The sequence below is a fragment of the Arthrobacter sp. MDT1-49-2 genome (assembly GCF_059090185.1).
Genome location: NZ_JBNHFK010000008.1, coordinates 1 through 55,179 on the forward strand (window position 1 = coordinate 1; position 55,179 = coordinate 55,179).

Annotated in this window: 57 protein-coding genes and 1 pseudogene; 19 read left to right on the forward strand and 39 right to left on the reverse strand. The window is 66.9% G+C overall.

The features are described from left to right. From AC5RTS_RS11750 to AC5RTS_RS11760, 3 genes and pseudogenes are all read left to right on the forward strand, one after another. Positions 1-337 (forward strand): annotated as a pseudogene (locus AC5RTS_RS11750) (hypothetical protein); the annotation flags it as partial. A gap of 179 nt (positions 338-516) precedes the next feature. Continuing rightward, positions 517-1,284 (forward strand): GNAT family N-acetyltransferase, encoded by a 768-nt coding sequence (locus AC5RTS_RS11755; RefSeq protein ID WP_493992206.1) that lies wholly within the window; start codon positions 517-519, stop codon positions 1,282-1,284. Further along, on the forward strand, positions 1,217-2,374 hold the full coding sequence (locus AC5RTS_RS11760; protein ID WP_493992207.1) for an alpha-hydroxy-acid oxidizing protein: 1,158 nt from the start codon (positions 1,217-1,219) through the stop codon (positions 2,372-2,374). The genes AC5RTS_RS11755 and AC5RTS_RS11760 overlap by 68 nt, the downstream gene beginning before the upstream one ends. A gap of 30 nt (positions 2,375-2,404) precedes the next feature. Here the strand turns inward: AC5RTS_RS11760 and AC5RTS_RS11765 are convergent, their stop codons facing one another. The 3 genes from AC5RTS_RS11765 to AC5RTS_RS11775 all read right to left on the reverse strand — a co-directional run bounded on the left by AC5RTS_RS11765 (position 2,405) and on the right by AC5RTS_RS11775 (position 4,220). Beyond that, positions 2,405-3,052 (reverse strand): TetR/AcrR family transcriptional regulator, encoded by a 648-nt coding sequence (locus AC5RTS_RS11765; RefSeq protein ID WP_493992208.1) that lies wholly within the window; start codon positions 3,050-3,052, stop codon positions 2,405-2,407. A 100-nt stretch (positions 3,053-3,152) separates the two neighbouring features. After that, on the reverse strand, positions 3,153-3,299 hold the full coding sequence (locus tag AC5RTS_RS11770) for an SDR family oxidoreductase (protein WP_493992209.1): 147 nt from the start codon (positions 3,297-3,299) through the stop codon (positions 3,153-3,155). Between the two features lie 105 nt (positions 3,300-3,404). Next, positions 3,405-4,220, reverse strand: a complete 816-nt coding sequence (locus AC5RTS_RS11775; protein WP_493992210.1) for a DUF1295 domain-containing protein — start codon at positions 4,218-4,220, stop codon at positions 3,405-3,407. A gap of 131 nt (positions 4,221-4,351) precedes the next feature. Between AC5RTS_RS11775 and AC5RTS_RS11780 the strand changes: the two genes are divergently transcribed. Both AC5RTS_RS11780 and AC5RTS_RS11785 read left to right on the forward strand, forming a co-directional pair. Continuing rightward, the gene (locus tag AC5RTS_RS11780) at positions 4,352-4,879 is read left to right on the forward strand and encodes a GNAT family N-acetyltransferase (RefSeq protein ID WP_493992211.1); all 528 of its coding nucleotides are present in this window, start codon (positions 4,352-4,354) and stop codon (positions 4,877-4,879) included. Between the two features lie 93 nt (positions 4,880-4,972). Next, complete coding sequence (locus AC5RTS_RS11785) at positions 4,973-5,812, forward strand: formate/nitrite transporter family protein (protein ID WP_493992212.1); 840 nt, start codon at positions 4,973-4,975, stop codon at positions 5,810-5,812. Here AC5RTS_RS11785 and AC5RTS_RS11790 read toward each other — a convergent pair. After that, the gene (locus AC5RTS_RS11790) at positions 5,809-6,981 is read right to left on the reverse strand and encodes an MFS transporter (RefSeq protein WP_493992213.1); all 1,173 of its coding nucleotides are present in this window, start codon (positions 6,979-6,981) and stop codon (positions 5,809-5,811) included. The two genes, AC5RTS_RS11785 and AC5RTS_RS11790, sit on opposite strands and share 4 nt — an antisense overlap. 50 nt (positions 6,982-7,031) lie before the next feature. Between AC5RTS_RS11790 and AC5RTS_RS11795 the strand changes: the two genes are divergently transcribed. The 4 genes from AC5RTS_RS11795 to AC5RTS_RS11810 all read left to right on the forward strand — a co-directional run bounded on the left by AC5RTS_RS11795 (position 7,032) and on the right by AC5RTS_RS11810 (position 11,327). Continuing rightward, complete coding sequence (locus AC5RTS_RS11795; protein WP_493992214.1) at positions 7,032-7,610, forward strand: TetR/AcrR family transcriptional regulator; 579 nt, start codon at positions 7,032-7,034, stop codon at positions 7,608-7,610. 253 nt (positions 7,611-7,863) lie between these two features. Continuing rightward, a complete protein-coding gene (locus AC5RTS_RS11800; RefSeq protein WP_493992215.1) occupies positions 7,864-8,376 on the forward strand; it encodes a CarD family transcriptional regulator in 513 nt (170 codons plus the stop codon). Between the two features lie 556 nt (positions 8,377-8,932). Next, entirely contained in the window at positions 8,933-10,294 is a 1,362-nt protein-coding gene (locus AC5RTS_RS11805) for a hemolysin family protein (RefSeq protein ID WP_493992216.1), read from the forward strand. After that, positions 10,287-11,327, forward strand: a complete 1,041-nt coding sequence (locus AC5RTS_RS11810; protein WP_493992217.1) for a hemolysin family protein — start codon at positions 10,287-10,289, stop codon at positions 11,325-11,327. Before AC5RTS_RS11805 ends, AC5RTS_RS11810 begins: the two co-directional genes overlap by 8 nt. 3 nt (positions 11,328-11,330) lie before the next feature. Here the strand turns inward: AC5RTS_RS11810 and AC5RTS_RS11815 are convergent, their stop codons facing one another. The 3 genes from AC5RTS_RS11815 to AC5RTS_RS11825 form a co-directional block, all read right to left on the reverse strand. Continuing rightward, positions 11,331-11,921: a DnaJ family domain-containing protein gene (locus tag AC5RTS_RS11815; protein WP_493992218.1), complete on the reverse strand. Its 591-nt coding sequence runs from the start codon at positions 11,919-11,921 to the stop codon at positions 11,331-11,333. Positions 11,922-12,009: 88 nt separating this feature from the next. Further along, a complete protein-coding gene (locus AC5RTS_RS11820; protein WP_493992219.1) occupies positions 12,010-12,585 on the reverse strand; it encodes a hypothetical protein in 576 nt (191 codons plus the stop codon). A gap of 16 nt (positions 12,586-12,601) precedes the next feature. Further along, positions 12,602-13,747, reverse strand: coding sequence for a zinc-dependent alcohol dehydrogenase (locus tag AC5RTS_RS11825; protein ID WP_493992220.1), 1,146 nt, complete (start codon positions 13,745-13,747; stop codon positions 12,602-12,604). 361 nt (positions 13,748-14,108) lie between these two features. Between AC5RTS_RS11825 and AC5RTS_RS11830 the strand changes: the two genes are divergently transcribed. After that, complete coding sequence (locus AC5RTS_RS11830) at positions 14,109-15,059, forward strand: lantibiotic dehydratase C-terminal domain-containing protein (RefSeq protein WP_493992221.1); 951 nt, start codon at positions 14,109-14,111, stop codon at positions 15,057-15,059. 50 nt (positions 15,060-15,109) lie between these two features. Further along, entirely contained in the window at positions 15,110-15,841 is a 732-nt protein-coding gene (locus AC5RTS_RS11835; RefSeq protein WP_493992222.1) for a GAF and ANTAR domain-containing protein, read from the forward strand. 21 nt (positions 15,842-15,862) lie between these two features. On the opposite strand, the gene AC5RTS_RS11840 is transcribed toward AC5RTS_RS11835, so the two are convergent. Both AC5RTS_RS11840 and pstS read right to left on the reverse strand, forming a co-directional pair. Beyond that, complete coding sequence (locus AC5RTS_RS11840) at positions 15,863-16,063, reverse strand: hypothetical protein (protein WP_493992223.1); 201 nt, start codon at positions 16,061-16,063, stop codon at positions 15,863-15,865. Positions 16,064-16,204: 141 nt separating this feature from the next. Beyond that, a complete protein-coding gene (gene pstS / locus AC5RTS_RS11845; protein WP_493992224.1) occupies positions 16,205-17,320 on the reverse strand; it encodes a phosphate ABC transporter substrate-binding protein PstS in 1,116 nt (371 codons plus the stop codon). 234 nt (positions 17,321-17,554) lie between these two features. On the opposite strand from pstS, the gene AC5RTS_RS11850 reads away from it, so the two are divergent. Beyond that, positions 17,555-17,938 (forward strand): DUF1304 domain-containing protein, encoded by a 384-nt coding sequence (locus tag AC5RTS_RS11850; protein WP_493992225.1) that lies wholly within the window; start codon positions 17,555-17,557, stop codon positions 17,936-17,938. Here the strand turns inward: AC5RTS_RS11850 and AC5RTS_RS11855 are convergent. From AC5RTS_RS11855 to AC5RTS_RS11870, 4 genes are read right to left on the reverse strand one after another with little or no spacing between them, the layout of a single operon-like run. Next, entirely contained in the window at positions 17,935-18,909 is a 975-nt protein-coding gene (locus AC5RTS_RS11855; RefSeq protein ID WP_493992226.1) for a DNA-3-methyladenine glycosylase family protein, read from the reverse strand. The two genes, AC5RTS_RS11850 and AC5RTS_RS11855, sit on opposite strands and share 4 nt — an antisense overlap. After that, entirely contained in the window at positions 18,906-19,592 is a 687-nt protein-coding gene (locus AC5RTS_RS11860; RefSeq protein WP_493992227.1) for an alpha-ketoglutarate-dependent dioxygenase AlkB family protein, read from the reverse strand. Before AC5RTS_RS11860 ends, AC5RTS_RS11855 begins: the two co-directional genes overlap by 4 nt. Then, entirely contained in the window at positions 19,589-20,212 is a 624-nt protein-coding gene (locus AC5RTS_RS11865; protein ID WP_493992228.1) for a methylated-DNA--[protein]-cysteine S-methyltransferase, read from the reverse strand. Before AC5RTS_RS11865 ends, AC5RTS_RS11860 begins: the two co-directional genes overlap by 4 nt. Further along, positions 20,199-20,675, reverse strand: coding sequence for an RNA polymerase sigma factor (locus tag AC5RTS_RS11870; RefSeq protein WP_493992229.1), 477 nt, complete (start codon positions 20,673-20,675; stop codon positions 20,199-20,201). The genes AC5RTS_RS11865 and AC5RTS_RS11870 overlap by 14 nt, the downstream gene beginning before the upstream one ends. Before the next feature lie 122 nt (positions 20,676-20,797). On the opposite strand from AC5RTS_RS11870, the gene AC5RTS_RS11875 reads away from it, so the two are divergent. After that, entirely contained in the window at positions 20,798-22,348 is a 1,551-nt protein-coding gene (locus tag AC5RTS_RS11875) for a long-chain-fatty-acid--CoA ligase (protein WP_493992230.1), read from the forward strand. Between the two features lie 27 nt (positions 22,349-22,375). On the opposite strand, the gene AC5RTS_RS11880 is transcribed toward AC5RTS_RS11875, so the two are convergent. Then, entirely contained in the window at positions 22,376-23,356 is a 981-nt protein-coding gene (locus AC5RTS_RS11880) for an EamA family transporter (RefSeq protein ID WP_493992231.1), read from the reverse strand. A 386-nt stretch (positions 23,357-23,742) separates the two neighbouring features. On the opposite strand from AC5RTS_RS11880, the gene AC5RTS_RS11885 reads away from it, so the two are divergent. The 3 genes from AC5RTS_RS11885 (at position 23,743) to AC5RTS_RS11895 (ending at position 27,397) form a co-directional block, all read left to right on the forward strand. Beyond that, on the forward strand, positions 23,743-26,172 hold the full coding sequence (locus tag AC5RTS_RS11885; protein WP_493992232.1) for a trypsin-like serine protease: 2,430 nt from the start codon (positions 23,743-23,745) through the stop codon (positions 26,170-26,172). Between the two features lie 307 nt (positions 26,173-26,479). Then, on the forward strand, positions 26,480-26,902 hold the full coding sequence (locus tag AC5RTS_RS11890) for a hypothetical protein (RefSeq protein WP_493992233.1): 423 nt from the start codon (positions 26,480-26,482) through the stop codon (positions 26,900-26,902). A gap of 99 nt (positions 26,903-27,001) precedes the next feature. After that, complete coding sequence (locus AC5RTS_RS11895) at positions 27,002-27,397, forward strand: hypothetical protein (RefSeq protein WP_493992234.1); 396 nt, start codon at positions 27,002-27,004, stop codon at positions 27,395-27,397. 50 nt (positions 27,398-27,447) lie between these two features. Here the strand turns inward: AC5RTS_RS11895 and AC5RTS_RS11900 are convergent, their stop codons facing one another. From AC5RTS_RS11900 to gap, 3 genes are all read right to left on the reverse strand, one after another. Then, positions 27,448-27,723 carry a helix-turn-helix domain-containing protein gene (locus tag AC5RTS_RS11900; RefSeq protein WP_493992235.1) on the reverse strand — a complete coding sequence of 92 codons (276 nt, stop codon included), beginning with the start codon at positions 27,721-27,723 and terminating at the stop codon, positions 27,448-27,450. Then, on the reverse strand, positions 27,723-28,214 hold the full coding sequence (locus AC5RTS_RS11905; protein ID WP_493992236.1) for a DUF2975 domain-containing protein: 492 nt from the start codon (positions 28,212-28,214) through the stop codon (positions 27,723-27,725). Before AC5RTS_RS11905 ends, AC5RTS_RS11900 begins: the two co-directional genes overlap by 1 nt. A gap of 365 nt (positions 28,215-28,579) precedes the next feature. Further along, positions 28,580-29,587: a type I glyceraldehyde-3-phosphate dehydrogenase gene (gap, locus tag AC5RTS_RS11910; RefSeq protein WP_493992237.1), complete on the reverse strand. Its 1,008-nt coding sequence runs from the start codon at positions 29,585-29,587 to the stop codon at positions 28,580-28,582. A 95-nt stretch (positions 29,588-29,682) separates the two neighbouring features. Here gap and AC5RTS_RS11915 point away from each other — a divergent pair, with 95 nt between their 5' ends. Next, a complete protein-coding gene (locus AC5RTS_RS11915) occupies positions 29,683-30,894 on the forward strand; it encodes an ROK family protein (protein WP_493992238.1) in 1,212 nt (403 codons plus the stop codon). Between the two features lie 157 nt (positions 30,895-31,051). On the opposite strand, the gene AC5RTS_RS11920 is transcribed toward AC5RTS_RS11915, so the two are convergent. The 14 genes from AC5RTS_RS11920 to AC5RTS_RS11985 all read right to left on the reverse strand — a co-directional run bounded on the left by AC5RTS_RS11920 (position 31,052) and on the right by AC5RTS_RS11985 (position 42,949). Beyond that, positions 31,052-31,609 (reverse strand): hypothetical protein, encoded by a 558-nt coding sequence (locus AC5RTS_RS11920; RefSeq protein WP_493992239.1) that lies wholly within the window; start codon positions 31,607-31,609, stop codon positions 31,052-31,054. A gap of 80 nt (positions 31,610-31,689) precedes the next feature. Continuing rightward, positions 31,690-32,979, reverse strand: a complete 1,290-nt coding sequence (locus tag AC5RTS_RS11925; protein ID WP_493992240.1) for a sensor histidine kinase — start codon at positions 32,977-32,979, stop codon at positions 31,690-31,692. After that, positions 32,976-33,644 carry a response regulator transcription factor gene (locus AC5RTS_RS11930; RefSeq protein ID WP_493992241.1) on the reverse strand — a complete coding sequence of 223 codons (669 nt, stop codon included), beginning with the start codon at positions 33,642-33,644 and terminating at the stop codon, positions 32,976-32,978. Before AC5RTS_RS11930 ends, AC5RTS_RS11925 begins: the two co-directional genes overlap by 4 nt. An 86-nt stretch (positions 33,645-33,730) precedes the next feature. Continuing rightward, complete coding sequence (locus tag AC5RTS_RS11935) at positions 33,731-33,958, reverse strand: hexameric tyrosine-coordinated heme protein (RefSeq protein ID WP_493992242.1); 228 nt, start codon at positions 33,956-33,958, stop codon at positions 33,731-33,733. A 109-nt stretch (positions 33,959-34,067) separates the two neighbouring features. Further along, entirely contained in the window at positions 34,068-34,535 is a 468-nt protein-coding gene (locus AC5RTS_RS11940; protein WP_493992243.1) for a hypothetical protein, read from the reverse strand. Between the two features lie 12 nt (positions 34,536-34,547). Continuing rightward, positions 34,548-35,351 (reverse strand): ABC transporter permease, encoded by an 804-nt coding sequence (locus AC5RTS_RS11945; protein ID WP_493992244.1) that lies wholly within the window; start codon positions 35,349-35,351, stop codon positions 34,548-34,550. Beyond that, on the reverse strand, positions 35,351-36,169 hold the full coding sequence (locus tag AC5RTS_RS11950; protein WP_493992245.1) for an ABC transporter permease: 819 nt from the start codon (positions 36,167-36,169) through the stop codon (positions 35,351-35,353). Before AC5RTS_RS11950 ends, AC5RTS_RS11945 begins: the two co-directional genes overlap by 1 nt. Then, positions 36,166-37,113: an ABC transporter ATP-binding protein gene (locus AC5RTS_RS11955; RefSeq protein WP_493992246.1), complete on the reverse strand. Its 948-nt coding sequence runs from the start codon at positions 37,111-37,113 to the stop codon at positions 36,166-36,168. Before AC5RTS_RS11955 ends, AC5RTS_RS11950 begins: the two co-directional genes overlap by 4 nt. Further along, positions 37,114-38,187 (reverse strand): ABC transporter substrate-binding protein, encoded by a 1,074-nt coding sequence (locus AC5RTS_RS11960; protein ID WP_493992247.1) that lies wholly within the window; start codon positions 38,185-38,187, stop codon positions 37,114-37,116. Between the two features lie 132 nt (positions 38,188-38,319). Then, positions 38,320-38,691 (reverse strand): hypothetical protein, encoded by a 372-nt coding sequence (locus tag AC5RTS_RS11965; protein WP_493992248.1) that lies wholly within the window; start codon positions 38,689-38,691, stop codon positions 38,320-38,322. 59 nt (positions 38,692-38,750) lie between these two features. Next, the gene (locus AC5RTS_RS11970; RefSeq protein ID WP_493992249.1) at positions 38,751-39,317 is read right to left on the reverse strand and encodes a DUF308 domain-containing protein; all 567 of its coding nucleotides are present in this window, start codon (positions 39,315-39,317) and stop codon (positions 38,751-38,753) included. A 59-nt stretch (positions 39,318-39,376) separates the two neighbouring features. Further along, complete coding sequence (locus AC5RTS_RS11975) at positions 39,377-40,744, reverse strand: MATE family efflux transporter (protein WP_493992385.1); 1,368 nt, start codon at positions 40,742-40,744, stop codon at positions 39,377-39,379. Between the two features lies 1 nt (position 40,745). Further along, on the reverse strand, positions 40,746-42,008 hold the full coding sequence (locus tag AC5RTS_RS11980) for an MFS transporter (protein ID WP_493992250.1): 1,263 nt from the start codon (positions 42,006-42,008) through the stop codon (positions 40,746-40,748). Beyond that, entirely contained in the window at positions 42,005-42,949 is a 945-nt protein-coding gene (locus AC5RTS_RS11985) for a DUF4031 domain-containing protein (RefSeq protein ID WP_493992251.1), read from the reverse strand. Before AC5RTS_RS11985 ends, AC5RTS_RS11980 begins: the two co-directional genes overlap by 4 nt. A 191-nt stretch (positions 42,950-43,140) precedes the next feature. Here AC5RTS_RS11985 and AC5RTS_RS11990 point away from each other — a divergent pair, with 191 nt between their 5' ends. Further along, the gene (locus AC5RTS_RS11990) at positions 43,141-44,244 is read left to right on the forward strand and encodes a WD40/YVTN/BNR-like repeat-containing protein (RefSeq protein ID WP_493992252.1); all 1,104 of its coding nucleotides are present in this window, start codon (positions 43,141-43,143) and stop codon (positions 44,242-44,244) included. Next, a complete protein-coding gene (locus tag AC5RTS_RS11995; RefSeq protein WP_493992253.1) occupies positions 44,222-44,572 on the forward strand; it encodes a MoaD/ThiS family protein in 351 nt (116 codons plus the stop codon). The genes AC5RTS_RS11990 and AC5RTS_RS11995 overlap by 23 nt, the downstream gene beginning before the upstream one ends. Before the next feature lie 111 nt (positions 44,573-44,683). Here AC5RTS_RS11995 and AC5RTS_RS12000 read toward each other — a convergent pair whose 3' ends face one another. From AC5RTS_RS12000 to AC5RTS_RS12035, 8 genes are all read right to left on the reverse strand, one after another. Continuing rightward, a complete protein-coding gene (locus AC5RTS_RS12000) occupies positions 44,684-45,421 on the reverse strand; it encodes a transglycosylase family protein (protein WP_493992386.1) in 738 nt (245 codons plus the stop codon). Between the two features lie 491 nt (positions 45,422-45,912). Then, a complete protein-coding gene (gene mmsB, locus AC5RTS_RS12005; protein ID WP_493992254.1) occupies positions 45,913-47,163 on the reverse strand; it encodes a multiple monosaccharide ABC transporter permease in 1,251 nt (416 codons plus the stop codon). A gap of 2 nt (positions 47,164-47,165) precedes the next feature. Beyond that, on the reverse strand, positions 47,166-48,695 hold the full coding sequence (gene mmsA, locus AC5RTS_RS12010; protein ID WP_493992255.1) for a multiple monosaccharide ABC transporter ATP-binding protein: 1,530 nt from the start codon (positions 48,693-48,695) through the stop codon (positions 47,166-47,168). Between the two features lie 72 nt (positions 48,696-48,767). Beyond that, positions 48,768-49,889 carry a multiple monosaccharide ABC transporter substrate-binding protein gene (gene chvE / locus AC5RTS_RS12015; RefSeq protein ID WP_493992256.1) on the reverse strand — a complete coding sequence of 374 codons (1,122 nt, stop codon included), beginning with the start codon at positions 49,887-49,889 and terminating at the stop codon, positions 48,768-48,770. 41 nt (positions 49,890-49,930) lie between these two features. Further along, positions 49,931-51,445: an L-arabinose isomerase gene (gene araA, locus AC5RTS_RS12020; RefSeq protein WP_493992257.1), complete on the reverse strand. Its 1,515-nt coding sequence runs from the start codon at positions 51,443-51,445 to the stop codon at positions 49,931-49,933. A gap of 1 nt (position 51,446) precedes the next feature. Continuing rightward, positions 51,447-52,172, reverse strand: coding sequence for an L-ribulose-5-phosphate 4-epimerase (locus AC5RTS_RS12025; RefSeq protein ID WP_493992258.1), 726 nt, complete (start codon positions 52,170-52,172; stop codon positions 51,447-51,449). Further along, a complete protein-coding gene (gene araB, locus AC5RTS_RS12030) occupies positions 52,169-53,854 on the reverse strand; it encodes a ribulokinase (RefSeq protein ID WP_493992259.1) in 1,686 nt (561 codons plus the stop codon). The genes AC5RTS_RS12025 and araB overlap by 4 nt, the downstream gene beginning before the upstream one ends. Positions 53,855-54,022: 168 nt before the next feature. Continuing rightward, positions 54,023-55,063, reverse strand: a complete 1,041-nt coding sequence (locus tag AC5RTS_RS12035) for a LacI family DNA-binding transcriptional regulator (RefSeq protein WP_493992260.1) — start codon at positions 55,061-55,063, stop codon at positions 54,023-54,025. Positions 55,064-55,179 lie beyond the last annotated feature (116 nt).

Sequence of the window (55,179 nt, forward strand, 5' to 3'; positions counted from 1 at the left end):
CGTCACCGCCAAGGCCGCAACCGGGTACGTCCTGACCCCGGGCGCGACCGCCAAGTGGACCGCAACCTTCAGCAAAGCCCCACTGCCGGCCACCCCGGCACCGGTCATCTTCACCGATAAGAACGGCACCGCCAACGACACCTACACCATCCCCGCCACAACCGGCGTGGAATACCAGGTCGCCGGCAAAACCCGCACCGCAGGAACCTACCCCGGCACCGGCACCGTCACCGTCACCGCCAAGGCCGCAACCGGGTACGTCCTGACCCCGGGCGCGACCGCCAAGTGGACCGCAACCTTCAGCAAAGCCCCACTGCCGGCCACCCCGATCCATTAGCCTCGACGTTACGGTGCTTCCTGTACCGATACAGGTGCTACCCACTGCTGCGACAGGGCCGAAGGTGCTCTGATGCAGCAGTGCACTCCCGCAAGCAGCTGCCGGTAGTGCTATGCGTGTATTTCATCCGGAAGTAGTCGCCGACGCGGCGACAGGGACGGTTATGCAAAACTGGCGCCATGACTGCCGTACGCCCCCTTCCCGCCGTCCTGACCGGACGGTTCGTCCGCCTTGAACCTCTCACGACGGACCTCCTGCCGGACCTGCACCGTGCCATCGCCGTGCCCGAGGTCTTCGCCGGCGGCTACGGCGGCGGGCCGGCAGGACTGCGGCAGGACCTGGGCGCATTCACCGAGTGGGCACTCGCGTTCTACCGGTGGCATGAGCTGCCCTTTGCGGTCCGCCGGCTCGGCGGGAACGGCGAGGGCACCATAGTGGGCACCAGCAGCCTGGCGGACCTCGATTTACCCACCGAGTCGGCACAGCTGGGCTGGACGGCGTACGCGCCGTCCGTCTGGGGCACCGAGGTCAACGCTGAAACCAAACTGCTGCTGCTCGGACACGCCTTTGATTCCGGATTCGGGCGGATCACCATCCAGGCGGATTCCCGCAATGAGCGCTCACGCGCAGCCATCAGCGGTCTTGGTGCCGTTTTGAAGGGATCCGCCGCCGGGACCGGAAGCGTGCCGACGGCAGCTGGCGGGATACCGCCGTGTATTCGGTCCTTTCCGCGGAATGGCCGCAGGTCCGGTCCGGGCTGGAAGACCGGCTGGACCGGTTCGCTGCGGGTCGCGGCACCGGGACCGGCGCCCGGGAGTAGCATTTCGCCCACAGGCATCCCGGCGACGGCGCCGGGAACGGGATGGAACGGGGACAATCGTGGACGCAAACTTTGGGGATTACCAGCTGGGCATCTACATGAACGGCGCCCGGGGCGTGGTCCCTGAACTGCCGATGGGCTTTGCCGCCACGGAGCAGTTGGCCTCCACCGTGATGGACCCGCGGGTCCTGGGCTACGTGGCCGGCGGCGCCGGAGATGAACACACGCAGCGGGCCAATGTCGCCGCCTTCGAACGGTTGGGCATTATGCCGCGGATGCTGGTCGGTGCGGCACGGCGCGACATGGGAATCGACTTGTTTGGCCACCGGATGTCCTCACCCCTGTTCTTCGCCCCCGTGGGCGTGTTGGGGGCGGTGGCGGACGACGGCGACCTGGCCACCGCGGCGTCGTCCGCCGAACTGGGCGTCCCCATGGTTGCCTCCACGCTCGCTTCCGCGCCGCTGGAGCAGGTACGGACAGCCGCCGGAGAGACTCCGGGTTTCTTCCAGCTGTATCCGCCGGCAGACCGCGAACTGGCGGAAAGCCTGGTCCACCGGGCCGAGGCCGCCGGATACACCGGAATCGTGATCACCCTGGACACCTGGGTCAACGGCTGGCGTCCGCGGGACCTCAGCGCCGCATACCTGCCCATGCTCTCCGGCCAGTGCCTGGCCAACTACCTAACCGATGACCGCTTCCGGAAGCTGCTGGCCGAGCAGGGCTCCGCCGACCCCGCGGCAGCAGTGATGCTGTGGGCCTCCCTGTTCGGAAATCCCACCATGACCTGGGAGGATCTGGCCTGGTTCCGCTCCCTGACCTCGCTGCCCATCATCCTCAAGGGCATCTGCTCTCCGGAAGACACCCGCCGGGCGCTGGACGGCGGAATGGACGGCATTTACTGCTCCAACCACGGCGGACGGCAGGCCAACGGCGGGATCCCGGCCATCGACTGCCTGCCCGGTGTGGTGGACGCGGCCGACGGCGCACCGGTGCTTTTCGATTCCGGCGTACGCTCGGGCGTGGATGCCCTCCGTGCGTTGGCACTCGGGGCAACGGCGGTGGGAATCGGCAGGCCCTACGTGTACGGGCTGGCCGTTGGCGGGCAGGCCGGGGTGACGCACACGATGCGCAGCCTGCTGGCAGAGGCGGACCTGACCATGGCGGTCAACGGCTATCCGGATCTGGCTTCGCTGCGGGGAGCCCTGCACCGGATTTAGAGCTGCACCGGCTTTAGGACCCCTCCGGGATCAGGGCGCGGGAACAGGCTGGGGCGCGGGCGGAAAGCCTTCCCTCGGCCACCAGGCGGGAAGAAGGTTCCGCAGCGATCCGAGCCAGGCTTCGGTGTCGTCGTCGTCGCTGATAATCCACTGTTCGAACCAGGAGGCGTAGGCGCCGCCCAGATATCCCGCGGTGGCCTCCAGATCGAGTTCGGGCAGCACACCCTGTGCCTTCCACACGTCCAGGGCCAGCACAAACCGCACCCGCAGGTCCTCGACGAGGACGCCGAGGAACGCCTCGGTGTGGAACAGTGCGCGGTACACCCGCTGCTCGTCCTTGGTGTGCTGCAGGATCTGCCGGATGGAATCGACGTAGAGTTCACCGATTTCGGTGACAGTGCGTCCGGTCCCCCGCTGGTCAAGGTCCACGGTGCCCAGCCGGTCAACGAGTCCGGCGTAGACGGAGGCCGCGAAGTCGAAAATGTTCCGGTGATGCCCGTAGAAGGTGGTGCGGTGCACTCCGGCCACCTTGCAGAGCGCCGAGACGCTGATTTCCGCCAGTTCATGCTCACGCAGGAGTTCCCACAGTCCGGCTTCGAGGGCTTCCCGCGTCCGGGCAGTCCGAGGTTCGCACGGCGAGGGACGCCGTGGCGGCTTGGGGTCTTCCGGTGCAGACATAAAAATAATCTTCGCAGATACACGAAAGGACCCCGCCGAAGCGGAGTCCTTTCATGCCGCGGCGCAGGGGGACGCCGCAAGCTTGTTTGCACAGGCGGCCTTAGTGGTTGGCCAGGCCTGCGCTTTCGCCGCCGTCAACGACAAACACAGCTCCGGTGGAGAAGCTGGAGTCATCTCCGGCGAGGAAGAGAATGGTCCGGGAAACCCCGTCCGCCTCGCCCATGCGGTGCAGGGCGACGTGGTTCATCGGTTGTCCATTACGTTTCCCGTCCGGTTACATCCTGCCCTATTCAACACATGTAGAAGAACTCGGCAGTCCGTAAACCGGGAAATGTGACACAGCCAACAGGTATCAAAGGGTCTGTTCCTGCTGCCGGCGCGGCGGCAGCGGGACAATCGGCGAGGTGTGCTGCACGTACCGGAGGTAATCCGGGTACCTGCTCCGGGAGATGCTCTCGGTAAAAACAGTGGAACCGATGAACAGGAGGGTCAGGAGCACCGGCCCGGCCAGGGTCCAGTGCAGCCACACGCCGGAGGCCGCAACGGCAAACCCATAGAAAAGCCACCACTGGAGCTGCTCGAAGAAGAAATTCGGATGGCGCGAGAACCGGAACAGCCCGGCGCGGACGAACCCCGGCACCGGGGCCCGGCCGGCGGCACGCTCCGCCTTTTTCCACTGCTGGAAGTTCCACTGCTCCTGATCCGCCAGCGTCTCCCCGGCCAGGGCGGCAAGGAAAAGGGCCGCCAGCACCCAATCCCCCGGGGTTAGCGGGCCAGGGTGGCGGTACACGGTCAGCACCGGGAGGGTCATCAGCCAGATGATGGCGTTCTGGTAAATACTGATGAATCCGAGATTGAACAGCTGGAACTGCCAGGGCCGCATCCGCTGCTGCAGTATCCCCCACCGGTAGTCCTCACCGCCCGGCCGGTACCCGCCCTTCCGGGCAAAGTTGAACGTCAGGCGGGCGCCCCATAGCGATACCAGGACCGCCATGAGCACTATCCGCGGTTCGCCGTCGGACGCCCCGGCAAAGACCCAGAGATAAACCACCGGCGTCACTGACCAGATCCGGTCGGTCCATGAGTACTCACGCGTCAGGAGCGAAAAAACCCACGTTCCGGCAGCGGTGGCAAGGAATATCCAGAAGCAGGTGCGAACCGGGTCCATTCTTGTCAGGATACGGACGCCCGTTCAGAAGCGGGAGCCCCTCGGCCGGCAAACGGGATCCACGGCCGGACCCCGCGCCATACCGCCCGCAAATACGCGCTCCCGCACCTGCGTGGGCCTACGATGTCCGGATGGCCACCCTCTTGACCCCGCATGCCCGTTTCCGCGAAAGCTGGCTTGCCGCCGCCGAAGAGTTTGGCGGCGAGCACATGGATGGCTCGGGCGTGTACGGCGGGAACCCGCTCGAGCGGATCCGTTCGGAAATTGCCGCCGACTTCCCCGGCTTTGTCGACGGACTCGTGGCGGAACGGCTGCCGGAAACACCCCGGCCGCAGGAGTTTGTGCCCTGCACTTATCTCTGGCTGGCGGAGAAGGATGAATTCCTGGGGTCCCTGGCCATCCGGCACACGCTGAACGACTTCCTCTTCGAGGAGGGCGGACACATCGGTTACAGCGTGCGCCCCTCGGCCCGGCGGCAGGGACATGCGGTCCGCGCCCTGCATGATGCCCTCCCGATTGCCCGCGAGCTGGGAATTGTCCGCGTGCTGGTCACCTGCGCTGAGGACAACACCGGTTCCCGGACGGTCATCGAGAAAAACGGCGGCGTGTACGAGGACACGCGAAAGGGAGCCCGGCGGTACTGGATCGACCTGCCGTAAGAGGCGCATCCCCGCACCGGCGGCCTGCCCGCCCGGTCATCAGTAGGCTTATGGTTAGTTGTTACACCCGTACGCAGCACCGAAGGGGACGCCATGAGCGAGGAACGCCGCAGGGAAATCGGACAGTCCGATGCCCCCGTTGAGGATGAACTCCATGAGTCCTTCCAAAACACGGTGACGGAAGGCGCGGAGCGGCTCCACCGCACCCTGAGAGCCATTCTGGTGACCGGATTCTTCGGCGGGCTGGAGGTTGGCCTAGGGGTTATGGCCTACCTTGCCGTACTGCACGAAACGGACAACCACCTGCTGGCCGGCATCGCCTTCAGCGTCGGGCTTATCGCCCTGTTTCTTGCACACAGCGAGCTGTTCACCGAGAACTTCCTGATGCCGGTGGCCGCGGTGGCGGCGAAGGAAGGCAGCGCACGGCAACTGGCCAGGCTGTGGGGCGGAACCCTGGTGGCCAACCTTGCCGGCGGCTGGGTCTTTATGTGGATTGTTATGCAGGCATTCCCCCAGTGGGAGAAAACCATCGAGGAGTCGGCCCGGCACTTTACCGATGCCCCGTTTTCACTCCAGACCGTTGCCCTGGCCATCCTCGGCGGCAGCACCATCACCCTCATGAGCCGCATGCAGCAGGGCACCACGTCCGACCCCGCCAAGATTGTGGCCACCGTCATCGGCGGATTCCTGCTCGCCGGCCTGCAGTTGTTCCATTCCATCCTGGACTCCCTGCTGGTTTTCGGCGCCATCCAATCCGGCGCCGGAATCAGTTACCTGCAATGGCTGGGATGGTTCGGATACACCCTGCTGTTCAACATGATCGGCGGGCTGGTGCTGGTGACGGCACTGCGGTTGCTGCGCACCAAGGAACTGCTGGCCGAGCGGCGCAGAAAGGCACCCGAGGACCCGGAAGCCGCCCGGAAAAACACCTAGCGCCCCCGGGGACGCCCGCCGCCCAGCCCGGCCAGCCCCCCGGCTGCGCACAGCCCCGCAGCCAGCGCCGCCGCGAGGGCCGGGTCCCACAGGTCCAGTGCCGCACCGAAACCCGCAGACCCGGCCGCCTGCCCGACAGCGAGGGCAATGAACAGCATGGAGGTGCCCGCCCCGGCATTGCGCGGCCAGACGGACCGCGCCCACAGGATGAGCACGGCCGACATCCCCATATAACCGGCCCCGAAAAGGGACAGGCCGGCGTAGGCCGCCCAGGGACTACCCGTAGCCACAGACAGTCCGACGGCGGCCGTGGCCGCGGCGAGTGAGGCGGCGCAGGCGGCCCATCCAGCCCGGAGGCCCAACTGCCTCACCAGTTTCCCGGTCAGCATGCCAAAGAGACCGCCGATCCCCAGCACGATCCACAGCCAGCCCACCTGCCCGCCGGCCACCACTCCGGCCCGGCTGACCAGCAGCGGGCCAAAGGTCCAGGCCAGGGCAGAGCCGGCACCAACCACGGCCGCGGCCGCAGCGGGAAGACCCAGAAGCTTCCAGGCCGCCGCGTCCGGGGACCGGGCAGGGGTACGGCGGGTCCGCGAGAGCGCCGCAGAATTCCGGACCGGGTACCAGGCCGCCGCGGCGGCCGCGGCACAGATCAGTGCCATCAGCAGCCAGGCGGAACCGACAGTGGGCGCCGCAAAAGCGATGGAACCTGCCCCGATGACCCCTACGGCAGTCCCCGCATTGGCAACAGCCTGCGCCGTCCCTGCGGACCCGGGTTCCGTCACGGCGTCAATGACCGGCACCAGGGCCGGCGAGGCAAAGCCGCCGCCCATGCCGCCAATCAGGACGGCGAGCACGAACATCGCCGGATCCGCAGCCACGGCCACCCCGGCGCAGCCGGCCGTGGCGGTGACTCCGGCAAGCAGTAGTCCTGCACGCGGGTGCCGGTCCACAAGCCGCGCGGCGGCCAGGGCTGCCACGGAATAGGAGATGAACTGTGCAGCCGCAGCCCAACCCAAAGCTCCGACCAGCTCCGGGCGGACGGCAGCCAGCGCGGGGGCAAACAGGCCCACCCCGAACCGCGCCATCCCGTACGTGGCGGCGATGAGGAGCATGCCGGCAACGGCAATCCCGGGACCGGCTGCGGATCGAAGGCGGATCTGGCTCATGGGCACCTACTTAACGATCGTTTCACTGTAACGAACGTTACACTATAGGCATGGCATCTCCCCAGGACACGCAAACCCGCCTCCTCGACTCGGCGGAAAAGCTGTTTTTCCAGAACGGCATCGCCGTTTCGGGCGTGGATTCCGTGGCAGCCGAGGCCGGCGTCTCGGTGGTGACGCTGTACAAACACTTCCAGTCCAAGGACAACCTCCTCCGCGAAGTCCTCGCCCGAAGACTCAACGCCTGGACTGCGCATTGGGAAGCGGCCATAGCTGCCGCCTCCTCACCCACCGACCGCCTGCTCGCCATCTTCGATGCGGTTGAAACCTTCCGTGCGGCCGCCGGTCCCACCCAGTGGTGTTGCTTCCTGGCCACCGCATCCGAGCGCCCGATCCCGGCTCCGGGAACATCCGACCCGGTGCAGGTGCTGGTGGAACAGGACAGCCGGCTGGTCAGTGAAAGGCTCCGGGAACTGGCGCAGGCGGCCGGCTGCCGCCAGCCGGCCGCCACCGCCTCCACCCTCCTGCTGCTCTATAACGGCGTCCTGGCCAGCCTTCTGCGCGGCCTGCCCGCGGACCCGCTGGACAGTGCCCGGTCTGCAGCACGGGCCCTCCTGCGAGCAGAGGCCTAGCACCCGACGCCCCGCGCGGCCTGTATTCGCGGCCGCACACCGTGGCGGAGCCGGGAGCACTTGCCCGGGGAGGATATGCTGGCGGCACAGCGTGGGACCATGCATCCGCAGAGCCCGCGCCTGGGACTTGACTCCTTCTCTATTGCCCGCGGTCCAAGCCGCCACGGCCGTGCCTGAGCGGCCTGTGCAGGTAAGTGCGGTCTTTGGGAGCCCCGCTTCCGAAGCATGCCTACCTGAACAGAGGGACGTCATTTTGAAATTCACTGTCGGCCAGACCCTGGTGTATCCGCACCACGGCGCCGTCACCGTCACAGATATCTCCCCCATGACCATCAAGGGGGTTGAGCGGGAAACCCTCACCTTCCGGGTCCACGCCACGGAGCTCACCATCAAGCTTCCGGCGGAGAACGCCGAAGACGTGGGGGTGCGCAGCGTCATTGACGACGACGGCGTTCAGGCCGTGTTCTCCGTGCTGCGCGGCCCGGCCGGCCTCGAACCGGATAACTGGTCCCGCAGGTTCAAGGCCAATGAAGGCAAAATGAGCACCGGCGAGCTTCACCTCATTGCCGAAGTTGTCCGCGACCTGTGGTCCCGCGAACGGACCCACCCGCTTTCCACCGGTGAAAAACGAATGCTCCTCAAGGCCCGGCAGCTGCTGGTATCCGAACTCGCCCTCGCCCGCCAGGCCACAGCGGAGGACGCCGGCGAACTCCTCGACTCCGTTCTTATGGAGGCCGCCGGGGAGCCGGAGCTGGCCAGCAGCTAACGCCGTCGCGCTTCCCTGCCGCACCGCAATGCAGCAGGGAATGCGGCCGGTGCGGACAGCCCCGGTTCGGCCCCGGCACGGCCGTTTTGGAGCCGGGCATCCCGGCGTTGTATCACGGTGTATATGGGACGGTTCCCTACCCCCCGGGCAGGCAGCCGCCCAACGGATCAAAGAGAACTTCGAGGGCCTTGATGCCTGGGCCCGGAAAGGCGCCCGTGAATTTCCCCTGCACCTGCTTTTACCAGCCCGTGCCCGGAACGGGCCGGCTGGGCATTGAAATATACGATCCGTTCTGCCTGGTGCGCCAGCACCGGGTCGCCGGCTCGACCAACCGGGAACCCACCTATGGGCACGGCCTGCGGTAGTCCGGGCGGCCGCAAAAGCGATGGCTTCCGGCTGGGAGAATCCTTGGAACCCGGTTCAGGGAGATCATGTATTATCTCTTGGACTATGGATGACCCTCCCTCACATAAACCCTTGCCCCTCCCCGTCCTGACCGACGTGCAGTCCGTGTTTACCCCGGCTGCACCGGCTATCACGAGAGAGGGGCAGCCCCATGTATGAATGGCTCATGGTCGGCGTAGGTTTGCTCCTCACCGTCGGCACCGGACTGTTCGTCGCCTCCGAGTTTTCACTCGTCAACCTGGACCGCACGGAGCTTGAAGCCCGGCGTGACCGCGGTGAGAAGCGGCTGAACCCCACAATCAACGCGCTGAAGATCACGTCCACGCATCTTTCCAGCGCCCAGCTCGGCATTACGCTCACCACGCTGCTCACCGGCTACACCTTCGAACCGGCGATCAGCTCCATGCTGAGTTCCCCACTCACCGCCCTGGGTGTTCCCGAGGCCGTAGTGCCGGGCGTCGGCGCGGTGATCGGCATCTTCCTGGCAACCATCTTCTCCATGATCATCGGTGAACTGGTTCCGAAGAACTTTGCTCTGGCCCTCCCTCTGGCCACCGCCAAGCTGGTGGTTCCCTTCCAGACGGTGTTCACCACCGTTTTCAAACCCGTCATTCTGCTGTTCAACAATACGGCCAATGCAATCATCCGGTCCTTCGGCATTGAGCCCAAGGAAGAACTTTCCGGTGCCCGCAGTGCCGAGGAACTCAGTTCCCTCGTGCGCCGCTCCGCCCTGGAAGGCCTGCTGGATCTGGACCACGCGGTGCTCCTGAACCGCACCCTGCGGTTCGCTGACCATTGCGCCGCCGACGTCATGACCCCCCGTGTCCGGATGAAAACGGTCCACGAAGCGGATACCGCTGAGCAGGTCGTGGCCGTGGCTGTCTCCACCGGGTATTCCCGCTTCCCGGTCATCGGGCGGGATTCCGATGACATCCTGGGTGTCCTGCACGTCAAGCAGGCGTTCGCCGTGCCCCTGGCCGCCCGCGGCTCGGTGACCGCTGCCGAGTTGATGGTCGAACCGATGCACGTACCCGAGTCCATGGGCGTGGATACCCTGCTGGGACTGCTGCGGGCCCAGGGCCTGCAGGTGGCCATTGTCTCCGACGAGCACGGCGGAACCGCCGGCATCGTCACCCTCGAAGACCTCGTGGAGGAAATCGTGGGCGAACTGGAAGACGAGCATGACCGCGCCCGGGTGGGGGTGGTCCGCACCGGCCGCGCCATCACCTTTGACGCCGCCCTGCGGCCCGACGAACTCCTGGACCGTACCGGCGTAGCCGTTCCGGACGGCGAGGAATATGACACCATTGCCGGTTTTGTCACCGATGAACTGGACCGCATTCCGGAACTGGGTGACGAGGTGGAGATCAACGGCGGCACGCTCCGGGTGGAGCGTGTGGTGCGCAACCACATCGAACGCCTCCGGTTCACGCCCTCCGGCTCCTCGGAGGCACCGAAGAGCGCCCATGACCGCATTGTTGACTCTCTGACCAAGGAACTGACCCATGAGTGAATACCTGCCCGGAATCATCTGGCTCGTAGTGCTGCTGGCGGTCAACGCGTTTTTTGTCGGTGCTGAATTTGCGGTGATCTCGGCCCGGCGGTCACAGATTGAGCCGAAGGCCGAAGCCGGAAGCAAGGCCGCGAAAACCACGCTGTGGGCCATGGAGCACGCCACGCTGATGCTGGCCACGGCCCAGCTCGGTATTACCGTTTGCTCGCTGGTCATCCTGAATGTCTCCGAGCCGGCCATCCACCATCTGCTCGAGATACCGCTGGCACTGACTCCGCTGTCTCCGGACGCCATTGGGGTCATTGCCTTCATCGTGGCCCTGCTGCTGGTGACCTTCCTGCACGTGGTGGTGGGCGAAATGGTGCCGAAGAATATTTCCTTCTCCGTGCCCACCCGCGCCGCCCTGCTGCTGGCGCCGCCGCTGGTGATGGTCTCCCGTATTGTGCGTCCCGTGATCTGGTCCCTGAACGGGATAGCCAACGGCGTGCTGCGCCTGTTCAAGGTGGAGCCCAAGGACGAGGCGACCAGTTCCTACACCCTGGATGAAGTGGCCACCATTGTCGAGCAGTCCACCCGCGAGGGTGTCCTGACCGACCGCAGCGGAACACTGACGGCCGCCTTCGAATTCACGGAGAAGAGCGTGGCCGACGTCGAGGTTCCCATTGCCCAGATGGTGCTGCTGCCGGAGACCGCCTCACCGGCGGACCTGCAGCAGGCCGTGGACATCCACGGCTATTCGCGGTACATCCTCACCAACGAGGCCGGGGATCCTGACGGTTACCTGCATCTGAAGGATGTTATGGACCTGACGTCGCCGGATGAGTTCACCGCACCCGTTCCGGCCAAGCGCATCCGCCGCCTGGCCTCTGCCTACCGGGAAAGCGAACTGGAGGATGCCCTGGCCACCATGCGCCGCACCGGCGCCCATGTGGCCCGGGTCTTCGACGCCGAGGGCAACACCACCGGTGTGCTGTTCCTTGAGGACATCATCGAAGAGCTGGTGGGTGAAGTCCAGGACGCCACCACCGTCTAGGGCTTATCGCTTCCGCCTCCACCATGGCCGCCGCCGCTCCTCTTCAGGGGCGGCGGCTGTGTTCTGCGCGGCCGCCGCCTTCCTCTCCCGCCAGCGCTGCAGCTCGACGTCAATGTCCCGGGTGGGGGTGATGACCGGCGGGCCGCCCTCGAGCTGGCGCCGTGCCTCGATTACCCGGGCATTAAAGTCCTCAAGGATTTCGCGCACCTGCTTCTCGCTCCACCGGGTGTCCAATCTGGCATCCAGTTCCGCATCTTCGGTGCGCAGCACGATGGCCCGGGGCCCCAGCCCGGTGACGTTCTCCCGCTGAAGCAGCCCCTTGATCCACCAGTCGGGATCATGGGCGTCCCCCAGCCCGGGAATGGGTTTGCCGGCATACTTCAGGTTGTCGAACTCGCCGCGGGCCATCGCGTCACGGACGAGGTAATCGGCGCGGGCGGCGTCGTCGAACTGCCTCCGCTTGTGCTGCAGTTCCTCTTCCTCTGCCGCAGCCTTGGCCTCTTCGGCGTCGAGTTCCCCGCCGGAAGCGGCAGCCCGTAGCCGGGCCGCGCGTTCCATTCGACGCCGATACTGCTCAACTCCCCTGCCGTCCATGCCCGGCCACCGCCTTACCTGCCTTGCTTTCCATCCGCCTCCACCAGTATTCCCGCCCTTTGTAACAGCCTGCAACGCGCTCCGGGCTTCAGTTCCGCAGCCGCCGGAGAGCTGCACCAATGGCAGCGGCCAGGCCTGCCCCGGCAAGCAGCCACGGGCCGCCCACGAGGAGGGGGTCGATCCACTGATGGTTGGTGTCCGCCCGTTTCCTGCCGGCGCGGGACGCGTACCCGTGGCGGGAGAATTCACTGACCACCCCGGTTTCGGTGATCGGGTTGTCCGGACGCAGGGTCAGGAAGGACGCCAGATGGCTTTCCACGGCATCCACCCGGTCCGCTGCCAGCAGGAGCAGCCAGTGCGCGGCCCGGGCCTCGCTGTACCGGCTGTAGGCGTACCTGCGCATCACTCCCGACAGCCCCTTGGGCGGGCAGGACGTGCCGAACACCGGAGTGAGGAATTTGTGCTCCATGGACCGTTCCCGCGGGTATTTCTCCTCCTGGCGCTCCGGGAACTCCCAGTGGGCGCCGCTGAGCGTGGGGTCGAACTGCAGTTTGGGAACCGCGGGACGGTCCTTCGGGTCCAGGTCCGCCCCCCATCCCGGGATCCGGGCACGCAGCTCTTCGCTGCTGGGGGTCAGGGCAGGCTTTTGCGGTGTATAGGCCATAGCAGTGTCCTTCCTTCTACGAGCCGGGGATGATGACGGGCTTGATGCAGTTATCGAGCTTCGCGGAGAACATGTGGTACCCCTCCGCGATGTGCTCCAGCGGGATCCGGTGGGTGATGATCTCGTGGGGTTTCAGGTACCCCGCGCGGATATGTTCGAACAATCGCGGCCACTGCCGCTTCATCGGCGCCTGGTTCATGTTCAGGGTCAGGCCCTTATTCATCGCATCACCGAACTTCACGGCGCTGAACATCGGGCCATAAGCGCCCATCACGGAGACGGTCCCCGCTTTGCGGACGGAGTCGATGGCCCAGTTCAAGGCCACCGGGGAGCCTCCCTGCAGCTTGAACTTGGTGCCGGTGACGTGCTGCAAGAAATTACCGTCTGCCTCTGCCCCCACCGCGTCAATGGCGACGTCGGCGCCCAGATGGTCGGTGATTTTCTTCATGTGCACCACGATGTCCTGGTGTTCGGTGAAGTTGTAGGTCTCAGCGTGGGCGAAGGTGCGCGCCTTTTCGAGGCGGTAGTCCAGATGGTCTATCACGATGACGCGGCCGGCCCCCATCAGCCAGGAGGACTTGGCAGCGTAGAGGCCCACGGGTCCCGCGCCGAAGACCACCACGGTGTCACCCTCGACAATGTCTCCGAGCTGGGCGCCGAAGTATCCGGTCGCCAGGGCATCGGTGCACATCAGCGCATCCTCTTCGTCCATCCAGTCGGGGATCACGGAGGGCCCGACGTCGGCAAACGGAACGCGCACGTACTCGGCCTGGCCGCCGTCGTACCCGCCGGTGGTGTGCGAGTAACCGTACAGGCTGCCGACGGCGGTCGCGTTCGGGTTCACGTTGTGGCAGTTCGAGTACATCCCGCGGGCACAGAAATAACAGGAACCGCAGTAGATGTTGGCGGGGACCATCACCCGGTCCCCCACTTTCAGGTTCTGCACCGAGGGTCCCACCTCTTCCACCACCCCGATGAATTCGTGGCCGAAGGTGTGCCCGATCCGGGTGTCCGGCATCAGCCCGTGATAAAGGTGAAGGTCGGATCCGCAGATCGCAGCCAGGGTGACCCTGATGATGGCATCATTCGGATGCTCTATGGGCGGGCGGTCCTTTTCCTCTACCCGCACCTTGTAGGGTCCTCGGTACACCATCGCTCGCACAGGCCTGCCTCCTCGTCTCCGCCGGATGTCGGTAAGGGATGGGAGCCGCCTGATCCTGCGCGGCGGGACCCTCACCCCAAGCCCCTTAACCATAAGCAGACTTATTAACTTTGCAAACGGTGGAGAGGGTGCGCAGCGGTGAAGATAGTACTCCGGATTGGCAGGATGGCGAGGTGTTCGGACCACCTTCAGAGAGAGCTTCCGGGGACTGTGGACACCGCCCGTTCACTGGGGAAGACTTCCATCCCGGGATGAGCTGCAAAAGGCCGTTCCGGACGGGGTGGTCCAGCGCAGGCAGTACCGCGAGCAGAACAGAGTGGAACCCAGAGTTGTCCCGCAAGACAGCACCGAAAGGATGGCTATGAGCCAGCCAACCACACTCCGCACCCCGTTCCGTTCCGCCCCCAATCTGGTGTGGTGGAACCTGTCCGTAGAAGCCGGCGGTTTTGAGCTGGCAGATCGCATTATCGGGGAGCTGGTGACTCCCCTTGTCGCACAGGCTCGCAGATGGGGGGCCCAGCGATGGTTCTATACCCGGCGAATGCAGCCCGCGAATGCCCAGGTGCGGCTGCGTGTCCTCGCTCCGTCCGAAACCGTGGACCGGCTCAAACCGCTGCTGGGGGCATTGCAGGAACAGGCGGGGGATCCGGTGCGCAGCATGCCGGTGGAGCACGAGTTCAGCGAGCCGGTTCTGGACCGCACCATCGGCACCGATCCGCTGCTGCCCTGGGTCGAAGCCGACCTGGCACGGTACGGCGGAGTGGAGGGCCTCAACCTCGCAGAAGAGGTCTTCGAACTGTCCTCCGACCTGTGCCTGTGGGCAACCGCCAGGTTCCCCAAGGCGCAAAACCGATCCGCGCTGGCCTCCCTGCTGCTCTTCGATTCCTGCTACGCGATGATGAAGGGGCCACGTGCTTCCACCTGGCCGGATAGGCGCCGGGTGTCCTGGGAGTATTACTGGGACAGCCATCTGCACAGCTGCACCGCATCGGATCCCCGCGCCGCCGGCGTGCAGAAAGCCACCGGCGCCCAGGCCAACGCCCAGTTGATGCCTGTCCACCGCCTGATGATGGCCACCGCGTCCGAATCGGCAGTAACGAACTGGCGCCGGCGCTGGCTGCGGGCCATCGACACCTATTTGTACCGGGCGGACAAGGCCGGGGCGAGCCGCAGCGCCCAGCACCTCACCGCCTACCAGGCGCATGGATTGCTCAACCGGCTCGGGTTCACGCTCCGGCAGGAAGCCCTGATCGGTGTGTATGCCAGGACCTGGAGCCGGGAGAAGGAAACGGAGCTCACGGACACCCTGTGACCCCGCAGGTCGCCGCCGTCGAACAGGACCGTCGGCGATAGACTCGCATCATGAAACTTGCCCCGCAGCAGCATTCGGTTGCAGCCGAACTGCAGCAGTTGATCCTGCAGACCGGATCGGTGGAGTACTTCCTTGAGGCGTTTGCGTCCCACGCCGCTGAACTCTTCAGCACCGACGCAGACATCCTCGTGGCAGTGACCCTGCTGCGCCATAAGCAGGGAGCCACTGTCGCCAGCAGCAGCGAGCCTGCCCGGGTCCTGGACGAGGTCCAATACGGCTACGGGGACGGCCCGTGCCTGCGTGCGGCCCGGACGGGAAAAACGGTGCTGATAGAGGATGTGGGCACGGATCCGCGCTGGCCGGAATACGCTGACGCTATTCGCGACCGCGGTTTCCATTCGATCCTCGGTGTGCCGCTGGTCCTCGGAAACGACGGCGGCGCCGGGTTGAACCTCTATGCCCCCGAGCCGGCATACTTCACGCCCGAGCGAATCGCCGCAGCAGAGGCCTTTGCCAGCGAGGCCAGCTCTGCGCTGGCGCTGGCTGTCGAGATTGCCCGGCACAAGAGCACGGCGGAGCACCTCCGTGCGGCCATGGAAGCGCGCACCACCATTGACCTGGCAGTGGGCATTGTCATGGCCCAGAACAAGTGCAGCCAGGACGCCGCCTTCGAGATCCTGCGGCGGGCCTCCAGCAACCGGAACGCGAAGCTGCGGGACCTCGCGGACCGTGTGGTGCGGTCAATTACCTCGGAGTCCGTGGATACGCATTTCGTGGAATAAGCGCATGCGCCGAGGACGCATTCACTCGACGGTTTGGGCGTCCAATTCGATGAACGCCCAGTCGGGTTCGTTCAAAATGGGATCCATGACCGGCCCGCCCGCCTCGGCGATCCGGTCCTGCACCTTAGGCGGCAGACCGTCCTGGCGGAGATTGTGCCTCAGCCAATCCTTGGCCGAACCGTCCAGATACGGCCACCATCGCTCGATTCGGATAGGTTCCACAGCAGCCCCCTTCAGCGTCGCGTAAAACCACGGTGACACTGGCGTGCAGGCGGCGCAAGAGGGCACCGCAAGAGCAGCGACGGGAGAGACGGCTCAACGGAGAGAGCCCTGATTCCGGTGCGCCCGGAGGTACCGGAACCCCTAGTCGCGCACGGTGATGGACTCAACCGCGGCGAGGGCATCTTCGGCCAGTGCCGGCGGGATCGGCGCACTCTTCGCGGCATCCGCGGAGGCAGCCTGCCCCTCCTCGCCAACCACGTACTCACCGAAGGCCTTGACGCGTTCCACCAGGGCGGTGTCGTCGTAGGAGCTGCAGTAGATCTGGTAGGACACCAGGACCAGCGGGTAGGCGCCGGGCTCGGTGGTCTTCCGGTCCAGATGCAGTGCAATATCGTGCTCGCTGCGCCCCGGCACACGGGTGGACTGTTCGACGGCGGTACTGGCCGCTTCGGCGCTGATGGGGACGAATTCCTCCCCGACCAGCAGGTTGACGGTGCCCATGGATTCGTCAATCACTGAATCGTCCGCATAGGTCACCGCGCCTTCGGTCCGCGTGACGGTGCTGACCACACCAGAGTTGCCCTGTGCGTTCTCACCCTCCAGGCCTCCGGGCCAGGTTCCCGACGGCGCATCCGGCCAGGCATCGGGTGCCACCTCGTGGAGGTACTCAGTGAAGTTTTCCGTGGTGCCCGAATCGTCGGCACGGCTCACCGGGGTGATGCGGGTGCCCGGCAAGGAAACCCCGGGGTTCAGGGCAGCAATGGCCGGATCATCCCAGGTTTCGATGCTGCCGCGGAAAATGGCCGCGATGGTCGCCGCGTCCAGGTTCAGCGAGTCGAATCCGGGGAGATTAAACGCCACGGCAATCGGTGAAATGTAGGCGGGGATATCCAGGGCACCGTCGGGGCCGCAGACTTCCCTGGCCGCATCCATCTCCTCTTCCTGCAGGTACGCGTCTGACCCGGCGAAATCCACGGCGCCTGCCAGCAGCGCGCTGCGGCCGGCACCTGATCCGTCCGGCGAGTACTGCAGTTGCACCTTCGGGTGCAGCGTCCCGAAACCGGCGATCCACGCGTCCATGGCCGGGCCCTGGGCGCTCGACCCGGCGCCGGACAGCACGCCGCTGAGGGTCGAGTTGCTGTTTTCGGCGGCCTCACGCTGGGCATCGCCGAGAGGATAATCGGATCCGCAGGCGGTGAGGACAAGTGATGCCAGCACCACCGTGGCCAGGGAACGGGCGGAACGGATTGGGCGCAATGGGTTTCCTTCCGGGAAAGCTGCAGCGGCGTCCAACGCCGGTGGGGGTGAGGGCCGGTCTGACGGCCGCTCTTTCAAGGCTAGCTTCCTTTTGGCCGCCCCCGCCAACCGAAACCGGCGCCGGGCCTTGAGGGCGCCGGCACAGGCTGTCACGATTGAGCGCACCGGCGGAGGTCACCGTCCCGGCGCGGCAGTGCCGAACGGCTCTGCCCGCGCAATGCCAAGGGAGCTTCCGTGCTGATTGTCGCAGCCATCCTTGCCGTGGTCGCCGCTGCTGTGGCCTTCTACCTTTTTATGCTCGAATCCCTGAGATGGACGGATCCCGGCACCGTTGCGATCTTCCAGCTTCGGGGTTCCAGCTCCGCGGCGGCTACGGCACAGCTGGCCTACAACCTGGGTTTCCATAACCTGTTCCTCGCCGTCGGGGCATGCCTGGGCGTGGTGCTGCTGATCGCGGGCAACGCGGTGGCGGGCCTGACCCTCATGACCTTCACCACGGCGTGCATGCTGCTGGCCGCCGTCGTCCTGGTGCTCAGCGACCGCAGGCTCGGCCGGCTGGCTGTGGTGCAGGGCGGTCCGGCATGTGTTGCGTTGGTTTTCTGCCTGCTGGGCGCCTAACCGACGGACTTCGCGGCACCCCCGGCATTCCCGACGGCGGGAACATACGCCGCGGCGGTCCAGAGGTGGAACAGGGCATAGGAGCGCCAGGGACGCCAGGGCTGCGACAGCCGGGCGGCCTCCCGTCCCGTGCCGACACCCAGCGCACGCTTAAGCACCAGGTCATCCGCCGGGTAGGCGTCACGGTCCCCGAGAGCACGGACGGCCAGATAGTCAGCAGTCCAGGGGCCGATCCCCGGCAGTGCGAGCAGTCCCCTGCGTGCCGCATCCCTGTCGGCGCCGGGGTGCAGTGCCAGACCGTCCGCCGCAGCCCGGGCCAGCGCGGATACCGTGCGCGCGCGGGCGTGGGTGATCCGCACTGCAGCCTGGATATCCCCCTCAGGCACACAGGCCAGGGCGTTCGGCGTCGGGAAAGTGCTGAATCCGGCCGGACCGGGGCTGCCGAAGGCGGCAACCAGGCGCGCACCGAAGGTCCGCGCCGCGGCAAGGGAGACCTGCTGCCCCAGGACCGTCAGGACGGCCGTCTCGAATCCGTCTGTGGTGCCGGGAACCCGCAGCCCGGGATGGCGCCTCACCAGTGGTTCCAGGAGGTCAAAGCCGGCGAGGAACGGGTCAATTCCGCTGTGATCCGCCTCCAGATCCAACCAGGCCCGGACCCTGGCGGTCAGCTCGGCGTCCTGTGTGTCCGGCAGGTGCGGGCGGGTCAGCAGCACTACGTCCGGGCCGAGATGGATGGTGATCTCCACGGGACCGGAAGGCAGCACCAGGAGCCGTTCCAGAGCCGCGCCGTCGCGTCCGTGCGTGACCCTTTCCAGCCCGGGCACGGCGTGGGCAGCGAGCGCGTTGGCCAGGGGCTTCCACGCCAGCGGGCCGCGGTAGGCCAGGGAATCCTGCCGCACCGCACCGGCGCCGGCGGGGGCACCCGGCAGGGCACCGCCGAGCGCACCGGAGAGGGCGCCGCCCGGGGTCATCCGCTGAGGCCGGTCATGCGGAGGGTGATGTTGATCCGGCCGGTGGCCAGCCCGCCTGCCGGGTCCGCGGTGCCGGCATGGGTGCGGGGTACCCCGTGGTAGGCAAAGCGTGAGGGACCGCCGAACACGAACAGGTCCCCGCCCTCCAGTTCAAGATCCGTGTAGGGGCGGTTGCGGGTCTCGGGGTTGCCGAAGCGGAACACGCAGGTGTCGCCGATGCTGATGGAGACCACGGGGGCACTGGACTTCTCGTCCTTGTCCTGGTGCATGCCCATGTGGGCTCCCTCGGCGTAGTAGTTAATCAGCGCCGTGTCCGGCGTGTAGTTCTCGGGCCGGTAATCCTCCCGGTCATAGCCGCCGTCCGGCCGGCGGTACGCCGCACGCAGCGCATCGCGTCCCAGTTCCACCAGCCACCGGGGCACTTCCGCGACACGTCCGCCACCGACGTCGTCGGCGGTCCGCGTGTACTTGTACGGCTGCCAGTGCCAGCCCAGGCACACGGTCTGGACGGACATGGGGTGCCCGCCGGGCAGCACCGCCGAGCGCATGGGTACCGGGCCCACGGCCCACTGCCGGCAGGCGGCCACTATCTCGCGCTGCCGCTGCGCGGGCAGCCATCCGGGAACGTGCACTGCGCCCACGGCCGGTTCGGACCGTTCGCGGGGAAAGAGGGAGGTGCTCATGCTGCTGCTTCCAGATCGAGGAGTGTCTTTTTCGCCGCCGGTCCTCCGCGGTACCCGCCGGTAGTTCCGTCCGAGCGCAGGACCCGGTGGCAGGGAATCACCAGCGGCAGCGGATTGCGGCCACAGGCGGTGCCTACCGCCCGCACGGCACCGGGGTTGCCGGTCAGTGCCGCGATGCCTGCGTAGGTCACCGTGTGTCCGTAGCCGATCCCCTGCAGTGCCTGGACCACGGTGCGCCGGTATCCGGAGGTCAGGCGCAGGTCCAGGTCCAGGTCGAAGCTGCGCCGGGCGCCGTCGAAATACTCCTGCAGCTGTGCCACGGGAACAGCCAGCCGCTCCGGGGCCTCCAGAATCCGCGGGCTGATCCGGTCGCTGAGCGCCTGCAGCACCTCGTCGACCCCCTCGCATTCGAAGGCAACCCGAACCAGGCCTGCGTCCGTCGCGGCCAGGATCAGCCTGCCCACCGGGCTGTCCATGACCGTATAGGCAAGGTCCAGAACTCCGGCGGACCCGGCCTCGGCGGCCAGGCGGGAATGCAGCCGGGCCAGGACCGCACCGTCCGGCTCATCGGCGTCCAGGGCAGCCAGGAGGCCCGCATCGGATAGATCAAAGGAATTCATAGCGGTCCTCCCTGTACAGCGTCCGTAGTTTCTTCATGCCGTCTGCCGCCGAGCGACGGCACGCCGCTTCGGTGCCGCCCAGCAGCAGGGCCACCTCGGCATACGGCAGTCCGGCCAGATGATGGTAGGCCAGCGCCTCGCGCTGGCGGACGGGCAGGGTTTTCAGCGCCTGCCACAATCCGTCCGTCCCTGCGGCAGCGACGGACGGAGGCGGCTCGGGCAGCTGGGCCACCGGCAGCGGATTCCGGGTTGCGGCCCGGTGCTGGTCGATCGCCTTCCGTTTGGCAATGGTGACCAGCCAGGCCTGGACGTTGGCGCCCTCGGGCAGGGCCGGCCAGGCGCGCAGTGCGGCCAGGAATGTTTCCGACCAGGCATCTTCGGCATCCTGCGGACCCAGCACGGCACGACAGACCCGCAGCACGGCCGGGCCGTGCTCCTGCACAATCTGCTCAAAGGGTTTCACTTCCACATACGGTAGACGGTTTTGGGGAAAGGTTCGTGAGCCGGCCCGGCAGAAAAAGCTCGGCACCGGCAGTGCACTGTGGCTAGACTGCCCACAACGTCGCTAGATCAAAGGAGATCACCATGGCCAACCTCGCCGGCATCCTCGCCGACACCGCCGCCCGCGTTCCGGATCGGACTGTCCTCAAACTTGATGAGACCGTAGTCTCGTACGCGGCTTTGGACGCCATGAGCGCAAAAGTGGCAGGGGTCCTGGCCGCCCGGGGCGTGGTTCCCGGCGACCGCGTGGCGCTGGTCATGCCGAACATCCCGCAGATGCCCTTTATCTACTACGGCGCGCTGCGGTACGGAGCCGTAGTGGTGCCCATGAATCCGCTGTTGAAAGCCCGCGAGATCACCTACCACCTGCAGGATTCCGGAGCCCGGATTGTGTTCGCCTGGGAAGGGGTGGCCGACGAGGTGATGGCCGGAGCCAAGGATGCCGGGAACGTGGACGTGGTCTCCGTGGACTCGGTTCAGTTCCTGCAGCTGCTGGCTGCCGCGGATTCCCGGCCGGAGGTTGCGGACGTGGACGAGGAAGACATCGCGGTGATCCTCTACACGTCCGGCACCACCGGCCGCCCCAAGGGTGCGGCGCTGACCCACCGGAACCTGCTGAGTAACGCCAAGGTGTCACGCTCGCTGCTGGACACCCTCGAGACAGACGTCATTTTCGGCGGCCTGCCGTTCTTCCACGTGTTCGGCCAGACCGCCGCCCTCAATTCCGCCGTCATGGCCGGGGCATCCATCAGCCTGCTCCCCCGGTTTGATGCCGGCAAGGCACTGCAGATCATCGAGCGCGACGGTGTGACCATATTCGAGGGTGTCCCCACCATGTACGTGGGGATGCTGCGCCATCCGGACGTGAAAACCACCGATCTGTCCTCGCTGCGCGGCGCCATTACCGGCGGCTCCGCCATGCCGCTGGAGATCCTGCACGAGTTCGAGGAAGTCTTCGGAACCGACATGCTGGAGGGCTACGGACTCTCCGAAACCTCACCGATTGTTTCCTTCAACCTTCCCGGCGGCGGGCGGAAGGCAGGGTCCATCGGCCGGGTAGTTGACGGGATGGAGGTGCGGATACTGGATCCGGAGGGCAAGGACGTGCCCACCGGCGAGATCGGGGAGCTCTCCATCCGCGGCGAAGGCGTGATGAAGGGGTACTGGCATAACGATGACGCCACGGCTGCCGCCATTCCGGACGGCTGGTTCCGCAGCGGGGACCTCGCCCGCCTCGACGAGGAGGGCAACATTTACATTGTGGACCGCAAAAAGGACATGATTCTGCGCGGCGGTTACAACGTGTACCCCCGCGAGGTCGAGGAGGTGCTCTACGGACACCCGGCGGTAGCCGAAGCGGCCGTGATCGGTGTCCCCGATGACCTGCATGGCGAGGAAATCGTGGCGGTTATCGGCCTCCGCGAAGAATCCCGTCCCGATAATGACGCCGCCCGGGAACAGCTGGTCACGGAGATCGCACAGTTCGCCAAGGACCGTTTGGCGGCCTATAAGTATCCGCGCCGGATCCAACTGACCGATGCCCTGCCCAAGGGGCCCACGGGCAAGATCCTGAAGCGGGAAATAACGGTGGATCCGGTGGAAGCGCCGCTGGTAGGTGAGGCCCCGGGCGCCTGAGCCGCGGGAGCCGGCGTCGGCCCGCGCTTAGGCGTAGGGCTCGACGTCGGCCGCTGCCTCGCCGGGAAGGCCCGCCGGCTCATCGGACCGGACCAGCACCACCCCGGCCACAATCAGTGCTCCGCCCGCCAGCTGCACCGGCTGCGGAAGCTCCGCCAGCAGCAGCCACGCCCACAGCACGGCGAAGAGCACTTCCGTCAGGGACACGAAGGACGCCACGCGTGAGCCCAGGGCACGGGCGGCGATGATGCCGGTGACGTAGGCCAGGACGGTGGAGAACAGGACCAGGCCGGCCACCGGCACCCACCACGGCGTCCGCCAGCCGGCAAGATCCACGTCGGCGGAGCTGAACCCCAGCGGCAGGATGCCGGTGAGTCCCAGTACCGCCATGGTGGCCCCGCCCACCAGCATGCCTCCGGTGGCCAGCACCAGCGGCGGCAGGGAATCGTTCTGCTTGGCGGTAATGAAGAAATACATGGCGAGGCAGACGGCAGCCGCCAGGCCCCACAGCACCCCGACCGGATCGATCCGGGTGCTGCCGCCGAGGTCCAGCACCAAAACCAGCCCGGCGACTGCGGCCAGGGCCCCCAGCACCGTCCGCAGGCCGGGCCGGCGCCGCGTGGCTGCCCAGATCCAGAGCACCATCAGTACGGGAGCCAAAAACTCCAGCAGCAGCGCCACTCCCACGGAAAGACGCTCCACAGCGTTGAAGTAGAAGAACTGGCATCCGGCCACACCGATAAAGCCGAAAAGGGCGATGGTCCGCCAGTTGTCCCGCACCTGGTGCCACCGGCCGCGAAGCGCGATGGCGGCGGGCAGCGCGAGTACCAGAGCCGCCCCAAGCATCCGGACGGCGACGGCGCCGGTGCTGGTCCATCCGGTCTCCAGCAGCGACTTGGCGAATGACCCGGACAGGCCGAACACCGCCGAGGATGCGAGGGCCACCAGGATTCCCCCGGCCCCGGCCTGAGCCGCTATCGGACCGGCCGCCGTCCGCCCTCGTCCCACGTTTCTCCTAGGTCCGGGGCGCCGTGGGCACCGAGGCGGGCATTACCAACCAGACGCTACCCGGAGCCCGCGGCAGGATCAACAGGTCCTCCCCGGGTCCGCCCGCCTACCCTTGCCATCTCCCTGCGGGGCGGCTATTCTCTCGAGTGCCTCCCGATGTGACCTATGTCATTAACACTTTTCGGCGCGGGAACCACGGCGGGCAGGAGTTATTCGGTACTATCACTGGCTTTTTTAATCAGTCCACTGAGTAAAACCCGGCTACGAACAGTTTCCGCATCACTCGCAGTATTCATTGGCAGTTCACAGTCTTGTCCCCTCCGCACTTCCTGCACCGCTCCAGAGCGCGCAGAGCCCGGAGGCCAACGTCTATGGGGGAAAATTCCATGCAGGAAAGTCCACGCCCGCTCTACGCACGGGCAGGTGCCCTTGGCGCCGCCGCCCTTTTGGCGGTGAGCGGCGCCTTTATCGCCGGACCGGCGATGGCAACCACGGGGGAAACCCCGCAGCCGGCCGCCACGGAGGCTCCGGCCGTTCCGGCCGCTGAAGGAACCGAAACGCCGGTTGAAGACGGCGCGGCTACACTGGCCCCGGGTCTGGGCGAAGCACTCCAGCGGGACCTCGGCATGACGGTCGAGGAATTCCTGGCAGCGGGTGAGCTCGGCAAGAAGGCCTCCGACGCACTTGACCGGCTCAAGGCCACCGAAGGCTTTGTCAGCATCGAGCTGGTCGACGGCGCCCTGGTGATCACCGGCAGCGGCGAGGACCTGCAGGCCCTGGCCACCGAACTGGACGCCACTGTGGTGGAGCCCGCCGCACCGGCCACCGAAGCACCGGCGGAAGAAGCGCCGGCGGAGGAAGCACCGGCCCCCGAGGCAACACCGGAGCAGACCGAAGCTCCGACTGAAGACGCCACTGATGCCCCCGCAGAGGAAGCCGCCGCACCCCTGAAGCGGGCCTCCGACCTGCGGAGCCTCCTGAAGGATTACGCCGACACCACCGGTGCCGCCGACAAGCTGCAGTCCGTTTCGGGTAACGCCGGTGCCGGTTTTGTACTGACCGTCGGCGAGCCTGCCACGGAATTCAAGGGTGCCCAGGCCCGCGCCGCAGCCGCACCCATGACGGCCGAGGAATTCGCCGCAACGTACGAAAACGTCACCGTCACGGACCCGCAGGGTTTGCCGGAGAAGTTCGCCGAAACCGATATCCCTAACGGCTCGGGTTACCTCTTCGAAGCCGGCGACGGCCTGGCAGCCGCCTGCTCCATCGGTTTCAGCGGCTTCAACGCCGCCGGCGAGGACGCCGTCATCAGTGCCGGGCACTGTGCACAGGGAGCCGGCGGCCCGCTCACCATCCTTGAGCACGCCGACTACGATCTGGGCATGTTCGGCACGTACTCCTTCGACGGCACTGAAGCCAACCCGGGCACGGACATCTCCGTGATCGACAGCATCAACCCCGAACTGACCCTGCTGCCGGAAACCCTGCAGTGGGCGAATGCAGAGGACCTTGAAGCCACCACCGTGAAGGTCACCGGGTCCACCGCCCCCGTGGCCGGTGCACCGATCTGCAAGTCCGGCCGTACCTCTTTCTGGACCTGCGGAACCATCATCAGCTCCGATGCCCTCTTCAACGCCGAAGGCACTTGGACTGAAGGTTTCCAGGCACAGCTGGACGCCGCTCCCGGAGACTCCGGCGGCAGCATGATCTCCGGCAGCCTGGCCGTTGGCCTCATCAGCGCCGGCGTCCCCGGATCCGGCAAGGTCTACGGCGTGGACCTGGCCCGCTCCATGGCGGCCATTCCCGGCTACACCGTGGCGGTCCACCTCGCTGCTCCGGCACTGACCAGCCCCGCGGACGGTGGCACGGTGGAAACCGATGCCGCTATCACCGGAACGGCTCCGGCCGGCAGCACCGTCAAGCTCACGCTCAACGGTGAAGAGTCCGAAACCACCGCCGGCGCGGACGGGACCTGGTCCACCAAGGCTCCTACGCTGGTTCCCGAGGGCGAAAAGCTGGAAATCACAGCCCAGGCCGTGAGCGGTTTCAACAAGTCGACTGTCAGCGAGTTCGAACTGACCGTCAAGGAAGCACCGTTGCCGCTTCCGGTGTTCACCACTCCCGCCACGGTCCTGAACTCCGTGAGCAGCATTGAAGGCACCGGCGTGGCCGGGGCCACGGTGTCGGTTTCCATCCCGGATGACCAGGTGGAGAACTTCGCCACCCGCACCGTCGAGGTGAATGAAGACGGCAACTGGGCCTACACGCTCGAAGAGCCGCTGAGCTACGGCGTGTACGACGTCACTGCCCGGCAGGGCGGCATTGACGGCAAGGAAGATTCCGGAACTGCGGAGCTGACGCTGACGGTGGCCCCGGAGGCACCCGTCATCACCAACCCGGCCGATGGTTCGGAGTTCACGCAGAGCGAGCTCCCCGACACCATGACCGGCACGGCCAAGGCCGGCGCCCTGGTGCTGGTCAGCTTCAACGGCCAGCCCGCAGTGGAACTGCAGGCTGACGACAACGGCAACTGGTCCGCCCCCATCGGCGACCTGGCTGTCGACAGCCACAGCGTGGAGGTCACGCAGGTGTACCAGGGCGCGCCGTCTGCCGCCGCCACGGTTTCCTTCGTTGTCAACGCGGATCCGGCGCCTGTGGCACCGGTCGCTCCGGCAGGCAACCCGGGAACGGGCGGACTGCCCGACACCGGTGCTTCCAACATCGCGCTGCTGGCCGGAGGCGGAGCCACCCTGCTCGCCGCCGGTGCTGCGGCAGTGCTCTACACCAAGCGCCGCCGGGAACTCGTGGACGCATAAGGGCACTGGTAGATATTGAAACGGGTCCCGGCCAGCGGCCGGGACCCGTTTCGGTTTAGGCTACAGTCACGCCGAGGAGGGAACCATGGAACGGAATGCCCGTCAGCTCCAACCGAATACACGGCCGCTGGCCGCAGTCATCCTGGCAGCAGCAGTCCTTACCGCACTCAGCGGCTGTGGAGCAGATCCCGGAACCCGCCCCGAAAGTGCCTCCACAGCAGAGCCTTCCGTAGCTGCATCATCCGCTGCGGCGTCCCCGGGTACCGCGGCAACACCGGTAGGCCCTGCCACCGGATCGGAAGGAAACATGGCCACGGACGAATACACCACACAGCTGCTCCAGTTGCATGAACAGCTCAAAACCCAGCTGGGGCAGGCGTACTCGGATGCCTGGGTGGACGGCGGCGTTCTGCATGTCGCGGTCACGGATTCGTCGGCGGAAGCCGCCGTCCGAGACGCCGGTGCCGTTCCAGTGCAGGTTGCCTTCAACAGCACCGAGCTGCAGCAGGCGAAGGCCCTGGTCCGGACCTGGCTGGCACAACAGCCGGTACCAGCACTGGAAATCCACGCCATCGGGGCGAGCGGCCGTGACGGTGCCGTGATTGTCGAAGTACCGGCCGACCAGGTGGCTGCTCTTCAGTCAGCGGCTGCCGATCAGTCCCCTGCCGGAGAGATTCCGGTCATTGTGAAGGAATCCCCCGGGATGGCAACCCCCTACTCCACGAAGTAGGGACAAGGCCTGCAGAACCGCGGGCAGGGCCGGCGAATGGCCTAGGGTTGGTGCGTCGAGTAGACGGCACCCTCCTCCTTTCGCCCAGGGACGTTCACCATGGAGCAGAAGATCCTCTCCCTCGTCAGCCCCCGCATGGCCTGGATTATCCTTGCCGGCTGCGTTGCCTTTTGGCTGGCCTCCGCCGCCGACCTGCTGGAAGCTCCGCCCGGAACCCCGTCCGGCCTGACGTTCCTCTGGCTCTACGCCAACCTGATGCTCGCCTTGGCCAGCACCCTGATTGCCGTCGGTGCCGTGGCGGTTCTGGTGCTGCATCGGAGGGCAGGCGCCGGGAAACGGGCGGCGGCACCTACCCCGCGTGAAGAGGGACCGGACCGGGCAGACACGGGGGACGCAGCAGCATCCGACCTGCCGGTCAACCCGCCCGTCAAAGGCACCCGGTCAGCAGGGGCCTTTTCCTCCTTGTCCCGCAGAAGCAGGGCCCAACGGCGCTGAACAGGGTGCCTGCATCCGGACACCGGAGCAAGTGGGGAAGATGTAGGGCGTTACTGCAACATCCCGGACTCCGCTGCACCCGTGGGCGCGTCATGCCCTTGCCCCGGACCAGACCCGTCCGGATCCGGCTCCCAGCGCAGCAGGTCACCGGGCTGGCAGTCCAAGACCTCGCAGAGAGCGGCCAGAGTAGTGAAGCGCACCGCCTTCGCCCGGCCGTTTTTCAGCACCGCCAGGTTCGCCGGGGTAATGCCGATCCGTTCCGCGAGCACACCCACGGGCATCTTCCGCTTTGCCAGCATCACGTCGATGTCCACCACGATGGGCATCAGATGACCCCGCCCAGTTCGGTGCGCAGCCGGTGGGCCTCTGCTGCTGTGGTGGCGGCGGAGGCCAGCAGTGCCCGCATCACCAGCACCAGCAGGGCGCCCGCCTCAACCGTTACGCCCATGCCGCCGATCAGCAGGACGACGCCGGGCGCCACGGCCTCGCCCGGTGCCAGCACAACCCCCAGTGCAAACAGCAGCAGGGCGGCAGCCGACAGGGCGCCAATCACCACATCCACGTAGCGGAAAGCGCCGTTAGAGAAAACGGTCCCCCGCCGGACCATGGTCAGCAGGTGCCAGACGCACACCAGACAGACCTGAAAGGCAGCGATGCCCAGCACCACGATCACCAGGACCGGTATGCGCACGGCTTCGACTCCCGCCTCCGCGAGGTCCGCGTAGAACAGCGGCACCAGCACCGCCTGGACAAACACGGTGCCGAGGAACACCAGCGCCAGGACTATCCGTAGCACCAGGATGGTTGCTTTTCCCATCACGCTCTCCCTGCGGGACCGCCTCGGTTGAAAGACAGTCAATACTTATCGACATTCGAGACGTTCCGCAAGGGTTTCTGCAAAGCAGCAACAGGAGTTCCCACCCAGTGTGACGCCTGTGACGGATGGGACCACAGAGTTAACAGCAGCACCAAACAGTGGGAACTCCTGCGGGAGACCCGGCCGCGAAACACTCCCCCATCCTGCTGCGTTCGATCATCAGCCCGGGTGTGCCGAGCGATGATGGTCATTCCCCGGCAACCTTGCTCCGGTGACCCGATTTCAGCGGTATTCCTTAAACGACGACGGCGCCGCCCGGACTCGCAGGGAGTCCGGCGCGGCGCCGTCGGGCGGTGTCTCGAAGACTAGAGCTTGGAGGCAACCAGGCCGGTGAGGTCCACCAGGCGGTTGGAGTAGCCCCACTCGTTGTCGTACCAGGCGACAACCTTGACTTCATTGCCCATGACGCGGGTCAGGCCGGAGTCGAAGATGCTCGATGCCGGATCGCCCACGATGTCGGAGGAAACGATGGGATCCTCGGTGTAGGTGAGGATGCCTTCCCAGCGGGGATCCTGTGCAGCCTTGGCGTAGGCGGCGTTGATCTCCTCAACCGTGGCTTCCTTTTCCAGCGTGACCGTCAGGTCGGTGACGGAGCCGGTGGGGACGGGAACGCGGATGGCAAAGCCGTCCAGCTTGCCCTTCAGTTCCGGAAGCACCAGGCCGATGGCCTTGGCGGCACCGGTGGAGGTGGGCACCATGTTCAGGGCCGCGGCGCGGGCGCGGCGCAGGTCCTTGTGCGGGCCGTCCTGCAGGTTCTGGTCTGCGGTGTAGGCGTGCACCGTGGTCATCAGGCCCTTTTCGATGCCGAAGGCGTCGTTCAGGACCTTGGCCAACGGGCCCAGGCAGTTGGTGGTGCAGGAGGCGTTGGAGATGATGTCGTGCTTCTCGGCGTCGTAGTCGCCGTCATTCACGCCCATGACCACGGTGAACGCGTCACCCTTGGCCGGCGCGGAGACCAGGACCTTCTTGGCGCCGGCGGTGATGTGCTTGCGGGCGTCCTCGGCGTTGGTGAAGAAGCCGGTGGATTCAACAACAATGTCCACGTTCAGGTCAGCCCACGGCAGGTTGGCGGGATCCCGTTCGGCAAAGACCTTGACCGTGTGGTCGCCGATGATGAGGTTGCCGTCTTCCACGGTGACCTTCTCCGCCAGGCGTCCGGCAACGGAGTCGTACTTGAGCAGGTGGGCCAGCTGCGCGGGATCGGCGAGGTCGTTGATCGCAACGACCTCAAAGCCTTCACCGTGCTGCAGGGCCGCCCGCAGATAATTGCGGCCAATCCGACCAAAACCATTGATTCCGACGCGTACCGTCACTGCGGCCTCCTAGAAGCTAGAGTAAATTTAGAGACTAAATTTAATTTCTTCTACAATTATGCTGTTATTGCCGCCACACGTCAAAGGCCACTTCCATGGACGCCTCCGCAAACACCCCGCAGCTCCTGCGCCGGACCAATCTGCGCGCCGTGCTCGAGGTGCTGCGCGCCCACCCGTCGGTCACCGGAACCGACCTGATTAATGCCACCGGGCTAACCCGCGCCACCGTCATTGCTGTCTGCGATGACCTGATTGCCCGCGGCTGGGCCCGCGAAACCCAGTCCCCGCGCACCGACCGGCAAAAAGGGCGGCCCGCCCGGCGGTTCGAATTCAACGAAAGCGCCGGGTATGTCCTGGGGCTCGACGTCGGCATAGCTACGGTGCGCGTGTTGGCCGCCGATCTCTCCGGCGCCGTCGTCGGCGGATCCGAAGCGCGGTTTCCGCGCCACGGCGGGCAGCCGGAGGAACGCCGGGATGTGGTCACGGCCGCCGTCGACGCCGCCCTTGCCGACGCCGGGATTGAGGCGTCGGCAGTGCTGTGCGCCGGAATGGGAATTGCCGCCCAGGTGACGGGAACCGGAGCCGTTGCCCCCGGACAGGAGGTGGCACCCATGTTTGATCTGGGACTCAGCCGGGAATTCGGCGACACGAGGGGATGGCCCCTGCTGGTGGAAAACGATGCGAAGCTCGCAGCATTGGCCGAACGCTGGCGCGGCGTGGGCGCCGGTGAGGAGAACCTGGCCGTGATCCTGGCCGGCGAGCGCCTGGGCAGCGGCATCATCGAGTCCGGGCGGCTGCTCCACGGCGCATCGGGGGGCACCGGGGGCATGGGTGCCCTGCAGCTCGTTGAGGGTGTGGGCAATGAGGACGGCATAGCCAAGCTGGCCCGTTTGTGGGGCAGCGCCGCGCTGAAGGAAGGCCACAACGGGAAGATCCGCGAGCTGGTCGGACCGGACACCAACCGCGCTTCGGCCCGTCTGGTGTTTGAGGCAGCCGCTGCGGGAGATCCGGTGGCGGAGGAAATCCTGGCGCGGATCGCCCGGCGGATGGCCCGGGTTCTGGCCCTGGTGTCCTCCTTCTTCGACCCCCGCCTTATTGTGGTCGGCGGCGCCGTCGCGGCCTCAGCCACCGCGCTGCTGCCCGCCATGACGAGGGAACTTGGAAACTATGTGGCGGAGCCGCCGCGGCTGGCCGTCTCGGACCTGGGCAAGATGCTTGTCCCCACCGGCGCTGTGCGGCTGGCCCTGGATTACGTGGAGACGCACCTCCTGGACCTGGTGCCGGAACTGCGTCGGCAGGGGAACTAGACCGACGGCGGCGGACCAGGGGAACTAGTCCGGCAGCGGGCGGGACCAGGGACACGGAAGGACCGGGAACTGATGTGCCCGGTCCTTCCACTGCGGCCATGGGATCCGCGGCCTCGGGGCCGGTTTAGGCCTGATCGGAGCCGGCCCCGGTGTCGGTTTAGGCCTGGTCGGAGCCGGCCCCGGTGTCGGCATCGTTGCCATCCGGCGCTTCGCCCTCTTCAGGGCCGCCGTGGCGGTGACCGCCGTGCCCTCCGTCCCGATGCCCGCCGTGACCGCGATCATCCCGGTCTGGCGTGCCTTCCTGCGTTTCGCTGTCCTGGTCCTGACCGTCCCGACCCTCACCGTCCTGGTCCTGACCGTCCCGGCCCTCACCGTCCTGGTCCTGACCGTCCCGGTCCATGCCCCGGCCTTCGGGCCCGCGCCCCCGCGGTTCACGGTCATCGCTCTCTCGGCCTTCGGCATCCTGGTTTTCGGTGCCCTCATCCTGGACGTCTCCGTCCCGGCTGTCCCCGTCCTGGCTCTCCCGGTCCTCGGCGTTCCGGTCCCGGCTATGCTCCCGGGCATCTTCCTGCTGCGACGTGGAACCTGCCTGCTCCAACTCGGAGTTTTCGGCAACAGCGGCACCGGTGAAGAAGCTGCCGGCCAGCAGTCCGACGCCCGCAAGGGCACTTGCCGTCCAGATCAAGGCCCGCTTCGCCTTGCCCCCCAATGCCATGGGTATTCACCTCCATCGTGTGGGTTTATCGACAGTTCAATCCTGCCGCGGGATTCTTCGAGATTTCTTAGAAACCGTTTCTACGCGGCCCGCTCGGACAACGGCAGCCGGACCGTCAGGGACGTCCCGGAACCGGGGCTGGAATCGGCACGAATGGTGCCGCCGAACCGGGCCGCAATCTCCGCTGCCAACGCCAGGCCCAGGCCGTAGTGCCGCTGCAGACCCGTCCCCGCCCGTTCCACCGCAGTGCCCGCCCGCACGGATGAAAAACGCTCAAACAACCGCCCTTCCAGCTCCGGCGGAAGTCCCGGGCCGTCGTCGGCCACCGTGAGCACCGCTTCCCGTCCGTTCTGCTCCACAGTCACCCGCACCCCCGATTCGGCGTAATCCACCGCGTTGGCCAGCAGGGATGTCACCAGCCGCTGAAACGCTGCGCGCACCCCGCGGACCGTCACCGGAAGATGAGGTGCGCGCACCTCCAGCTGAAGACCGCGCTCCGCTGCCATTAATTCGAAACTGTCCACAACGTCGCGGACGACGGCGGTCAGATCAACGGGTTCGACAGTGTCACTCCGGCGCGGATCGGCAGAGACCAGCAGGTCCTCCAGAATGCCGGTCAGCACGCCCGCGTCGGAAACGATCTCCGTCAGGCCGTCCAGCAGCCACGGTTCCTGTGCCGGCCCTTTCCCTGTTTCGACGGGCTCTCCGCCGGCCCCGACCCCGCCTGCCCCGCCGGTGCCGCGGTCCAAACGCCGGCGCAGCAACTGCGCCCGGGTGCTGAGCAGGGTCAGCGGGGTGCGGAGTTCATGGCTGGCATCGGCGACGAACCGCCGCTGCAGCGCCAGGGCCCGGGCCAGGGGTTCCATGGCGGCCCGCGCAGCCAGCACCGAGAAGCCGGCAGCGATGACGGCGGCCCCCAGAATGCTTCCCGCCAACACCAGCACCAGCCGCTGCAGTTCCTCCATAGCCTCACGGGTATCCACCGCTGCCTGCACCACGTCATCACCCCGGCGGACAGTGAGCACCTGGTACGTTGCACCGCTCACCGTCACCGTCTCCTCCCGGCTCCCGCCCCGGGCGGCGACCTCCGCCAGGGCCTCCTCAACCGGCAGGCCGGCAGGCATATCGCGGGAAACCGCCACCCTGCCGCGGTCATAAACGGCCAGGAAAACGTTCAGCGGAGCGTCCCGGGCATTCGGGAGGTCGACGGCGTCGGCCAACGTTTCGCGTGCCGCGGCAGCGGATCCCGCGGCGGCGAGCGAATACACCAGCAGCCCGACGAGGGAGAGCAGAACCACGATGAAGGCGGTGAATTGTAAGGACAGCCGGATAGTGGCGCGCTGCAGCTCTGAGCGGTCCCGGCGCCTCATACGTCCCTGCCCAGCCGGTAGCCGACACCGCGCACCGTCCCCACCACGTGGCGGCCCAGTTTCCTGCGGAGGTAATGGACGTAGGTGTCCACTACGCCGCTGTCGTCGGCATCGGGGAAAACCAGGTCCAGAAGTTCGTCCCGGGGATAGATGCGGCCCGGATGCCGGGCCAGGACTTCCAGCAGGGCCGCCTCCCGGTCCGAAAGCTGTACCTGCCCGCCGGAACCGGTGGACACCGTCCGCCCGGCCGTGTCCAGGACGCCGCCGGGAATCCGAAGGGCGGGCACCCGTTCAATGCTGCGCCGCCGCAGCGCACGCAGTCGGGCCAGCAGTTCGTCCATGTCGAAGGGCTTGGCCAGATAGTCTTCGGCGCCGCGGTCCAGCCCCTCAACGCGGTCCGAGGGATTCCCCAGCGCAGAGAGCACCAGCACCGGAGTCAGCACACCGCGCCCGCGCAGCCGGGCCATCACGTCCAGGCCTTCAATGGCCGGCAGTCCGCGGTCAAGGAGGAGCACATCGAAGGCCCCGGTGAGCCCCTCATGGAGGGCACGCTGCCCGTCATGGGCCAGCGTCACCGCATACCCTTCCGCCTCAAGGATTTCAGCCAGCATCCCGGCCAGGCGCCGGTCATCCTCGACGACAAGGATGCGCGGCTGATCCTCCATGCCGTGAGTATAGGACCGCGGCCGCACTGATAGCCCGGGCGGCGGCCCAAACGGAAGCGCCGGCAGCGAATTGAGCGCCGGAGTTCTTAGCGCCAGTAGTTGTTGGCTGCCGCGATGGTGGCAAATTCGGTGGCCACCACCTGCGAGGCAGCAAGCAGGTCCTCCGGATTATTCGCGTAGGTAGTGCGGATGATTTCCTGGACGTGTTCGTCCGGCTGCATGGCAAAGGATGTCTGCAGCGCCAGACTGATCGCCAGCCGGCGCCCTTCCTCCGGGGTGGTGCACTGCAGGGAATTGTTCGGCACAAGTTCCATGGTGTCCCGTCCTTTGAACGCGACGGCACGCTGCCGCCGGTTTCATTGTGGGCAGGGCGTATTCCGCGGCACAAGGGCCCGCACCTTTCCCTGCGGAAGGGGAACCGGCTCAGTCCCGGCGTGTGTTCCGGTAACCGGCGGCCTGCACCGTCAGCAGGGCGAGGGTTCCGGCGAGACCGAACGGGAGCAGGTAGGGACCCATCATTTGGAAGTTGACCATCACCAAGCTCTCCCGGGTCATGGCCTGCGAATTGACACCGTACAGGGAGCCCATCTGGAGGCTGCCGAAAAGCCAGACCAGCCCGGCGCCAAGCATCACCGCCGCCACCACCCAGGCGGCACAGAAGTAGGGGTTGAAGCGTCGGCCGCCTGCCTCACGGGCACCGGCGTCACCGGCCGCATAGCCCGCATCTTCCCGTATGGCCGCGGCCGGTCCGTCAGCATCGGACTGCCCGCGGGCCGACGACGGCGGCCTCCCGCCGTCGTCGAGCACCTCCACCCAGTCGCTGCCGCCTGCGCCCGGCACGGGACGGGCGAAAAGCCGGTGGTCCGGATTAGTGTTCGGTTGGGTCCCCATGCCGGAAGCGTACTACGGGCCCGTCCCGCCGTCCTGCAGGCCGGCCCGCCGCTTCACCGCCGCCTCCGCGGCCGATACCAGGGCATAAAGCAGGATCGAAGCCAGGGTCACCACAACGACGCCGGCCCACACCTGGTCATACCGGGCACGGGACACTGCGGAGACAATGCCGTACCCGATGCCCTGACCCGTCGCCAGCCATTCGGCCAGCAGCGCGCCCGTCAGCGCCCCGGGAATGGAGACCCGCAGCGCGGTGAACAATGCCGGCGCTGCGGAAGGCATCGCCACCTTGCGGAAGGCATCCAGCCGGCTGCCTCCGTACACCTGCACCACCTCCAGCATGGCCGGCGAGGCCGAGCGCAGCCCGAACACGATGGTCACCAGGGCCGGGAAAAACACCACAATCCCGCCCATCGCCGCCACCGCTGCTCCCTCCCGGCCGAAGATCAGGATGATCATCGGAGCCAGGGCCACCAGCGGTACGGACCGCAGCAACATGGCCACCGGCATGAGGGCATGTTCCACCCCGCGAAAGAGGGTGAAGAGGCAGGCCGCGGCGAGCGCCGCCGCCATGCCGGCAGAGAACCCCATGCCGGCGTCGAGCAGGGTCTGCCCCAGCTGTCCCATCACCAGGCCGCGGTGCGCTGCCGCTTCCGGGTCCCCCACCAGATAGCGCCACACGTCCAGGGGGCCCTTGCCAATGTAGGAGGAGACGTCAAAGGCCTGGAGCAGGCCCACCCACAGCACCCCGACGACGGCCAGTGAGAGTGCCAGCCCGAGCAGCGTCCGAACGGCGGACTGCAGTGCCGCCCCCATCAGAGGTTCCCCGCCCGGACGCCGGATGCCCAGGGTGCGGCGATCCGGGACACCAGCCCCAGCACGGCGTAGGCCGCACCGGCCAGGAGGGCACAGGCAAACGCCACGCCCCACACCCGGGCCACTTCCAGCGTCTGCTGGGCGTTGACCATGGCCGGGCCGAGGCCGCGGTCCACGCCGCCTACGTATTCACCCAGGATTGCACCCAGCAGGGCGGCCGGGGCGGCGATTTTCAGCGCCGCCAGGACGGCCGGCAGCGCAGCGATCAGCCGCACCTTGACCAACTGGTGGATCCGCCGGCCCCCGAACACCGTCACCATGTCCAGGCAGGCGCGGTCGGCGGCCTTGAGGCCGGACAAGGCGCTGACCATGGTGGTAAAGAAAACGGACAGCGCGGCCAGGGCGACGGCGGTGCCGGAGGATTCCCCGGAACGCGGCGGGCCCAGCACAATAAAGATGACCGGGCCAACGGCCACTACCGGCAGGCAGTAACTGATCACCGCCAGCTGGGTGGCAAGGCGTTCCAGGCCGGGCAGCAGCAGCACCACAAACGCCAGCAGCAGGGCCAGGGCATTGCCCCAGGCATACCCGGCCCCCGCTTCCGCCAGCGTCACGGCGGCATTGCGCCAGTAGAAGCCCGCGCCGTCGGCTCCCATCTGGGTGAGCACCTGCCACGGTGTGGGGATGGCGCCGGGACCGCCGCCGGGCGGGGCGCCGATGCCGCGCAGGAACGTGGCGGCGCCAATCCACCACAGGGCCAGCACCGCCGCCGTGCCCGCTGCACCCACGGCCCAGGGCGGCAGCCTGCGCCCGCTCACTGCGCCACCAGCCGATCCGGCCCGGCAGGTGCAGCCGGCACGGCGGGTGCAGCCGGCACGGCGGGTGCCACGGGTGCCGCGGGCGGTGCCACGGGTGCCGCGGGCGGTGCCACGGCGGACTCCCGCGTGGCGGGCACCACGGGTGCCGCGGGCACCGCATTCCCCCGCGGGCTCTCCGCCCCCGCGAACAGCAGTTCGGACGCGTGGTCGTGCAGGGCATGGAACTCGGGGCTGCGCATCATGTCCGGGGTGCGCGGCCGGGGCAGGTCCACGGTGATCACTTCCTTGATCCGGCCCGGCCGCGGGCTCATGACCGCCACGGTGTCGGAGAGGAAGATCGCCTCGGAAATGCCGTGCGTGACCATCAGCGTGGTGGCCGGCTTCTGGGTCCAGATCCGCAGCAGCTCCAGGTTCAGCCGCTGGCGGGTCATGTCATCCAGTGCCCCGAACGGCTCATCCAGCAGCAGCACGGACGGCTTGAGGACCAGTGCCCGGGCTATGGACACCCGCTGGCGCATACCGCCGGAGAGCTGAGCCGGACGGGCCTTTTCGAACCCCTCCAGCCCCACTAGCGCAATGAGTTCCCGGATGTACGCATCATCGGCCGGCAGTCCGGACACTTCCAGCGGCAGCCGGATGTTCGCGTACACACTGCGCCAGGGCAGCAGCGCCGAGTCCTGGAAGGCAATGCCGAGTTCGTGTCCGCGGCGCAGGTCCTGCGGCGTTTTCCCGTCCACCAGCACCTCGCCGGTGGTGGGGTCCTCCAGCCCGGCCAGGATGCGCAGCACCGTGGACTTGCCGCAGCCCGAGGGCCCCAGCAGGGAAAGGAAGGAACCGCGGTCCGTGCTGAGGTTGGCCGCTTCCAGGGCCATGACCGGGTTGCGGCCGGCGGCGTAGGTTTTGCCGAGATTCCGCAGGCTGATCCCGGTTCCGGTGCGCGGCATTTATTTCAGCTCCGGGTTTTCCTCGTAGACCTCCGCCAGCAGGCTCATGTCGAAGACCTCTTCGGCAGCCAGGTCATATCCGGCCAGCTTCAGGATGGACAGGTTGTCCTGGATCAGCTCGTCGCTGACCGTAAAGAGCCCGTTGGCGTCCGTTTCGGCGGAGACCACGAGCTTGGTGTTCTGTTCCTCCGCCTGGCGGATTTCCTTGGCCATGTCCAGGTTCAGGTCCGAGCCGTAGACCTCCACGGCCAGCCGGGCGGACTCCTCGGGATCCTCCACCGCGTCCTGCCAGCCGCGCAGGGTGGCCAGCAGGAAAGCCTTGAGCTCTTCGCGGCGGGTCTCAATGGCTTCATCGGTGGTGACAAAGCTCTCGGCAATGAACGGCAGCCCGTTATCGGCAAACGGCAGCACCGCGGTGGCATGGCCGGCCTGCTCCAGGGTCAGCACCTCGTTGGTCAGGTAGCCGAAAAACCCGTCCACATCACCGTTGACCAGCGGCTGCGGATCATACTGGACCGGCACCTTCTCCACCGCGCCGGGGTCAATGCCGTTGACCTCCAGCAGTGCGTCAAAGAGGGTTTCATTCACGCCCGCCTGCACACCGACCCGCTGCCCGGCCAGCTCCGCGGGCGTGGTGATGGGATTGCCGTCCAGGGAAATGATGACGAACGGGTTCTTTTGGTAGGTGGTACCGATGATCTTCAGCGGCGCGTCTTCCTCGGCGATGACCGGTGCCACGCCCATGGGGCTGGAGGTGCCTACCAGCGCGCCTCCGGAGAGGACCATGGTCTCGGTGGACGTGCCGCCGGGGCCGCCGGCTATCAGGTTGACGTCGGAGAACCCGGCTTCCTTGTAGTAGCCGGAGGCGTCCGCAAAATACTCACCCGCAAACTCCGCATTTTTGATCCAGGAGAGGTTCAGGTCCAGGGTGCCGTAGTCTGCGGCGCCGTCGCCGGTGTCGGCCTGGGTGGATCCTCCGCACGCGGTGACCAGCAGTACTCCGGAAAGAGTCAGGGTTCCGGCGAGGATCCGTGCCGACGTCGAACGTGCCCTGAGGCGGGTGAGAAGGCTCATGGGGACCAGCGCTTTCAATAGAAACGGGTGAATACCCCAGAGCCTAAAAAGGCATTGTTTCTATCGGCGGCACCGGTTGTTACGGTGCGGTAAATCCGGCGCCCGGACCCGCAGTCCGGCTGGCGCTGCGGTTCAGCTTGTGGGATCGACCGGGCGGGAGGTGCCGGGATCTTCGTCGCGGGGGGCCGACGACGGCGCCGGCTTGCCGACGCTGCCTGCACCGCCGGGGATCTTGGCCGAGCTGCGGTGGACCCCCGAGCCCTCGCTGAGGTAATCCGGGTTGGGCTTTTCCGTCATCAGCAGCAGCGAGGAGATCAGCAGGGACGCGATGAAGGCGATTCCCATGGCCGTGAGGCCCAGATCAACACGGAGTTCCTTCTCGGCTCCGCCGGTGGCGAAGATCATGGTGCATACACCGGCGACCACCGCCAGCACAGCGGAGAAGATCAGCGGTGCCTTCACGGAGTTCCGCCTCTGCGGGCCGCCGGTTGAGCTATTCGCCACGTTAGATCCTCCTGCTGGGTTGGGGTGCACGGGTCGGTGCAGAATGCACTTCCGTGGAACTAGTTTACGGCCTTTGCCGGATCATCCTGGGCGCTGCGGGCATCATGCCGGGCCCCCAGGGCGGAAAGCGCCAGAATCACGGCAATGATGATGGCGGATCCGCCGGTAACCCCGAGCAGGGCGCGGGCGCCGAGGTCATGGAACACCAGCACCAGGACGCCGGCACCGAGTGCGGCTGCGCCGGTGATGAGCCCGTCGCGGGCGGGCAGGAACGCCTTCCGGCTGCGGGCCCAGAGAAGCAGTTCAATGGCGCCGCCGGCGATAAGTGCCGCGGCGGCCGCGACCGTGAAGGCCCCGACGGAAGCGACGATCAGTACGGCTGCACCGGCGAGAACGTACAGGACGGCCTCAACCAGCAGGGCGCTGCGCACGTTTCCGTGGCCGCGGGCAAGGGAGAACAACGGCACAAGCGCGGCACCGGTCAGCAGCAGGTAAGCGCCGCCGGCGAACACCAGAACGGAATCGGTGGGTTCCTGCCAGAAAATGGTCAGCACCCCGTAGACCGCCGCTACCGCTGAACGCAGCAGCATGGGTACCCATGGTGCTGCGGTGTTGGATGCACCCACTGCAGAGCCTCCGCTTTCATGTCGCCGTCACGTCAATGGCCGGTTGGCCACCCTCCAGCTTAGTCGCTGGCCGTCCCCGGGGCCGCACCGGTCACCATCCAGGCGTCCTGCCTCACACGCCAGGAGAGGGTGGCGGCCCGGGCGCACATGTAGCCCAGGCCGAAGGCGGCCCACAGCCAGGCGATGCCGACCGGGCCGGCAAGCTGCGAGACATGCACCCAGATCAGCAGGGGCAGGTAGACGCCCAGGTTGATCAGCCCGGTCAGCGCCAGGTATCTGGCATCTCCGGCCCCGATCAGCACGCCGTCCAGCACAAACACCAGCCCGCAGATGGGTTGGGACACGGCCAGGACCCACAGCCCCGCCGTCATGGCCTGCTGCACGCCGGCGTCGCCGGTGAAAAGCACCCCGGCCACCGGCGCGGCAATCGCCAGCAGCCCGCCGGTAATGACCCCGAAGCCCACTCCCCACACCACCATCCGGCGGGTCAGGGCCCGGGCCAGCGCCGTATCACCGGCGCCCAGTTCCTTGCCGATCATGGCCTGGGCTGCAATGGCCAGGGCGTCCAGGGCAAAGGCCAGGAAGGTAAAGACGGTCATGACCAACTGGTGGGCCGCCAGGGATTCCGGCCCCTGCGCGGTGGCTACCAGGACGGTGGCCAGGACGGCTGCCCGCAGGCTCAGGGTGCGCAGCATCAGCCAGGACCCGACGTGCGCGGTGTTTCTGATCCCCGCCGCGGTTGGCCGCAGCGCCACGCCCCTGGCGCGGGACATCCGCGCCACTGCCGCAAGGTAGAACACGGCCATGCCCCACTGGGCAATGCTGGTGCCCAGCGCCGAACCCGCCACCGAGAGCGAGAATCCGTACACCAAAAGGTAGTTCAGCCCGATGTTGGCGGCGAACCCGACGGCGGCAACCACCAGCGGGGTCCGGGTGTCCTGCAGACCGCGCAGCACACCGGTAGCGGCCAGGACCACCAGCATGGCGGTCAGCCCCGGCATGGAAAAACGCAGATAGTCCACGGCGTACCGGTGCACGTCCCCGGTGGCGCCCATGGCGGTGCACAGCTGCGGCGCGAAGATGTAGCCGGCGGTGGAGAGCACCGCCCCGAGCAGCAGGGCCAGGGCGATCCCGTCCCGGCCGGCGGCGAGCGCGTCCCCGTGCCGGTTGCTGCCCAGGTAGCGGGCTACCGTGCCGGTGGTGGAGTAGGCCAGGAAAACCATGAGTCCGACGGCGGTCTGCAGCACGGTGGAGGCGAGGCCGACGCCGGCGAGCTGGTTCACCCCGAGGTGGCCCACAATCGCCGAATCGGCGAGCAGGAAAAGCGGCTCGGCGATCAGCGCACCCAGCGCCGGCAGGGCCAGGGCCAGGATCCGCCGGCTGAGCCGCCGGGAGGAGAGGTCGGCTGGGGTGTTCACAGCATCCAGCCTACGGTTTCACCGGCCCACCCGGGGCGTTTCCACCGCCGTCGTCGGCGCGCAGGACCAGAGCGGCCACCAGGGCCGCCGCCAGCAGCAGGGCACCCACAAACAGCACCAGGGACGGCCAGCCGCTGTGTTGGAAGTAGTAGCCTCCTGCCCATCCGAGCAGGCTGGAGCCCGTGTAATAGAAGAGGTTGTACAGGGAGGAGGCCTGCGCCCGGCCTACCTGGGCCATCAGCGGCGTCCAGCCCGAGGCGATGGCGTGGGCGCCGAAAAAACCCGCGGTGAACACCAGCAGACCGGCCACAATGGCGGCCAGGTGGTCGGCAAGGGTCAGCGCCAGGCCTGCCGCCATGGCCCCGGTGCAGAGCAGCAGCACCAGCTTGCGCCCGCCGCGGCCGGTTAGCCGGGATGCCAGGGTGCCGGCGGCACGGGAGGACCAGGTGCCCGCAAGGTAGGCGAGGAACAGGGAGCTTGCCAGCGCCTGCGGCAGGTCGAACGGCGGGCCGCCCAGCCGGAAGCCGAGGTAGTTGTAGACGGCGACGAAGCCGCCCATCAGCAGGAAGCCCTGCAGGTAGAGGGCCAGCAGGCGCGGGTTGCGGAGATTCGCCCCCAGCCGGGCCACCAGTTCCCGCCCCGGAGCGGCGGCCCGTTCCGGGACAAAGCCGTGCTGCCGCGGCGCGGTCAGCATGAACACGACGGCGGCGCCCGCGGCGAGGATGCTCACGGCGGCCACCCCGGCCCGCCAGTTGATCAGTTCAGCCACAGGCGCCGCGAGGATCCGGCCGGCAAGGCCGCCGATGGTGGTGCCGGAAACGTAGGTGCCGGCGGCCACCGCCGCATGCAGGCGGCTGACCTCTTCGCTGAGGTAGGCCAGGGCCACGGCGGGGATGCCGCCCAGGGCTGCACCTTCAAGAAAGCGCAGCATCAGCAGGACAGGCAGCGTCGGGCTCAGCGGAACGGCCAGTCCCAGCACTACGGCCGCCAGGATCGCCGTCCTCATCACCGGCAGCCGGCCGAAGCGGTCCGCCGCTGCGGACCACGGAATCACTGCCGCGGCGAGGCCAAGAGTGGCTGCGGAAACGGTCAGGGCTGCCGAGGACGCGGAGATCCCCATTCCGGCCGCAAGCTCCGGCAGGACGCCCTGCAGGGAATACAGCTGGGCGAAGGTCGCCATGCCGGCCGCGGCCAGGCCCACCAGCACGCCCCGGTAGCCGCGGGTGCCCCTGGCGTGTCCGGTGAAGCCGGCCTGCCCCGCCGGTACGCTCATGCCCGGTTCCGGCGCGGTGAACGGCGGCCCGGCACACCCGTGCCCGGCGTCCCGGCCGGAGCGGTTCCCGCCAGCGTCCCGGCCAGCTCGGCGCTGAGGTTCCGGCGGGCCTGCTCTTCCCACAGGTCCCGGCCGCAGGCGGTGCGGAACAACGGATCGGTGTCCACGAACTGCCGTATTACCCGCTTGCGCCCGGTGGCGAAGTCCTCGTCGGAGAGGTGCGCGTACTCGGCGCGCACGTCCGCCACGTAGGTGCGGTACCGGTCCGGTTCCCGGGCCAGCACCGAGAGGTCGGCGTCGGCCAGCAGCTCCCCGTGCCGGTCGCCCGGCCGGGGGTTGTGGTCTGCCGTGAGGCGGACCAGCCTGGCACATTCGGCGACGGTGCCGGCAGCCACACCGGCGGCCGGCAGCAGGGCCTCGGCGAGCCGGGCGGACGCTTCCTCGTCCCGCCCCGGCGCACCGGAATAGACGGCGTCGTGGAACCAGGCGGCAAGGGACACCGGTAGCGAAACCCGGGAACCGGCAAGCAGGTCCAGGGCCTCCAGCACCTGCAGCAGGTGACGGCGGTCGTGGTACCGGCGGTGCGGTTCATTCCAGCGCTCCAGAAGGTGCTCCCCCAGGTCCGCAGTGCCGGGCAGCAGCCGGTTCCAGCGGTGCATCAGCGGCCGGGCAAGGGCCGAAGGCCGCTCCCGTGCCGGAATCCGGAGTCCGCTGTCAATCAGGATGCGCACCAGGTTCCCGCCCGTAACGGGCACCGCTCCGCGCCGGACCAACGTGTCGTAGCGCTGCTGCGGGACGTCGTAATGGTCGCCGTCGAACGCACGCGGCGAGATACCGGCGGCCCGGGCAAAGGCGTGCAGCTCGCCCGGACCGGCGTCGGAAATGAGGTGGGAGAAAAGGGTATTGTGCGCCGGCCACATCGGCGGATCGATGTAGATCATGGGTGCATGGCGTTCAGCGGCAACAACTGCATCGTTTATGTGTATCGCACGCGCGGGCCCTATTTCCATGTCCGGTCTCCGTGTCCGGGGCGCGGGGCCGGCACCGGCGTGCCCGGCAGGACGCCGGTGCGGGCGCGGAAATCTTCGGGGACCCCCTTGTTCTGCCCGCCCCGCAGTGCTCCAATAACCGCATGGACGAGGTGACCCCCGGCAACCACGTGCCCGCAGTGGTTGCCATTGGAACCCGGAAGGGCCTCTGGCTTGCCAGCAGCAGCGACCGGCGGAACTGGACGTTGAGCGGGCCGGAATTTTCCATGACCGAGGTTCCCGCCCTCGCCTTCGATACCCGCGGAGAGTCTCCGCGGCTGCTGGCCGGGGTGCGGTCGGAGTGGTGGGGCACCAACGTGGCCGTCTCGGATGATCTCGGCAGGACCTGGCAGGAGCCCGAGGCCCCGGCCATCGCCTTCCCGGAGGACACCGGTGCCGCGTTGGAGCGGATTTGGCAGCTGAAGCCGGACACCGAAGACCGCCCCGGGGTGGTCTGGGCAGGCTGTGAGCCGATTTCCGTGTTCCGCTCCTCCGACGGCGGGAAGCACTTCGAGCTCGTCCGCGGTCTCTGGGACCATCCGCACCGCACCCAGTGGGGCGCGGGATACGGCGGGCCGGCGGCGCACACGGTGCTTCCGAGCCCGGCGGATGATTCCGTTCATGTGGCCATCAGCAGCGGCGGCGTGTACCGCTCCGATGACCGCGGCGGGAGCTGGGATGCCTTCAACACCGGCATCATTGCCGATTTCATGCCGGATCATTACCCCGAATTCGGTCAGTGCGTGCACAAGGTGGCCCGCGATGCCGGCAATCCGCAGCGGCTCTATGCGCAGAACCACGGCGGGGTCTACCGCAGCGACGACGCCGGCGGGCAGTGGGTGTCCATCGCCGACGGACTGCCCGCGGATTTCGGTTTTGTGATGCTCGCCCATCCCACCCGTCCGGACACCATCTGGACCATTCCGCTGGGGTCGGCCGGCGAGCGCAACCCTCCGGAGGGCCGTCCCGCGGTGTACCGCAGTACCGACGCCGGCAGCAGCTGGGAGCGGCACGAGGCCGGCCTTCCCGCCTATGACTTCAACGCGGTGCTGCGGGATGCCGCGGACGTGGACGGGGCCGACCCGGCGGGCATCTACTTCGGCACGCGCGGCGGCGAGGTCTACGCCAGCGCCGATGAAGGGGAAAGTTTCAGCCTGGTCACCGCCAACCTGCCGGATGTGCTCTGTGTCCGGGCACTGGCCCTCTGACGCACGGGGCACCGCCTCCGCCGTCGAGCTTCTGCTGCCGGCCGCGCTGGCTGATGCCGCCGGCGGCAGCCGTAGCCTGGTCTTCCGTCCCGGCTCCCCGGACCGCCCGGAGGACGACGGCGGGGCCACGACCATCAGCGGGCTCCTTGGCCTGCTGCAGGTCCGGCATCCCGGGGTCTACCACCGGATTGTTGACGACGCCGGAAACATCCGCCGCTACGTGAACATGTACGTGGATGGTGAGGATATCCGGGACCTGTCCGGGCCTGAGACTGTGCTGGGACCCGGGGCCGTGGTACTCGTGCTGCAGTCCATTGCCGGCGGTTGAAGGGTTTAAACGGTGCTTAAACGCGGGCGGGCGCCCCGCTGGTAGCGGGGCGCCCTGGGCGTCGGCGGCCGGACGTCGGCGGACCGGTGCCGAAGCTGTGTAGTCCGGTGGTTAGGCCGGCAGCTGCAGGGTCTGACCGGTGAAGATCAGGTCCTGGTGGATCACGGTGTCGATGTTGGCGTTGTACAGTTCCTGCCAGCCGCCATCAATGCCCAGCTTCTCGGCAATGGTGGACAGCGTGTCGCCGGACTGAACAACGTAGGTTTCGCCGGACAGGGCCGCGGCAGGAGCCTGGACCGGTGCAACAGCCTGGACCTCAACGTTGGTCGGGGCGGGCAGCTGCTCCGGAAGGGCCTGCGGCTCAACATAGGTCGGTGCCGGGGCGGCTTCAACCGGTGCGGCTTCAACGGGCACGGTTTCCACCGGGGCGTAGGTCTGTGCCGGGGCCTGGGTTTCCACCGGAGCCGGGGCCGGGGTGGCGGCCTGCGGGTTCGCAGTGGCGCCGGTCAGGCCCAGCTTGGCGGTGCAGGCAGGCCAGGCACCGGGACCCTGTTCGGCCAGGACCCGCTCAGCTACGGCAATCTGCTGCTCGCGGCTGGCGTTGGCCGGGTCACCGGTTCCGCCGAAGGCGGCCCAGGTGCTGGGGGTGAACTGCAGCCCGCCGGAGAAACCGTTACCGGTGTTGGTAGCCCAGTTTCCACCGCTTTCGCACTGTGCGAGCGCGTCCCAGTCCATAGAGCTGGCGTTGGCTGGAGCCGCAAGGCCTGCGAGGCCGGCAGCGCCGACACCGGTGAGGGCAGCGGTGGCCAGTCCACGGCGTACGATACGACGGATCTTCTGGTTCTTCATCGGTTCTTGTGCTCCCAAGGGTTCCACCTGCGCTCCGCCCGTCCCCGGGCTTCCGCGCGCCGTCGCCTACCCCGACTGATAGAGGTCTTTTTCGGCACCACGCAGCGGCGACGTACAGTGGACGCGTGGTACTCGGCATTCGTGCGATTCATGCATCGGCCGCACCAGCTTTGGGTGCCGACCGCGGCCAGCCTTAGAACGGCTAGCAGTCCAGCCCTCGATCCGGGCTCTTAAACAACCTAAAGCAGTCATTTGTCGAGATCAAATCGCTACCTAATCGAAACCCAATCGTTACCGGGCCAGATCCGCGCAAACAAGCCGATCGAGGCGCCTCTTGTAGGGTTCATCACAAAAAGTTTCGGGTAACGCTGGACACACCCCTATTTGCGTCTTACATTGGCTGCTTCTTCGCTGATTTGCCGCGGATTCCGGGCCGTTAACGAGGGCCGGCGGGCCCCTATCGGGACCCGCCGGCCGTTTTCCTCTGCCGATCACTTCAAGGCGTTGGAGGCCTTGCGCTTGTTGAAGACGTCGAAGCCGACCGCAAGCAGCAGGACCAGGCCCTTAATGAACTGCTGATAGTCGATGCCCACGCCCATCAGGGACATTCCGTTGTTCAGAACACCCATGATCAGGCCTCCGGTGATCGCCCCGACAATGGTGCCCACTCCGCCGGTGACGGCGGCACCGCCGATGAAGGCCGCGGCAATCGCGTCAAGCTCGAAGAGGTTTCCGGCGCCGGGGCCGGCCGAGTTCAGGCGGCCGGTGAAGATCAGTCCGGCCAGGGCAGCCAGCACGCCCATGTTCACAAACAGCAGAAAGTCCACCCGTTTGGTGTTGACGCCGGAAAGCTGCGCCGCCTGCAGGTTTCCGCCGCGGGCATAGACGTGGCGGCCAAAGACCGAGCGGTTCATCACGGCGCTGTAGGCCACCACCAGCACGCCCAGGACAACGAGCACTATGGGGGTTCCGCCCCTGGAGCTGGCGAGCAGATAGGTCAGTCCGAGGACCACGACGACGCTGAACACCAGGCGGGTGAGGAACCATGCCTTGGGTTCGTCATCCAGGTTCAGCTTCATCCGGGCAGCCCGGCCGCGAAGCTGGCTGAGGACCAGCAGGACCGTGGCCAGCACGCCGAGTCCGACGGTGGTCCAGTCCAGGAGGTTGGTTTCCGCCGGGAACAGTCCGGGGAACAGGGATCCTCCGCCGAGCTGGCGGTATTCCTCCGGGAAGCCGGTGATCCGCTGGTTGCCGAGGATGATCTGGGTGAGCCCGCGGAAAACGAGCATGCCCGCCAGTGTGACGATGAACGCGGGAATACCAACGTACGCCACCCAGAAGCCCTGCCATGCGCCCACGAGCGCGCCCACCACCAGGGAGGCCACCAGCGCTGCCCACCAGGGCATGCCCCAGTCGCGGATCATGATGCCGGACATGGCACCCACGAAGGCCGCGACGGACCCCACGGACAGGTCAATGTGGCCGGCGACAATGATCATGACCATGCCGATGGCCAGGAGCAGGATGTAGCTGTTCTGCACAATGATGTTAGCCACGTTGTCCGGCTGCAGCAGGGCGCCGCCGGTCAGGACCTGGAACAGGGTGACTATCACCAGCAGGGCCAGGAAGATGCCGATCTGCCGCAGCCGGCCGGCCAGGAAGCGGCCTGCGTCGGCCAGCGGGGACGGTTTGGGGATCCTGGTGCCCAGTGCCGGATCCTCACCGGCGAGAGTGGTAGCCATGGCTATTCCTTTTCCTGTGTCATGTGCTGCATAAGTCGTTCGGGGGTTGCCTCGGCGATGGGAACCTCGGCGGTGATGCGGCCCTGGGCCAGGGTGTAGATGCGGTCGCAGATGCCAAGCAGCTCCGGAAGTTCGGAGGAAATGACAATCACCGCCTTACCCTGTGCCGCGAGCCCGTTGATGATCGTGTAGATCTCGTATTTGGCGCCCACATCGATCCCGCGGGTGGGTTCATCAAGGATCAGGACATCCGGATCAGCGAACATCCATTTGGAGAGGACCACTTTCTGCTGGTTGCCGCCGGAGAGCTTGCCGGTGACCGCACTTACGGAGGGGGCTTTGATGTTCATGCTGCGCTGGTAGTCCTGTGCCACCACGGTTTCCCGGTCGCCGTCCACCCAGCCCCGGGTGGCGAGCTTGGTCAGGGCGGAGGCCGAGACGTTCCGCTTGATGTCCTCGATCAGGTTCAGGCCGTACCGTTTCCGGTCTTCGGTGGCATAGGCGATTCCGTGCCTGATCGCCTCCTGCACGGTGCGGGCAGTGATCTCCCGCCCGTTCTTGTAGATCGTGCCGCTGATGCCGGCGCCGTAGCTGCGTCCGAAAATGCTCATGGCCAGTTCGGTGCGCCCGGCACCCATCAACCCCGCGATGCCGACAATCTCGCCGGCCCGCACGGACAGATGTGCCCCGTCGATGACGACACGGGTGGGCTCCGCGGGGTGGTGCACGGTCCAGTCCTCCACCCGCAGCACCTCGTCGCCGATCTCCGGGGTGCGGTCCGGGTAGCGGTTGGTCAGTTCCCGCCCCACCATGCCCTTGATGATCCGTTCCTCGGTGACGGAACCGTCGTCGAGACTGAGCGTCTCAATGGTCTGTCCGTCCCGCAGGATGGTGACCGAATCGGCGATGGCACGGATTTCGTTGAGTTTGTGGCTGATGATGATGCAGGTGATGCCGTCCTCGCGCAGGCCGCGGACCAACCCGAGCAGGTGGGCGGAGTCCTCGTCATTCAGCGCGGCGGTGGGTTCGTCCAGGATGAGCAGTTTCACGTCCTTGGACAGGGCTTTGGCAATCTCCACCAGTTGCTGCTTTCCCACACCGATGTCCCCGGCCCGGGTGACCGGGTTCAGGTCCAGCCCGACCCTGCGCATCAGTTCCGCCGCACGCACGTTGGTTTCGTTCCAGTTGATCCAGCCCCGGGCCGAGCGCTCATTGCCCAGGAAGATGTTCTCGGCAACGGAGAGGTACGGGGACAGCGCCAGTTCCTGATGGATGATGACGACGCCGCTGCGTTCACTGTCCTTGATGTCGCGGAAGGCGACGGTGCGGCCGTCGAGGAGGATCTCGCCCTCGTAGCTGCCGTGCGGGTAAACACCGGAGAGCACCTTCATCAGGGTGGACTTGCCCGCTCCGTTCTCGCCGCAAATGGCGTGGACCTCTCCGCGTTCAACCGCAAGAGTGACGTCCTGCAACGCCTTGACGCCCGGGAAGGCCTTGCCGATCCCGGTCATTTGGAGAATATGGTCACTCATGCGGACCTCCCTGTCCTTGGACTTTCAGTGGTGATGCTGCGGGCGGCCCGCTCCGGGCCGCCCGCAGCCGGGTTACTCCAGGTCGGACGCCTCGTAGTAGCCGCTGTCCACGAGGACCTCTTCGTAGTTGTCCACGGTGACGATCTGGCTTTCGAGCAGGTACGCCGGCACTACCTTCGCGCCGTTGTCGTAGGTCTCCTCGTCATTGGTTTCCGGCTCCTCGTCCTTCATCAGGGCGTCAACCATCAGCACTGCCCGTTTGCCGAGCTCACGCACGTCCTTGAAGATCGTGGAGTACTGCTCGTCGTTCATGATCGACTGCACCGAGCCCACTTCCGCGTCCTGGCCGGTGACCACCGGCAGGTTCTCCCCGGTGTAGCCGCCGGAGCGCAGGGCGGAGATGATGCCGATGGACAGCCCGTCATACGGGGAAAGCACGCCGTCGATCTGCGCTCCGCCGCCAACGGTCAGCAGATCCTCCATCCGGTCCTGGGCGGTATCCGGCAGCCAGCGGAGGATGGCGGCCTGCTCAAAGGCGGTCTGTCCGCTGGGGACCTTCAGGGTTCCGTCATCGAGGTAGGGCTGCAGGGTGTCCATGGCGCCGTCCCAGAAGAACGTGGCGTTGTTGTCATCCGGGCTGCCCGCGAACAGTTCGACGTTGAACGGCCCCTTTTCCCCGGTCGGCTGCCCGGCGTCGTCCAGGATGCCGAGTCCGGTGAGCAGCGAAGTGCCCTGCTGGACCCCCACTTCGTAGTTGTCGAAGGTCGTGTAGTAGTCCACCGTGTCGGACTCGTTGATCAGCCGGTCGTAGGCGATCACGGGGATGTCCTGGGATTCGGCCGTGTCCAGCACGCTGGTCAGCGTGGTGCCGTCGATGGACGCAATGACCAGGGCCTCGGCGCCGCCGTTGATCATGTTCTCGATCTGGGAGATCTGGGTGGGGATGTCGTCGTTGGCGTACTGCAGGTCCACCTCGTAGCCGAGCTCCTCCAGCTGGGACTTGACGTTCTCACCGTCGGCGATCCAGCGTTCGGACTGCTGGGTGGGCATGGCGACGCCGATCTTGGCGCCCTCGTTGGACTCGCCGCCGGCGTCCCCGCCGCCGCGGTTGCCGGCGCAGGCGCTCATGCTGAGGGCCAGGCTCAGCGAGACGCCGCCGATAAGTACCCGTTTCAGGGTGGGTTTGCGTGTCATGGTCATGCCTTTCGTTGTTGCCGTGCCTTGGTGGGGTGGAGTCAGAGTTTCTGGGCTAGCCGGTAGTAGGCGGCATTCCAGCGGACTTCCCGCTGGAACCCGCGCAGGTCCGTGGTGTTGTCGATGAGCAGCAGTTCCACTTCGGACATTTCGGCGAAGTCGGTCAGGACGTCCGGCCCGAGGGCCGTGCTGAGCACGGTGTGGTGGGCGGCACCGGCAGTGAGCCAGGCGGCCGCGGAGGTGGCGAGATCGGGATGCGGCTGCCAGACGGCGCGGGCCACCGGCAGGTTCGGCAGCGGGGCGTCCGGAGGAACCACGTCCACCGTGTTGGCGGTCAGCCGGAACCTGTCGCGCATGTCGGACATGGCCAGGACGACGCCGGGGCCCGGGTCAGTGGTGAACACCAGGCGGACCGGGTCTTCCCGGCCGCCGATGCCCAGCGGGTGCACTTCCAGGCTGGGTTTGTCCGTGGTGAGGCTGGGACAGATTTCCAGCATGTGCGCGCCGAGGATTTTCTCCTCGCCGGGCACCAGGTGGTAGGTGTAGTCCTCCATCAGGGAAGCGCCTCCGGGCAGGCCTGCGCCCATCACCTTCGCGGCCCGGACCAGCATGGCGGTTTTCCAGTCCCCTTCGGCGCCGAACCCGTAGCCGTGGAACATCAGCCGCTGCACGGCCAGTCCCGGCAGCTGCCGCAGGCCGCCCAGATCCTCGAAGTTGGTGGTGAAGGCATCGAACCCGCCTTCTTCCAGGAACTGGAGCAGGCCGAGTTCCTGCCGCGCCCCGTAGCGCAGCGATTCGTGCCGGCTGCCGCCCGGCCGCAGCTGCGGGGAGATGTCATAGAGGTCTTCGTACTCCGCCACGAGTTTGTCCACGCTGTCCTCGGACTGCGCGTCCACCACCTCCACGAGGTCATTGACCCCCCAGCTGTTGATGGAGACGCCGAAGCGCAGTTCGGCTTCGGTCTTGTCTCCTTCGGTGACGGCGACGTTGCGCATGTTGTCACCGAACCGGGCAACCCGCATGCCCTGCAGGGTGGCACGGCCGGCACAGGCCCGCTGCCAGGAGGCTATCTGTGCAATGACGGCGGGGGTGGAAACGTGCCCCACGACGGTTTTGCGGGGCACGTCCAGACGGGTGGCGATATACCCGAATTCACGGTCCCCGTGCGCAGCCTGGTTCAGGTTCATGAAATCGAAGTCGATCTCCGCCCACGGCAGTTCCACGTTGATCTGTGTGTGCAGGTGAAGGAGCGGTTTGCGCAGGGCGTCCAGCCCGCGGATCCACATTTTGGCGGGGCTGAAGGTATGCATCCAGGCGATCACGCCAATGACGTTTTCCGCCGCGTTGGCGGCTAGCGCTGCAGCGTGGATGGATGCGGTATCCGTGAGTGTCGGTTTCCAGACCGGGCGCACCGGCAGGCCGGCGGCCTCGAGCATGCCGACAATTGCCTTGGACTGTTCGGCGACCTGGCGCAGCGTGTCCTCGCCGTAGAGGTCCTGGCTGCCGGTGAGGAACCAGACCTCGTAGGGTTCGAGCGTGGTGTTGAGGGGACTCACGTCAGTGCACTCCTGAGTTTGTTGGGGTTGCTGCCGGCTGCTGGCCGTACACGTTCTGATAGCGGTCGAACAGGGCGTCCACGTGGGCCGGTTCGATGGGCTGGGGCTCTCCGAGCTGGCGCGCGAAGTGGACCGTGCGGGCAACGTCCTCGAGCATGACGGCTGCCTTGACGGCGTCGCGGGCGTCCCGGCCGATGGTGAAGGGGCCGTGGTTCCGCATCAGGACTGCACGGGACCGGTGCCCCTGAAGGGTGGAGACGATACCGCGGCCAATGGAGTCATCGCCGATGATGGCGAAGGGGCCCACCGGGATTTCCCCGCCGAATTCGTCGGCCATGGCGGTAAGCACGCAGGGGATCGGTTCACCGCGTGCCGCCCAGGCCGTGGCGTACGGCGAATGGGTGTGCACCACTCCCCCGGTCCCCGGCATGTTGCGGTACACGTAGGCGTGCGCGGCGGTGTCACTGGACGGGGATAACCCGGCATCCTGGCTTCCGGCCACCGCACTCCCGTCGGGTTCGCACAGAATAAGGTTTTCCGGGCTCAGGTCCGCGTACTCCACGCCGCTGGGCTTGATGACGAAGTACCCGGTGCCGGGAATCCGGCCGGAAATGTTTCCCGCGGTCCACGCCACCAGCCCGTACCGCACCAGTTCGCCGTGCAGGGCAGCCACTTCTGCGCGGACGCGCGCTACGGCCTGCTCGAAACCGGTCCCGGGGGCGCTCATGCCGTCACCTCGCGGACCAGCCGGGCGGAGCGGCGCATGGCTTTGAGCCGGTGCATAACGTTATTGCCGCCCCGGCCGAAGTAGTCATGCAGCGCCGTGTATTCCGCATACAACGCGTTGTATGCCTGGGAACGCTCCGGATCCGGCAGGTATTCGTTCCGCTGCAGCCTGCCCATGGCTGCCGCCGCCTCGCGGACACGGGGGTAGGCGCCGGCGGCTACGGCCGCGTGGATGGCGGATCCCAGGGCCGGCCCCTGTTCGCTGCCGATCACGGAAATCGGCATGCCAAGAACATCGGCGTAGACCTGCATCAGGAACCGGTTCCGCACCAGCCCCCCGGCCGCAACGAACTCCGTCACCGGAATGCCCGAGGAGGTGAAGGCCTCCACAATGGTGCGGGTGCCGAAGGCGGTGGCCTCCAGCAGCGCCCGGTACACCTCGTGCGGGCGGGTGGCCAGGGTCAGCCCCACGAGCAGCCCGGACAGTTCGTGGTCCACCAGCACCGAACGGTTGCCGGACTGCCAGTCCAGGGCAAGCAGCCCGTGGGCGCCCACCTCCTGGCCGGCGGCCTGCTCGGTGAGCAGTTCATGAACACTCATCCCCCGGCCGGCTGCTTCCTGCGTCAGTTCTTCGGGGACGAAATTCGCGGTGAACCAGCCAAAAATGTCCCCGACACCTGACTGGCCGGCTTCATAGCCGTAGAGGCCCTCGACAATGCCTCCGTCCACCACTCCGCACATGCCCGGCACATCACGCAGGGTTTCGGCATTCATCACGTGGCAGGTGGAGGTGCCCATGATCGCAACCATTTGCCCGGGTCCGGCAACCCCCGCGGCGGGAGCGGTGACATGGGCGTCCACATTGCCGACGGCCACCGGAATGCCGGCCGGGAGGCCGGTCCAGGCGGCGGCCTCGTCGGTGAGCGTTCCGGCGGCGGAGCCCAGGGCTCCCACCGGCTGCTCGAGTTTGTCGGTGACGAACCCGGCAAAGCCGGGGTTCAGGGCCGTCAGGAAATCCGCGTCCGGGTACGCGCCGTCCTGCAGGATCCCCTTGTATCCGGCCGAACAGGCGTTTCGCACATAGTTACCGGTCAGCTGCCAGACAATCCAGTCGGCTGCTTCCACCCAGTGATCCATCAGCGCGTAGAGCTCCGGGTCCTCTTCCAGCAGCTGCAGCCCCTTGGCGAACTCCCATTCGCTGGAGATCAGACCGCCGTAGCGGGGCAGCCAGGCGGCGTTCCGCTGCCGCGCCAGCTCGTTGATGCGGTCCGCCTGCTTCTGGGCCGCATGGTGGCGCCAAAGCTTCACATAGGCGTGCGGCCGGTCCTGGTACTCGGGAAGTTCATTCAACGGGGTGCCGTCCGCCGTAACGGGGACCATGGTGCACGCAGTGAAGTCGGTGCCGATGCCGATGACCGAGGACGGGTCAATGCCCGCGGCCAGAATGGCTGACGGTACCGCGTGCTGCAGGACCTCGAGGTAGTCCGCGGGGACCTGCAGGGCCCAGTCGGGCGGCAACGGCGCACCGGTGGCGGCAAGGACGGAATCCATCACTCCGTGCCGGTAGGGGTGCACCGCGGAGCCGAGCTCGGCGCCGTCGTCCACCCGCACTACGACGGCCCGCCCGGAAAGGGTGCCGAAGTCGATGCCGACTACATGGGCGGGAGAGTTCCTGTGCTGCACGGTGACCTCATTGTCGTTGAACCGGTATATCCGCGACCGTGCCCGGATCCGTCAGATCCAGAAATGTGAACGGTCACAATTCGTTGCTGGGTGTCACGCTACTCCCGAAAATGTGACACGGGGCACTAAAGTTGGTAACAGTTTGGTAACGCACCGTGCGGTCGCCGTTTAGCGGGGGGAAGACGGCGGGGCTGCCGTGGAGCTCCGGTGCACCAGTTTCGGTGCCACGTCGCCGGTCTTTACCGGATCGCCCCCGCGCAGTTCCGCCAGCAGGACGGCCACGCAGCGCCGGCCCAGTTCAGGAAAGTCCTGCCGGATGGTGGTCAGCGGCGGAAGGAAGTGCGCCGCTTCGGGCACATCGTCAAAGCCCACCACGCTCACGTCGTCGGGCACCCGCAGGCCGACCTCCGCGAAAGCGTGCACCAGGCCGAGGGCAATGTGGTCATTTCCGGAGAACACCGCAGTGAACCGCAGGTCCTTGCGCAGTTCAGTGCCCACCCGGTAACCCGAGTCCGCGGTCCACTCCCCTGCCGGAACGACAGCGGGCGTCAGGCCCCACGCGGCCATCTCCTCCACATATCCCTGGAGGCGGGCTTCGGTTTCCACCCATTCCTCCGGTCCGGGAACATGCACCACGTTCCGGTGCCCAAGTTCCAGCAGGCAGCGGGTGGCCAGCCGCGCCCCCGACAGCTGGTCCACCGACATCCGGTGGTCCTGGCTGTGCAGCGAATGCACGGTGACAAAGGGAATCCGGATAGAGAGCTGCTCAATCACCTCAAGCGCGCGGGACTGCGGGGCAAGCAGTACGAGCCCCTCCACGGCATGGCTCATCAGCCGGTCCAGGGCCTCCTCAATAGAGGAGCGGTCAGCGTTGTCGATATGCACGGCGTCCACCACATAGCCGGCTTCATTCGCGGCGGCCTGGATCGCCTGCAGGCTGGCCGTCGGCCCGTACTCCGCACCGGACGCCACCAAGGCGCCTATGATGCGCGATTCCCTGGTGACCAGGGCCCGCGCTGCACGGTTGGGCCGGAACTGGAGCCGTTCCATGGCCTCCAGCACCCGTTCCCGCGTGGAATCGCGCAGATTCGGGTGTCCGTTGATGACCCGGGAAACAGTCTGGTAGGAAACGCCGGCAGCTGCAGCAACGTCGCGGATATTGGACGCGCGCCGAGGGGATAGGGAACCCGTCCTGCCCTCATTGCTCATAGTCAGAACCGTACTGCACCGGTGGCTCCGGCGGCATCCACTGCCGGCATACCGAACTCTCCGGCGCGTCCGGGCACGCCGCCGGATCCGCGGATCATCCGGTGGAAAACCGGTGC

Bases quoted from the DNA above. Each gene is read 5' to 3' on its own strand.
- AC5RTS_RS11960 (WP_493992247.1), bottom strand. From the start codon at position 38,187: ATGAGCCTTCTCACCCGCCTCAGGGCACGTTCGACGTCGGCACGGATC.
- AC5RTS_RS11885 (WP_493992232.1), top strand. From the start codon at position 23,743: ATGCAGGAAAGTCCACGCCCGCTCTACGCACGGGCAGGTGCCCTTGGC.
- AC5RTS_RS11930 (WP_493992241.1), bottom strand. From the start codon at position 33,644: ATGGAGGATCAGCCGCGCATCCTTGTCGTCGAGGATGACCGGCGCCTG.
- AC5RTS_RS11810 (WP_493992217.1), top strand. From the start codon at position 10,287: ATGAGTGAATACCTGCCCGGAATCATCTGGCTCGTAGTGCTGCTGGCG.
- AC5RTS_RS12035 (WP_493992260.1), bottom strand. From the start codon at position 55,063: ATGAGCAATGAGGGCAGGACGGGTTCCCTATCCCCTCGGCGCGCGTCC.
- AC5RTS_RS11900 (WP_493992235.1), bottom strand. From the start codon at position 27,723: ATGCCCATCGTGGTGGACATCGACGTGATGCTGGCAAAGCGGAAGATG.
- mmsA (WP_493992255.1), bottom strand. From the start codon at position 48,695: ATGAGTGACCATATTCTCCAAATGACCGGGATCGGCAAGGCCTTCCCG.
- AC5RTS_RS11940 (WP_493992243.1), bottom strand. From the start codon at position 34,535: ATGGGGACCCAACCGAACACTAATCCGGACCACCGGCTTTTCGCCCGT.
- AC5RTS_RS11875 (WP_493992230.1), top strand. From the start codon at position 20,798: ATGGCCAACCTCGCCGGCATCCTCGCCGACACCGCCGCCCGCGTTCCG.
- AC5RTS_RS11765 (WP_493992208.1), bottom strand. From the start codon at position 3,052: ATGTCTGCACCGGAAGACCCCAAGCCGCCACGGCGTCCCTCGCCGTGC.
- AC5RTS_RS11925 (WP_493992240.1), bottom strand. From the start codon at position 32,979: ATGAGGCGCCGGGACCGCTCAGAGCTGCAGCGCGCCACTATCCGGCTG.
- AC5RTS_RS11820 (WP_493992219.1), bottom strand. From the start codon at position 12,585: ATGGCCTATACACCGCAAAAGCCTGCCCTGACCCCCAGCAGCGAAGAG.
- AC5RTS_RS12000 (WP_493992386.1), bottom strand. From the start codon at position 45,421: ATGAAGAACCAGAAGATCCGTCGTATCGTACGCCGTGGACTGGCCACC.
- AC5RTS_RS12025 (WP_493992258.1), bottom strand. From the start codon at position 52,172: ATGAGCGCCCCCGGGACCGGTTTCGAGCAGGCCGTAGCGCGCGTCCGC.
- AC5RTS_RS11895 (WP_493992234.1), top strand. From the start codon at position 27,002: ATGGAGCAGAAGATCCTCTCCCTCGTCAGCCCCCGCATGGCCTGGATT.
- AC5RTS_RS11955 (WP_493992246.1), bottom strand. From the start codon at position 37,113: ATGCCGCGCACCGGAACCGGGATCAGCCTGCGGAATCTCGGCAAAACC.
- AC5RTS_RS11915 (WP_493992238.1), top strand. From the start codon at position 29,683: ATGGACGCCTCCGCAAACACCCCGCAGCTCCTGCGCCGGACCAATCTG.
- AC5RTS_RS11770 (WP_493992209.1), bottom strand. From the start codon at position 3,299: ATGAACCACGTCGCCCTGCACCGCATGGGCGAGGCGGACGGGGTTTCC.
- AC5RTS_RS11980 (WP_493992250.1), bottom strand. From the start codon at position 42,008: ATGAGCGTACCGGCGGGGCAGGCCGGCTTCACCGGACACGCCAGGGGC.
- AC5RTS_RS11835 (WP_493992222.1), top strand. From the start codon at position 15,110: ATGAAACTTGCCCCGCAGCAGCATTCGGTTGCAGCCGAACTGCAGCAG.
- AC5RTS_RS11830 (WP_493992221.1), top strand. From the start codon at position 14,109: ATGAGCCAGCCAACCACACTCCGCACCCCGTTCCGTTCCGCCCCCAAT.
- AC5RTS_RS11780 (WP_493992211.1), top strand. From the start codon at position 4,352: ATGGCCACCCTCTTGACCCCGCATGCCCGTTTCCGCGAAAGCTGGCTT.
- AC5RTS_RS11785 (WP_493992212.1), top strand. From the start codon at position 4,973: ATGAGCGAGGAACGCCGCAGGGAAATCGGACAGTCCGATGCCCCCGTT.
- mmsB (WP_493992254.1), bottom strand. From the start codon at position 47,163: ATGGCTACCACTCTCGCCGGTGAGGATCCGGCACTGGGCACCAGGATC.
- AC5RTS_RS11855 (WP_493992226.1), bottom strand. From the start codon at position 18,909: ATGACCCCGGGCGGCGCCCTCTCCGGTGCGCTCGGCGGTGCCCTGCCG.
- AC5RTS_RS11865 (WP_493992228.1), bottom strand. From the start codon at position 20,212: ATGAATTCCTTTGATCTATCCGATGCGGGCCTCCTGGCTGCCCTGGAC.
- AC5RTS_RS11990 (WP_493992252.1), top strand. From the start codon at position 43,141: ATGGACGAGGTGACCCCCGGCAACCACGTGCCCGCAGTGGTTGCCATT.
- AC5RTS_RS11890 (WP_493992233.1), top strand. From the start codon at position 26,480: ATGGCCACGGACGAATACACCACACAGCTGCTCCAGTTGCATGAACAG.
- AC5RTS_RS11805 (WP_493992216.1), top strand. From the start codon at position 8,933: ATGTATGAATGGCTCATGGTCGGCGTAGGTTTGCTCCTCACCGTCGGC.
- AC5RTS_RS11935 (WP_493992242.1), bottom strand. From the start codon at position 33,958: ATGGAACTTGTGCCGAACAATTCCCTGCAGTGCACCACCCCGGAGGAA.
- AC5RTS_RS11815 (WP_493992218.1), bottom strand. From the start codon at position 11,921: ATGGACGGCAGGGGAGTTGAGCAGTATCGGCGTCGAATGGAACGCGCG.
- AC5RTS_RS11790 (WP_493992213.1), bottom strand. From the start codon at position 6,981: ATGAGCCAGATCCGCCTTCGATCCGCAGCCGGTCCCGGGATTGCCGTT.
- AC5RTS_RS11795 (WP_493992214.1), top strand. From the start codon at position 7,032: ATGGCATCTCCCCAGGACACGCAAACCCGCCTCCTCGACTCGGCGGAA.
- AC5RTS_RS11860 (WP_493992227.1), bottom strand. From the start codon at position 19,592: ATGAGCACCTCCCTCTTTCCCCGCGAACGGTCCGAACCGGCCGTGGGC.
- AC5RTS_RS11985 (WP_493992251.1), bottom strand. From the start codon at position 42,949: ATGATCTACATCGATCCGCCGATGTGGCCGGCGCACAATACCCTTTTC.
- AC5RTS_RS11775 (WP_493992210.1), bottom strand. From the start codon at position 4,220: ATGGACCCGGTTCGCACCTGCTTCTGGATATTCCTTGCCACCGCTGCC.
- AC5RTS_RS11920 (WP_493992239.1), bottom strand. From the start codon at position 31,609: ATGGCATTGGGGGGCAAGGCGAAGCGGGCCTTGATCTGGACGGCAAGT.
- AC5RTS_RS11945 (WP_493992244.1), bottom strand. From the start codon at position 35,351: ATGGGGGCGGCACTGCAGTCCGCCGTTCGGACGCTGCTCGGGCTGGCA.
- AC5RTS_RS11755 (WP_493992206.1), top strand. From the start codon at position 517: ATGACTGCCGTACGCCCCCTTCCCGCCGTCCTGACCGGACGGTTCGTC.
- AC5RTS_RS11905 (WP_493992236.1), bottom strand. From the start codon at position 28,214: ATGGGAAAAGCAACCATCCTGGTGCTACGGATAGTCCTGGCGCTGGTG.
- chvE (WP_493992256.1), bottom strand. From the start codon at position 49,889: ATGACACGCAAACCCACCCTGAAACGGGTACTTATCGGCGGCGTCTCG.